The organism is Wolbachia endosymbiont (group A) of Hylaeus communis, assembly GCF_947251915.1.
GTDB classification, from domain to species: Bacteria; Pseudomonadota; Alphaproteobacteria; order Rickettsiales; family Anaplasmataceae; genus Wolbachia; species Wolbachia pipientis.
The window spans coordinates 980,415-1,038,085 of record NZ_OX366396.1 but is presented as its reverse complement, the minus strand read 5'-3'; the positions used below and the strand labels follow the sequence as shown (position 1 = coordinate 1,038,085).

The 57,671-nt window shown below is 35.0% G+C and carries 47 protein-coding genes and 8 pseudogenes (1 of these 55 only partly in view); 30 read left to right on the top strand and 25 right to left on the bottom strand.

The features are described 5' to 3' along the window. Positions 1-80 precede the first annotated feature (80 nt). Positions 81-746: a JAB domain-containing protein gene (locus OPR52_RS05175; protein WP_265037934.1), complete on the bottom strand. Its 666-nt coding sequence runs from the start codon at positions 744-746 to the stop codon at positions 81-83. A gap of 170 nt (positions 747-916) precedes the next feature. Beyond that, complete coding sequence (wmk, locus tag OPR52_RS05170) at positions 917-1,828, bottom strand: WO male-killing family protein Wmk (RefSeq protein ID WP_265037932.1); 912 nt, start codon at positions 1,826-1,828, stop codon at positions 917-919. 155 nt (positions 1,829-1,983) lie between these two features. On the opposite strand from wmk (OPR52_RS05170), the gene OPR52_RS05165 reads away from it, so the two are divergent. From OPR52_RS05165 to OPR52_RS05150, 4 genes are all read left to right on the top strand, one after another. Continuing rightward, positions 1,984-2,843 (top strand): IS630 family transposase gene (locus OPR52_RS05165; protein WP_265037751.1). Its coding sequence is split into 2 segments (ribosomal slippage): positions 1,984-2,308 and positions 2,308-2,843, totalling 861 coding nucleotides; the frame shifts between segments, so codons are not numbered across the junction. A 90-nt stretch (positions 2,844-2,933) separates the two neighbouring features. Next, positions 2,934-3,766 (top strand): IS5-like element ISWpi1 family transposase gene (locus OPR52_RS05160; protein ID WP_265037890.1). Its coding sequence is split into 2 segments (ribosomal slippage): positions 2,934-3,303 and positions 3,303-3,766, totalling 834 coding nucleotides; the frame shifts between segments, so codons are not numbered across the junction. Positions 3,767-4,092: 326 nt separating this feature from the next. Continuing rightward, positions 4,093-5,016, top strand: coding sequence for an Rpn family recombination-promoting nuclease/putative transposase (locus OPR52_RS05155; protein ID WP_265037930.1), 924 nt, complete (start codon positions 4,093-4,095; stop codon positions 5,014-5,016). Positions 5,017-5,293: 277 nt separating this feature from the next. Next, positions 5,294-6,126 (top strand): IS5-like element ISWpi1 family transposase gene (locus OPR52_RS05150; protein WP_265037890.1). Its coding sequence is split into 2 segments (ribosomal slippage): positions 5,294-5,663 and positions 5,663-6,126, totalling 834 coding nucleotides; the frame shifts between segments, so codons are not numbered across the junction. Between the two features lie 55 nt (positions 6,127-6,181). Here OPR52_RS05150 and OPR52_RS05145 read toward each other — a convergent pair. From OPR52_RS05145 to OPR52_RS05115, 7 genes are all read right to left on the bottom strand, one after another. Further along, positions 6,182-7,041 (bottom strand): IS630 family transposase gene (locus tag OPR52_RS05145; protein ID WP_265037751.1). Its coding sequence is split into 2 segments (ribosomal slippage): positions 6,182-6,717 and positions 6,717-7,041, totalling 861 coding nucleotides; the frame shifts between segments, so codons are not numbered across the junction. A gap of 204 nt (positions 7,042-7,245) precedes the next feature. Continuing rightward, positions 7,246-7,755 (bottom strand): hypothetical protein, encoded by a 510-nt coding sequence (locus OPR52_RS05140; RefSeq protein ID WP_265037837.1) that lies wholly within the window; start codon positions 7,753-7,755, stop codon positions 7,246-7,248. A 24-nt stretch (positions 7,756-7,779) separates the two neighbouring features. Continuing rightward, the gene (locus OPR52_RS05135; protein WP_265037839.1) at positions 7,780-7,962 is read right to left on the bottom strand and encodes a hypothetical protein; all 183 of its coding nucleotides are present in this window, start codon (positions 7,960-7,962) and stop codon (positions 7,780-7,782) included. A gap of 179 nt (positions 7,963-8,141) precedes the next feature. After that, positions 8,142-9,479: a hypothetical protein gene (locus OPR52_RS05130; protein ID WP_265037841.1), complete on the bottom strand. Its 1,338-nt coding sequence runs from the start codon at positions 9,477-9,479 to the stop codon at positions 8,142-8,144. A 1,187-nt stretch (positions 9,480-10,666) separates the two neighbouring features. After that, positions 10,667-14,080, bottom strand: coding sequence for a C48 family peptidase (locus OPR52_RS05125; RefSeq protein WP_320109378.1), 3,414 nt, complete (start codon positions 14,078-14,080; stop codon positions 10,667-10,669). A 19-nt stretch (positions 14,081-14,099) separates the two neighbouring features. Next, positions 14,100-15,578, bottom strand: coding sequence for a cytoplasmic incompatibility factor CifA (locus OPR52_RS05120; protein WP_320109376.1), 1,479 nt, complete (start codon positions 15,576-15,578; stop codon positions 14,100-14,102). Positions 15,579-15,723: 145 nt separating this feature from the next. Next, the gene (locus OPR52_RS05115) at positions 15,724-16,644 is read right to left on the bottom strand and encodes an Rpn family recombination-promoting nuclease/putative transposase (RefSeq protein ID WP_264337290.1); all 921 of its coding nucleotides are present in this window, start codon (positions 16,642-16,644) and stop codon (positions 15,724-15,726) included. 120 nt (positions 16,645-16,764) lie between these two features. On the opposite strand from OPR52_RS05115, the gene wmk (OPR52_RS05110) reads away from it, so the two are divergent. From wmk (OPR52_RS05110) to wmk (OPR52_RS05090), 5 genes are all read left to right on the top strand, one after another. Further along, positions 16,765-17,676, top strand: coding sequence for a WO male-killing family protein Wmk (gene wmk, locus OPR52_RS05110; protein WP_265037741.1), 912 nt, complete (start codon positions 16,765-16,767; stop codon positions 17,674-17,676). A 170-nt stretch (positions 17,677-17,846) separates the two neighbouring features. Beyond that, positions 17,847-18,503 (top strand): JAB domain-containing protein, encoded by a 657-nt coding sequence (locus OPR52_RS05105; protein ID WP_265037738.1) that lies wholly within the window; start codon positions 17,847-17,849, stop codon positions 18,501-18,503. A 102-nt stretch (positions 18,504-18,605) separates the two neighbouring features. Next, positions 18,606-19,730 carry a hypothetical protein gene (locus OPR52_RS05100; protein ID WP_265037736.1) on the top strand — a complete coding sequence of 375 codons (1,125 nt, stop codon included), beginning with the start codon at positions 18,606-18,608 and terminating at the stop codon, positions 19,728-19,730. Positions 19,731-19,795: 65 nt separating this feature from the next. Then, on the top strand, positions 19,796-20,719 hold the full coding sequence (gene wmk, locus OPR52_RS05095) for a WO male-killing family protein Wmk (RefSeq protein WP_265037927.1): 924 nt from the start codon (positions 19,796-19,798) through the stop codon (positions 20,717-20,719). A gap of 25 nt (positions 20,720-20,744) precedes the next feature. Further along, the gene (gene wmk, locus OPR52_RS05090; RefSeq protein ID WP_265037926.1) at positions 20,745-21,656 is read left to right on the top strand and encodes a WO male-killing family protein Wmk; all 912 of its coding nucleotides are present in this window, start codon (positions 20,745-20,747) and stop codon (positions 21,654-21,656) included. 80 nt (positions 21,657-21,736) lie between these two features. Here wmk (OPR52_RS05090) and OPR52_RS05085 read toward each other — a convergent pair. Then, a pseudogene (locus OPR52_RS05085) lies at positions 21,737-21,955 on the bottom strand (patatin-like phospholipase family protein); the annotation flags it as partial. Between the two features lie 23 nt (positions 21,956-21,978). Further along, a pseudogene (locus OPR52_RS05080) lies at positions 21,979-22,811 on the bottom strand (IS5 family transposase). 185 nt (positions 22,812-22,996) lie between these two features. Here OPR52_RS05080 and OPR52_RS05075 point away from each other — a divergent pair. Continuing rightward, the gene (locus OPR52_RS05075) at positions 22,997-23,131 is read left to right on the top strand and encodes a hypothetical protein (protein WP_265037924.1); all 135 of its coding nucleotides are present in this window, start codon (positions 22,997-22,999) and stop codon (positions 23,129-23,131) included. Here OPR52_RS05075 and OPR52_RS05070 read toward each other — a convergent pair. Beyond that, positions 23,102-26,029, bottom strand: a complete 2,928-nt coding sequence (locus OPR52_RS05070) for a tetratricopeptide repeat protein (protein WP_265037922.1) — start codon at positions 26,027-26,029, stop codon at positions 23,102-23,104. The genes OPR52_RS05075 and OPR52_RS05070 overlap by 30 nt on opposite strands. 249 nt (positions 26,030-26,278) lie before the next feature. Between OPR52_RS05070 and secA the strand changes: the two genes are divergently transcribed. After that, positions 26,279-28,939, top strand: coding sequence for a preprotein translocase subunit SecA (gene secA, locus OPR52_RS05065; RefSeq protein ID WP_265037920.1), 2,661 nt, complete (start codon positions 26,279-26,281; stop codon positions 28,937-28,939). A gap of 3 nt (positions 28,940-28,942) precedes the next feature. Here secA and OPR52_RS05060 read toward each other — a convergent pair whose 3' ends face one another. The 3 genes from OPR52_RS05060 to OPR52_RS05050 form a co-directional block, all read right to left on the bottom strand. Continuing rightward, positions 28,943-29,872 carry an ankyrin repeat domain-containing protein gene (locus tag OPR52_RS05060; RefSeq protein WP_265037918.1) on the bottom strand — a complete coding sequence of 310 codons (930 nt, stop codon included), beginning with the start codon at positions 29,870-29,872 and terminating at the stop codon, positions 28,943-28,945. Between the two features lie 336 nt (positions 29,873-30,208). Next, positions 30,209-30,850, bottom strand: a complete 642-nt coding sequence (gene fsa, locus OPR52_RS05055; RefSeq protein WP_007552982.1) for a fructose-6-phosphate aldolase — start codon at positions 30,848-30,850, stop codon at positions 30,209-30,211. Positions 30,851-30,889: 39 nt separating this feature from the next. Continuing rightward, the gene (locus tag OPR52_RS05050; protein ID WP_041573517.1) at positions 30,890-31,231 is read right to left on the bottom strand and encodes a hypothetical protein; all 342 of its coding nucleotides are present in this window, start codon (positions 31,229-31,231) and stop codon (positions 30,890-30,892) included. A 270-nt stretch (positions 31,232-31,501) separates the two neighbouring features. Between OPR52_RS05050 and OPR52_RS07890 the strand changes: the two are divergent. After that, positions 31,502-32,588: pseudogene (locus OPR52_RS07890) on the top strand (IS3 family transposase). A 154-nt stretch (positions 32,589-32,742) separates the two neighbouring features. Further along, a protein-coding gene (locus OPR52_RS05030; protein WP_265037751.1) for an IS630 family transposase occupies positions 32,743-33,602 on the top strand; the annotation gives its coding sequence in 2 pieces (ribosomal slippage) (positions 32,743-33,067 and positions 33,067-33,602; 861 coding nt in all). 55 nt (positions 33,603-33,657) lie between these two features. Here OPR52_RS05030 and OPR52_RS05025 read toward each other — a convergent pair. After that, positions 33,658-34,490 (bottom strand): annotated as a pseudogene (locus OPR52_RS05025) (IS5 family transposase). Positions 34,491-35,018: 528 nt separating this feature from the next. Between OPR52_RS05025 and ubiH the strand changes: the two are divergent. Then, complete coding sequence (gene ubiH, locus OPR52_RS05020) at positions 35,019-36,167, top strand: 2-octaprenyl-6-methoxyphenyl hydroxylase (RefSeq protein ID WP_213863120.1); 1,149 nt, start codon at positions 35,019-35,021, stop codon at positions 36,165-36,167. 445 nt (positions 36,168-36,612) lie between these two features. Then, positions 36,613-37,575 (top strand): IS481-like element ISWpi4 family transposase, encoded by a 963-nt coding sequence (locus OPR52_RS05015; protein ID WP_265037916.1) that lies wholly within the window; start codon positions 36,613-36,615, stop codon positions 37,573-37,575. A gap of 2 nt (positions 37,576-37,577) precedes the next feature. Here OPR52_RS05015 and pth read toward each other — a convergent pair whose 3' ends face one another. After that, on the bottom strand, positions 37,578-38,126 hold the full coding sequence (gene pth, locus OPR52_RS05010) for an aminoacyl-tRNA hydrolase (protein ID WP_065094970.1): 549 nt from the start codon (positions 38,124-38,126) through the stop codon (positions 37,578-37,580). Then, complete coding sequence (locus tag OPR52_RS05005) at positions 38,126-38,737, bottom strand: 50S ribosomal protein L25/general stress protein Ctc (protein ID WP_265037914.1); 612 nt, start codon at positions 38,735-38,737, stop codon at positions 38,126-38,128. The genes pth and OPR52_RS05005 overlap by 1 nt, the downstream gene beginning before the upstream one ends. A gap of 145 nt (positions 38,738-38,882) precedes the next feature. Between OPR52_RS05005 and OPR52_RS05000 the strand changes: the two genes are divergently transcribed. Further along, positions 38,883-39,182: an NADH dehydrogenase ubiquinone Fe-S protein 4 gene (locus tag OPR52_RS05000; RefSeq protein WP_015588813.1), complete on the top strand. Its 300-nt coding sequence runs from the start codon at positions 38,883-38,885 to the stop codon at positions 39,180-39,182. A gap of 301 nt (positions 39,183-39,483) precedes the next feature. Here OPR52_RS05000 and ftsL read toward each other — a convergent pair whose 3' ends face one another. Together ftsL and rsmH are read right to left on the bottom strand one after the other, a co-directional pair. Beyond that, positions 39,484-39,795: a cell division protein FtsL gene (gene ftsL, locus OPR52_RS04995; RefSeq protein ID WP_007548286.1), complete on the bottom strand. Its 312-nt coding sequence runs from the start codon at positions 39,793-39,795 to the stop codon at positions 39,484-39,486. Next, entirely contained in the window at positions 39,792-40,673 is an 882-nt protein-coding gene (gene rsmH / locus OPR52_RS04990; RefSeq protein WP_265037912.1) for a 16S rRNA (cytosine(1402)-N(4))-methyltransferase RsmH, read from the bottom strand. The genes ftsL and rsmH overlap by 4 nt, the downstream gene beginning before the upstream one ends. A 218-nt stretch (positions 40,674-40,891) precedes the next feature. Here rsmH and OPR52_RS04985 point away from each other — a divergent pair. The 4 genes and pseudogenes from OPR52_RS04985 to OPR52_RS07525 all read left to right on the top strand — a co-directional run. Beyond that, positions 40,892-41,835: pseudogene (locus OPR52_RS04985) on the top strand (MFS transporter); the annotation flags it as partial. A 61-nt stretch (positions 41,836-41,896) separates the two neighbouring features. After that, a protein-coding gene (locus tag OPR52_RS04975; protein WP_265037890.1) for an IS5-like element ISWpi1 family transposase occupies positions 41,897-42,729 on the top strand; the annotation gives its coding sequence in 2 pieces (ribosomal slippage) (positions 41,897-42,266 and positions 42,266-42,729; 834 coding nt in all). Between the two features lie 89 nt (positions 42,730-42,818). Beyond that, a protein-coding gene (locus OPR52_RS07700) for an IS630 family transposase (RefSeq protein WP_265037751.1) occupies positions 42,819-43,678 on the top strand; the annotation gives its coding sequence in 2 pieces (ribosomal slippage) (positions 42,819-43,143 and positions 43,143-43,678; 861 coding nt in all). 28 nt (positions 43,679-43,706) lie between these two features. Beyond that, positions 43,707-44,009: pseudogene (locus OPR52_RS07525) on the top strand (MFS transporter); the annotation flags it as partial. A gap of 27 nt (positions 44,010-44,036) precedes the next feature. Here the strand turns inward: OPR52_RS07525 and map are convergent. Together map and ftsA are read right to left on the bottom strand one after the other, a co-directional pair. Then, positions 44,037-44,819 (bottom strand): type I methionyl aminopeptidase, encoded by a 783-nt coding sequence (map, locus tag OPR52_RS04965; RefSeq protein ID WP_006279681.1) that lies wholly within the window; start codon positions 44,817-44,819, stop codon positions 44,037-44,039. Positions 44,820-44,951: 132 nt separating this feature from the next. Beyond that, entirely contained in the window at positions 44,952-46,190 is a 1,239-nt protein-coding gene (gene ftsA / locus OPR52_RS04960) for a cell division protein FtsA (protein WP_264723220.1), read from the bottom strand. A gap of 138 nt (positions 46,191-46,328) precedes the next feature. On the opposite strand from ftsA, the gene def reads away from it, so the two are divergent. The 3 genes from def (at position 46,329) to OPR52_RS04945 (ending at position 48,162) form a co-directional block, all read left to right on the top strand. Further along, positions 46,329-46,868: a peptide deformylase gene (def, locus tag OPR52_RS04955; protein ID WP_006279678.1), complete on the top strand. Its 540-nt coding sequence runs from the start codon at positions 46,329-46,331 to the stop codon at positions 46,866-46,868. Further along, the gene (locus OPR52_RS04950) at positions 46,858-47,679 is read left to right on the top strand and encodes a uracil-DNA glycosylase (protein WP_264723219.1); all 822 of its coding nucleotides are present in this window, start codon (positions 46,858-46,860) and stop codon (positions 47,677-47,679) included. Before def ends, OPR52_RS04950 begins: the two co-directional genes overlap by 11 nt. A gap of 315 nt (positions 47,680-47,994) precedes the next feature. Continuing rightward, on the top strand, positions 47,995-48,162 hold the full coding sequence (locus tag OPR52_RS04945) for a hypothetical protein (RefSeq protein ID WP_265037906.1): 168 nt from the start codon (positions 47,995-47,997) through the stop codon (positions 48,160-48,162). A 186-nt stretch (positions 48,163-48,348) separates the two neighbouring features. Here OPR52_RS04945 and OPR52_RS07885 read toward each other — a convergent pair. Then, positions 48,349-49,297 (bottom strand): annotated as a pseudogene (locus tag OPR52_RS07885) (IS5 family transposase). Between the two features lie 601 nt (positions 49,298-49,898). Between OPR52_RS07885 and OPR52_RS04930 the strand changes: the two are divergent. Further along, a complete protein-coding gene (locus tag OPR52_RS04930) occupies positions 49,899-50,132 on the top strand; it encodes a hypothetical protein (protein ID WP_010962507.1) in 234 nt (77 codons plus the stop codon). A 60-nt stretch (positions 50,133-50,192) separates the two neighbouring features. Next, positions 50,193-51,932, top strand: a complete 1,740-nt coding sequence (recJ, locus tag OPR52_RS04925; protein WP_265037899.1) for a single-stranded-DNA-specific exonuclease RecJ — start codon at positions 50,193-50,195, stop codon at positions 51,930-51,932. 54 nt (positions 51,933-51,986) lie between these two features. Here the strand turns inward: recJ and OPR52_RS04920 are convergent. Further along, positions 51,987-52,244: pseudogene (locus tag OPR52_RS04920) on the bottom strand (IS256 family transposase); the annotation flags it as partial. A 79-nt stretch (positions 52,245-52,323) separates the two neighbouring features. Beyond that, the gene (locus tag OPR52_RS04915) at positions 52,324-53,649 is read right to left on the bottom strand and encodes an IS4 family transposase (RefSeq protein ID WP_265037763.1); all 1,326 of its coding nucleotides are present in this window, start codon (positions 53,647-53,649) and stop codon (positions 52,324-52,326) included. Between the two features lie 336 nt (positions 53,650-53,985). Between OPR52_RS04915 and OPR52_RS04910 the strand changes: the two genes are divergently transcribed. The 5 genes from OPR52_RS04910 to OPR52_RS04890 all read left to right on the top strand — a co-directional run. Continuing rightward, positions 53,986-54,723 carry an ankyrin repeat domain-containing protein gene (locus tag OPR52_RS04910; RefSeq protein WP_265038471.1) on the top strand — a complete coding sequence of 246 codons (738 nt, stop codon included), beginning with the start codon at positions 53,986-53,988 and terminating at the stop codon, positions 54,721-54,723. Between the two features lie 17 nt (positions 54,724-54,740). Further along, on the top strand, positions 54,741-55,325 hold the full coding sequence (locus tag OPR52_RS04905; protein WP_265037864.1) for an ankyrin repeat domain-containing protein: 585 nt from the start codon (positions 54,741-54,743) through the stop codon (positions 55,323-55,325). A 237-nt stretch (positions 55,326-55,562) separates the two neighbouring features. Further along, positions 55,563-56,129, top strand: a complete 567-nt coding sequence (locus OPR52_RS04900; protein WP_265037897.1) for an ankyrin repeat domain-containing protein — start codon at positions 55,563-55,565, stop codon at positions 56,127-56,129. Positions 56,130-56,152: 23 nt separating this feature from the next. Next, a complete protein-coding gene (locus OPR52_RS04895; protein ID WP_265037894.1) occupies positions 56,153-56,584 on the top strand; it encodes a DUF2924 domain-containing protein in 432 nt (143 codons plus the stop codon). 2 nt (positions 56,585-56,586) lie between these two features. Further along, a protein-coding gene (locus tag OPR52_RS04890) for a recombinase family protein (RefSeq protein WP_265037892.1) crosses the window boundary here: on the top strand, positions 56,587-57,671 show its 5' portion. It continues 418 nt past the right edge of the window; 1,085 of the gene's 1,503 nt are visible here — the first part of the coding sequence; the start codon lies at positions 56,587-56,589; the stop codon falls past the right edge of the window.

Below are 57,671 nucleotides of genomic sequence, written 5' to 3'. Positions count from 1 at the left end.
TATAAATGATAGTGAGCAGATTTGCAAATACTTTCTGCTCAATCAGTTTAGAAGCTAAAACTGCTCATTCTTTCTTTCTGCTATAGCAATCCGCTTTCTCTAAAACTAAAATAGCCTGCACTTGTGATGATAATGTGATCAAATAATCTCACGCTTACAGTACTACACGCTGCTGCTAAGCTCTTCGTTACTGCTTGATCTTCTTCTGATGGCTCTAAACTTCCTCCAGGATGGTTATGTGACATTATTATTGATGTTGCATTTTTTATTAATGCTTTTCTTGTAATCTCCTTTATGTATACTGGTGCCTTTGCCATTTCACCAATATAGAGTTCTTCTCCGATTAGTTGACGCCTTCTATTTAAATACAGTATTTTTACACATTTCCTCTCTGAGTGTCCTATACTTACGTTTAAATATTCTACTAGCCCTTGTAAGTTATCCATTATTGGCTCACCCTTGAGCTTTTCTCTCAATACCCTTTCTAGCGTTTCCTTAACGCACATAATTATTGCTACTGCAGAATCAGTCACTCCTTCTATAACTTTCAGGTCATCCATTTCTCGACCTAAAATCCTTCCTACTCCTGTATAAGTATTCACCAGATTTTTAGCAATTTCTTGAGCTTGTGGCCTTTCATGTACTGCACTTAGAAACGTTTCCATTATTTCACGATCAAGTAGAGCTTTGCCTTTGCTTTCTAATATTCTGAATTCGATTTCTTCTTTATTCTTATTATTATTCATATAATTTACCTTTCACTAACAACAAACTTTTTTTTAATATTTACTACTGTTTTTTTAGCAGTATTGGCATAAAGCCATAGCTTTTGGGTGAAGTCAAATCAATTTTTCAATCTTTTTTATTTATTTTTTTATGAAGTGGTAAAGATATTAATAGATACGATTTCTTTATTTTAAACTTGTTGAATTTCGCCTAAAGAGATGTCTACCGTTTGTAAAATAATATCGATAGAAATTCCTTCTTTTACTAAATCTTTTGCAATTTTTACTTTTTCTGCTCTTTTCACTTTCTCCTCGCAAATCCGTATGCCTTCAAACAGAGATTTTATTAATGCATTACGTAGTTCTTGGCTTTCAATCTTTTTGTATTCTTTTATTAAATCAGGTAGCTCATCTTCTACTATCTCATCTTCCTCTATGAGCAGATCTGTAATGCTAATTGATAATGTTTCTGCTATTGCATATAATTTTTCCAGTGGAATAGCTACACGCCCTTGCTCATAGTTGCTTATTTCATCACGTGTTGTAGTCATTTTCTCTGCTAAATCCTTTTGAGTACACTCTCTCACTAGCCTCCATTCTTTTATCTTTTTGCCTATTTGGTAGTAGATAGAACCTATTTTTTCTTCAACACATTCATCAGCAGATATGCCAATTATTTTCGAAACAACGTCAACAGAAATTCCCGCTTTAACCAGACCATTTGCAATTTTTATTCTCTCTGTTTTTTTACTATTTTCTTCACCCACTCGGGCAAATTTGGTTAATAAACAAAACATCTTACGTAACTCTTGATCGTTCATTTTTTTATATTTTCTTATTAGATTTAGTATCTCTTCTTCTTCGCTTTCAAAGCAAATTTTTTTATTTGATACAGGAATGAGATCTATGATACCAATCGACAACGCCTCTGCTATAGCGTACAACTTCTCAATCGAAATTTTTCGTGTTCCTTTTTCATATTGTAGTACTACTTGATATGTTACACTGATTTCTTTTGCTAAATCTTTTTGAGTATATCCCTTTGCTAACCTACGATTTCTTACTTTCTCTCCTACTTTGTGGTCTAGTATGCTAGCGGTCATTCTTTTTCGTAACCTGCCATAAAATCTCCTTTAGAAGTTTTAGATAGAAATTTTACTAGCATATTGTTACCTTTGTTGAAAACTAGTATATTATAGCTCTTTCCATAAAAGTCCGGATGTGATAGGATAAGGGTAGATGATGATAAGGAGGTTGAATGCCAGCAGCATATAGTTATGATTTAAGAAAAAAAGCAATGGAAGCGCTAGACGAAGGAGAAAGCAGAGAAACAGTGGCAGCAAGATTTAAGATTGGACGAACTACTTTATGGGAGTGGCAGCAAAGAAGAAAAGAAACAGGAGACTTTCAATCAAAAAAACTTGGAAATGGGGGTTACAATCACAAAATTACCGACTGGGATACCTTTGCCAAATTTGCCAGAGAACACGGAGGAAAGACTCTATCGGAAATGGCTAAACTTTGGAACAACGTTAGTATCCAAACGATCTATCGAGCCCTTAAAAAAATTGAATTTACGCGCAAAAAAAGACATATGGATACAAGGAAAGAAACGAAGAAAAACGTGCTGAATTTTTGAAAATTATAGCGACAAAAGAACCTAAAAACTTAGTGTATATAGATGAGTCTGGCATTGATAACACCGAAGACTACCCCTACGGATATTGCCAGAAAGGACAGCGGTTTTATGCCTTAAAATCTGGAAAGAAAACTCAACGAATCAGTATGGTTGCAGCCTTAAGTGGAAGAAAGATAGTTGTTCCGTTAACCTTTGAAGGCCACTGTAATATGGATGTTTTTAATGGATGGTTTGAGCAATTTTTGACACCGATCTTGGAACCTGGACAGACTGTCATTCTTGACAATGCTACTTTTCATAAGTCTGATAAGATTATCGAGCTTGCTAAAGGGGTTGGTGCAGAAATTTTGTATCTGCCGCCTTATTCTCCAGATTTCAACAAAATTGAGCATCATTGGTTTGCTATAAAAAACAGAGCCAGGAAAAACATTCCTCTATTCGAATCCTTTCGTCGTGCTGTTGATTCTGCCTTCCTATGACCTGTTCGGACTATTATGAGAAATGCTATATGAGGTTGTCCGGAAACAAGTAAAAGGCTATAATATCTGAAATTTTAGTACGGGGTAAAGATGAGAAAAAAGTATCCAACAGATCTAAGCGAAAGGGAATGGGCAAGAATAGAAAAACACTTCAGAGTATCATACAAGAAAGGAGGAAGGCCGCCAAAGTATAGCAAAAGAGAAATATTAGAAGCAATTTTCTATGTATTGCGTACAGGGTGTCAATGGCGGTATTTACCAAATGATTTTCCGCTATGGAAGACTGTGTATGAGCAGTTCAGGCAATGGAAGAAGCAGGGAATTTTTGAGAAAATGAATTATGAAATTACAAAATATAGTAGAAGAAAAATAGGAAGGAATGAGCAGCCGAGTGCCTGTATAGTAGATAGTCAATCTGTAAAGACTACAGAAAAGGGGGGATCAAAGGCTATGATGGAAGTAAAAAAGTAAAGGGTAGAAAAAGGCATATAATTACAGACACTCAGGGTTTTATACTAGGTTGTTACGTAGGCGCTGCTAACGAAAATGATAGAGATGGTATTAAAATAGCATTAAACAATATGAGAACAAAATATACTAAAGTTAAAAAAATGTGGGCTGACATGGGATACCAAGGAAGAAATTTAAAGAATCACATAAAGGAAGAATATGACATAGATATTGAAATTGTTAAAAGGCCTACATGTAGATTTTGGGTGCACAAAGATACGCCACCTGAGCTACTACCAACAAGAGAACAAGGGTTTAAAGTACAGCCAAGAAGATGGGTTGTAGAAAGGACTTTTGCTTGGGTTAATAGGAATAGAAGGCTATCGAAGGAGTATGATTTACTCACAACATCCACTGAGAATTTCATATACCTAGCTATGAGTAGGGTTATGTTAAAGAGGGAATATGCTTGAATTTACTTGTTTCCGGACAACCTCTAAATGCCTATGCTGTGACAAGCTAAAATGGTAAGTTTTAAAAATTCACATCTAAAATAGGTATGTTTGAGATCACCAAACTCGTGATATCCATTTCCTGGGCTTTAAAGGTACTTTACAGAAGGGTTGATAAAAGATGTATAAAAGGATATTTAAGGTGCGTAGTAGCATTCTAGGGCCATCTATGGGAAACATTTTTTTCATCAACACATTCAAAACTTAAAAAATAAACTAAAAATAAAAAACTTGAATATTTCTTCAGAATTGTGTATAATTATTAATGCTTTTTAGGTACTCTTACTATGGCTCTCTCTAAATTTCTCAATCCAAAATTAGACTTAACCTTCAAAAAAGTCTTTGGTACCGAAAAAAATAAGAACATTCTTATTCACTTCCTCAATGATATCTTAGGATTTACCGGGATAGATACTATACAAGAAGTTGAGTTTCTTAGCACCTATATGGATCCTGAAGTCGCCTCTGATAAACAAAGCATCGTTGATGTCCTTTGCAAGGATTCTAGTGGGTTCAGATATGTGATCGAGATGCAGCTCGCTCGTGATAGAGGCTTTGAGAAACGCGCTCAGCTATATGCTGCTAAAGCTTATTCAAGGCAGGTTGGAAAAGGTGGCGAGTACATCGATTTAAAAACAGTATTCTTTATTGCTATTTCCGATAATACGCTATTTCCTGAGGAGGTTGAGTATATTTCCACTCACAATATACGTGATATAAAGACTAACGGACATTACTTAAAAGATTTTCAATTTGTCTTTATTGAGTTGCCTAAATTCGCAAAAAACAAAGTAGAGCAGCTAGAAAGTACAATAGAGCGCTGGTGCTTTTTTTTCAAGTACGCAGAAGATACTACAGATGAAGACCTAAAAGATATTGCAGAAAAATCGCCAATAATAAAGCTAGCATACGATGAGTTAGACAAGTTTCGCTGGAATGAGAAAGATCTGATAGCGTACGAAGAAAGGATAATGGATTTGCGGAAAGAAGAAGGCATCCTCGCTCAAAAACTTGATGATGCTACTGAAAAAGGCATCCTAATTGGACATGAAAAAGGCAGAGCGGAAGGTATTCAAATTGGCGAAGAAAAGGGCGAAAAACAGGCTAAAATAGCAGTGGCTAAAAATTCACTTAAGGCCGGTGTCTCTATAGATGTTATCGCTCAAATTACCGGCCTTCCCCTCAACGAAATTCAAAAATTAAGGAATTAAATTTTACCTTAATCTTGAATCTCTAGCTTGGGTTAAATAACTTTGAACAGAAGTATTATTTAAATAACTTTTAGGCTCTAAGCTTATTTGTTGTTCTTTTACGTCACTCGCTTCTAACCTACTGTTCCTGCTTAATATCTGTTTCATTGATTGATTTAGCACCAAATCTAGCCTGTTGTTAAGTGCATTCATAAACTTGTCAAACTTTTTCGAACTTAGAGGTTGTCCGGAAACAAGTAAAAGGCTATAATATCTGAAATTTTAGTACGGGGTAAAGATGAGAAAAAAGTATCCAACAGATCTAAGCGAAAGGGAATGGGCAAGAATAGAAAAACACTTCAGAGTATCATACAAGAAAGGAGGAAGGCCGCCAAAGTATAGCAAAAGAGAAATATTAGAAGCAATTTTCTATGTATTGCGTACAGGGTGTCAATGGCGGTATTTACCAAATGATTTTCCGCTATGGAAGACTGTGTATGAGCAGTTCAGGCAATGGAAGAAGCAGGGAATTTTTGAGAAAATGAATTATGAAATTACAAAATATAGTAGAAGAAAAATAGGAAGGAATGAGCAGCCGAGTGCCTGTATAGTAGATAGTCAATCTGTAAAGACTACAGAAAAGGGGGGATCAAAGGCTATGATGGAAGTAAAAAAGTAAAGGGTAGAAAAAGGCATATAATTACAGACACTCAGGGTTTTATACTAGGTTGTTACGTAGGCGCTGCTAACGAAAATGATAGAGATGGTATTAAAATAGCATTAAACAATATGAGAACAAAATATACTAAAGTTAAAAAAATGTGGGCTGACATGGGATACCAAGGAAGAAATTTAAAGAATCACATAAAGGAAGAATATGACATAGATATTGAAATTGTTAAAAGGCCTACATGTAGATTTTGGGTGCACAAAGATACGCCACCTGAGCTACTACCAACAAGAGAACAAGGGTTTAAAGTACAGCCAAGAAGATGGGTTGTAGAAAGGACTTTTGCTTGGGTTAATAGGAATAGAAGGCTATCGAAGGAGTATGATTTACTCACAACATCCACTGAGAATTTCATATACCTAGCTATGAGTAGGGTTATGTTAAAGAGGGAATATGCTTGAATTTACTTGTTTCCGGACAACCTCATATAGCATTTCTCATAATAGTCCGAACAGGTCATAGGAAGGCAGAATCAACAGCACGACGAAAGGATTCGAATAGAGGAATGTTTTTCCTGGCTCTGTTTTTTATAGCAAACCAATGATGCTCAATTTTGTTGAAATCTGGAGAATAAGGCGGCAGATACAAAATTTCTGCACCAACCCCTTTAGCAAGCTCGATAATCTTATCAGACTTATGAAAAGTAGCATTGTCAAGAATGACAGTCTGTCCAGGTTCCAAGATCGGTGTCAAAAATTGCTCAAACCATCCATTAAAAACATCCATATTACAGTGGCCTTCAAAGGTTAACGGAACAACTATCTTTCTTCCACTTAAGGCTGCAACCATACTGATTCGTTGAGTTTTCTTTCCAGATTTTAAGGCATAAAACCGCTGTCCTTTCTGGCAATATCCGTAGGGGTAGTCTTCGGTGTTATCAATGCCAGACTCATCTATATACACTAAGTTTTTAGGTTCTTTTGTCGCTATAATTTTCAAAAATTCAGCACGTTTTTCTTCGTTTCTTTCCTTGTATCCATATGTCTTTTTTTGCGCGTAAATTCAATTTTTTTAAGGGCTCGATAGATCGTTTGGATACTAACGTTGTTCCAAAGTTTAGCCATTTCCGATAGAGTCTTTCCTCCGTGTTCTCTGGCAAATTTGGCAAAGGTATCCCAGTCGGTAATTTTGTGATTGTAACCCCCATTTCCAAGTTTTTTTGATTGAAAGTCTCCTGTTTCTTTTCTTCTTTGCTGCCACTCCCATAAAGTAGTTCGTCCAATCTTAAATCTTGCTGCCACTGTTTCTCTGCTTTCTCCTTCGTCTAGCGCTTCCATTGCTTTTTTTCTTAAATCATAACTATATGCTGCTGGCATTCAACCTCCTTATCATCATCTACCCTTATCCTATCACATCCGGACTTTTATGGAAAGAGCTATACCTTCTCGACTAAGAAAATTTTCTACATCAATTTTAACATTTTCGTGATGAACCATGTCAAAATTTAATCCTACACAAATAGCTTCATTAGCTATAGTAATCATTCTTATAGAGTTAGAAAAAGAGCCCTTAACATAATCTTATGCTTGCTTCAATGCTTTTATCACTGTACTTATCTCACCAGTACCTGCTTTAAGCTCAATAATAATAGGAATAGAGCTTAGCGACTTATCAGAACCGCGCACAAGTAAAATAATGTCTGCGTAACCTTTTCCAGCAAATAATTCGAGATAAAGTTTTAGGTGAAAACGATACTTAAAATTTATCAAAAACCCAGCTAAAAACCCATGATGACTTGATTCTTTACCGCTAAATAGAGTTTCTTTTTCATATTTCTTATAGACATTTGTAATATAATTAAACATTCTTCTAGCGTTCTTTTTTACTTCTTCGAAATCTTGATTACTCAATTTTGAAATTAAGCTCTCTAGGTCTTGTTGGTCACGATCTTTTTCTATTTCTGTAAAACCTTTTTGTGAATAATCAGTCTTTTTACTAAAAGCTGGATCAACATTTCCGTACTTTACTTCTTTTCCTGTAATTGTTATTTCATGCTCTTCTTTTTCTAGTTTATCAAACTCTGCTCCCATTTTCCATTTCTGTGCTATTTTTTCTCACTCTCCTTGAGAGAACTTTAGATGCATGTTACCATCAACTTGATCAGACACCGTTATACACTTAAGTCCCTCATTAGTTAATATAGCTATTTTTAAAGTTCTATTATCATCAAAACGAAAATGAAGTTTTTTGATACCAATTTTAGTAGCAAGTTCTGTGTCTAATACAGTAGCAAACATACCAAAAAGAAACTAGGGAAAAAGCCTGGCTTTCCAACTGAATGCAAAAAAGAAGGAGATTGATTGATAAACGATTGGAACCTTTTGTGAAAATCTAGGAACTCGTCTTTTGATTTATTTCTCATTAACAGAAGCTGTACCAACTCAAGCGGCTTGACATTGCTTGGCATATTACTCTCCTATTTGCTATGGCCTAAAGATTTTATATTATATGGGTTATCAGTCGTACTGAGACTTGACTGTGGCAAAGTATCACCAGCTTCACACAAAATTGATTCTTTAGAAGCTTCTTGAGCTAATTTAGAAAATACTTGTTCTCCTAATTGCAATTTTTTACCCCCATGAAATAACTGAATTTTACTTAATACAGAATCTTTAACCTTTATCATCCCTTCACCACTCATTTCTTTTACGTGCTTTAATATCTTCCCTAATATTTCTTCTTTACTTACCCCTTGTGTACTTGGATCCACAATTAAATTTGCTATTGTATATGTAACTGAATAGTCTACAAAAATAGAGGAAATAGATTGCTCCCCGCGGTCTTGAGTTTTTAATTTTATTATACGTTCCCAAACATTCATCATACATTTTTTTGTTTCTTCAGACAGATCTGGATTCTTCAGTACTTGATCTGATAATGAAGATAAAAAAGTTGTGTAACGTTCACATTCAATCTGACTACACAATCGGCTTAATTCCATAAAAGAATCAAAGTAATACTGACCTACTAGCACATTCAACACTGCATAATAAGTATTTTCCTTATAATCTCTATCTAGTAATTTTTTCTTTTGCTCATCATCCATTTTAGACAGGCAAAACTCTATGGTGTCTACTTCTTTGTAACCCTTTACTGCAGATAAAGCTGCTTCAATTAACAAATTATTTTTATCTTGACTAGAAATACTGGAATCATTGTGCAATTTATTATAGAAGAACTCTATACCTTCTTCCCAGTTTTTATTAGAATTTATCTGTATGGATTTTTGCAAACCTTCAACTGATTTATATTCGTTTAGTTTTCCAATCTGCTTATCAATAAGAAAAGACCAGAAAGCTTCTATAGGTCTAGTTTCTTCGATATTTTCCAACAATTCTCTTCTCAGATCATCATCAGATCCATCTTCTTCAAAGGCACTTCTCTTAAATCTCATAAATACTTGTTCAAATAATCCAGGAATCTTATCTTCTAGACAATATTTACATGCTAAGTAATATCTTTTAGAAATGTTTAATGGATTCTCTTTTCCATTTTTATTTTTTTCTTCAGTTAACCTTTCACCAACAATTTCATTTTTTAATCTTACTCCATCCCAACAAGAATTATCAGAGAATATATCAGAAAAAAAAATTAGTTTTTCCTCATCAAAATCTTCAATTAATTGAATATAAACCCTCAACCATCTTTCTACTCTAAGATGTTTTCTTGCTTTAACTTGATTATCGTCGCCTTTAATAGCACCTTTTAATATATCAAGTATTTTATTGTAATTGTGATCCAAACCAGATTCCATACCCGCAACCCCATTTTGTATTTTAATATAAACTTTAGTCTAGTAAATTATCGTTGCCAAGCCAATCTTTTTCTCCAAACCTTACCACTGCACAACAGGAAATTTCTTGAGAGCCAAGTATGATATTTTCATTCTAATAATTAATTGTAAAACACTTTTACTTACGAAAAAATAGACCTTGCTGTAACTAAAGAAATTCCTATTTTAGTGCCACAAAAATTTGAATTATTGACTCTTCCTAAGATTGCAAAAAGGGTCGTATATTTGTGAGAACAAGCCGCGTAAAAATAAGATTATAAAAATAGAAGATTTAAATTATTTTCATAAGCTTAGGCAAAATAGTTCGTATGTAGATGTGGGTGAAATGGGCTAATGTGGTTAGTTTTAGCGTATAATGAAACTACCATATAAAAAAGTTCGTATGTATCGTTTGGTAGTCCAATCCATACCAAAAAAACTTGTTCTCACCGCACTTGGTTTTGAGCGCTGAAAATGGTTGATTTACTTGAGATATTAATAATATAGTTTACTGAATTAATAGTAATTCATTTGAGAATAAAAAGAAAAATTTATGATAATTTTACATTTCAAATCGATATTGTTCTTTTTATAAAAAATATTCCTATACTGCGCAAGGTCAAGTTTTAACCACATCAATTTTTCTTTCAAATTAAATCTTATCTTTTACAATGGGTCTTACGTTTAAATTATTTGATACCCAAAATTAAGGAAGCCATTTTAAACGGCACACAACCTCAGCATCTAAAACTAGCTGATTTGAAGGAAATATCACTCTCATGAGAGGAGCAAATGAAGGTGCTTTACGGACAAGAGTCTTAATAATAGTCTTCTATATTATTGTTAATAAACACCACCATAAAATATCTTACTATTACCCACAAATAAAAACATAGTATTGTATTTACTCAAATAATTTAATTTTATTAACCTGAAAGCTTATTGGATTAAAATTATTAAACTAAGAGTTATAATTTTAGCAACTAAAAGCTGTAAATTGCACCATATAAACAGTTATTTCAAGCAAAAGTTATGCCATTAAGAGCTACGCAACAAACATTTATATTTGTGGGTAATAGTAAGATAAAATATGCAGAAACAACCTAGAAGACCGATTACAACCAATGCGTAAATATAGAGTAAAGAAAACTTCATCCACCTATTAACTTCTACCTACTACCTCTACTATTGCTATGGTTATAAACTCTACTCACTCCATCAATTTTATCTAATGCAGACTGCGGGTTACCCAAATCAATTGATATCACTCTTTCTCCGCCTAATTGTAATGCTCCTCCACCTCCACGCTGTGGGTATTGGAGTCCTAAAAATTGTAATAGTAATGGATCAATTTCATGTTGAATTCCTGGATGATCTTGAATCAGTCTACCCCTAGGAGAAGATAGAGGATCATTTTGGAATAATTGTGAAATATTTCTTCTCCGATTTTTAAAGTGTTGTTCATTTCTTTGAGATTGTCTAGTGTCATTTCCAATGCCTACACTAAGAAGACCACGTATATAACCTATAATACCCTCACCTTTCTCTCCAAAGTTATTATTTCCCTGTAAAGCTTGATCAATAGCTTGGTTAATATCCCTAGCATTTTCGTATACCCATATGCCACAATTATGGCCATCTGTTTGCTGATGAACGGAAACATTATGGACATTACCATCGTTAATATCACATTCTCTTAAAGCTCCTCGAATATTATTGTCAATACGACTATCTGGACCAAGTGAATCAGCATAATACCCATAATAATTTCCATTTTGGTGTACAATAACTAATGTAACCCAATGATGATTACCTACATTAATAATAGCAATTAATCTATCTTTTTCACCCGAATCTACTTTTTGTTTAAAGTTAGCTATGTGACTACTTAATAAGCCCCTACCTGTTGGATCATTTTGATTTCCATCGACTCCTACTGAAGTTATTGTAAAATCATGACGATTATTAGTTGGATTAGATCGATCATCATAGAAAGTATATTGTTGTGCAGCGAAAAACATGTCATGAGTTTGTAGCCAATAACGATCATTTTGATTATCTGTTGCAAAGTCTAGTGCAAGTAGATCATGCACATCTTCTATCTCACGAGCGTTGTTTCTACGAAGGATAGCATTTATTTGTTGTAATATTACTTGTGCTGTAGGAGTACCACCTATCCTTATTGACTTGAATGTTTCTATTACCTGTGCTTTAATACCTTCCAAGTAACTAAACGGAACATGTAGATTGCTGCCTATATTAAGCAAAAAAATCGCATTTTGTCCTGGTGCTTTTTCTTCGTAAAAACGCCTAAAGTTTACACGAGCCTGATCTGATAATAGACCTTCTGGGAAAAGTATAAGATTACCTGCTTCGCGTGCATCTCTATTAAACACAATAGGAAATAAAATCACCTCATTTCTAGAAGTAATAGGTATAAATCCTCTTTGCTTGTTCATAAGTTCTTTTATTCGATCTTTTGCATTATTCTCCTTTTGTGCTACTTCTTCTGCATTATTAGCAAATCCTAATACATATACAATCGGATGAGTATCTGGAGCATTCTCCGTAGATTGTCTTAATAATAAAAGGTCTAATCTCTGTTCTGTAATTCTTGTGAGTATTGCCCTTTCTCCTTCTTCTTCCTGCCCCCTTTTAAAACTATATGTTTGACCAACTTTATACATAGCAAGCACTTTATAAGGATTATCACTAGCATAAAATGTACCATGTAGTATAGAACGGAACTTATTCTCACTATTAACATTTATTGTATCCACAAGCGGCATCAATGCTCCAGAGATCTCTTGAAATAATCCTCTATGCTGAGCTATATTTTTCCAGCCATCATTCACAACTTGATTTAAAGTATTATGTACATTTTCAGTATTGGGCACTTGTACAAGATCACCAGCAAGAAAATTATTTGCATTATTATTTTGGTAATCGTGATATAAACCAAGGTCATTTGGTAGATCAATATCTAGTTCAAGTTGATTATTAAGTGTGCATGAAACTTCCCACACATGAACATTATTTCTATTAACATTAAGAGTCTGTAAATTGATGGCTCCTTGTTGTTGCGCATTGTAAGCTCTAATATGAAGTGTAACTATATCAGAACCTTCAGCATGAAAGACCATAGTTAAACATCTTAAACCCTCATCACCATGTCTAAATATGTACTTTGTTATAGGTGCTTCGTCTTCCTCTTCTAGTTCTAAAGGGTGCCTATCAAAAGCACTACTTCCAAAAGCAAAGCCAGTTATGCAATCAAATATTCTATTATAATTCTCTGCATTTCTTGGTATTTCAGCAGGAAAATGGTGAAGCAAGAAATCTCTAACATTTTCTCTAATGCCTTCATTCTCCAAACACTCAAATAATCTTTGTACTAAAGGAAATCTATCCTGTTGAAGTTCTACTGTATCAACACTAAAAGGATCTAGATTTAAATTAAAATTTAATCCAACACAGACAGTATTTCTTGATTCAGTATGGATAGGTATAAATGAAGAATTGTGTAACCTTCCAGCGTAGCCTATGGCACAGTTTAATGCAACATCTGACGGTGTGTCAAATATAGCAAGATTAATAACAATAGGAATATTTTCTCTTTCTGCTTGGTGACGTACAAGAAATGCAACATGTGAGTTTCTAGGAGATAAATCAAGATCGATGCCTATTGTGTAGCGATGACTAAAATTTGCTAAGAAACCTAATAAAAACCCGTGACTCTCAAATTTTTGACTGCGATTTTCAATATTATATTCCAGTTCCTGCCTGTAATTATGATAGATGCGAGCTATGTATGGGACAATTTCTTCGTACATTCTATCTCTTACATCTTGTCTTCTATCACTCGCTAGCATTTCCATAAAATTATCAATTCCTTGTTGACCCTGTGCTACTTGCGCAAAATTGACCAAGTTACCAAGTTGTCTACGCTGATTTTGACTGAGTTGTCTTCCTGCTATTTCCTTAATTGTTAGTCTGTGATCTTCTAAGAGCAGTCTAATAAGATTGATTTCAGATGCTGAATATTTGGCAAATTTATCCCTACCTTGACGATCTTTTGCACGAATTACCTCGAATACCGTTGCAATTGCCTCTCCCTGACTCTTGCCCTTTCCGTGCGTGCATACTTTGTATTGCTCAAAATCTAGGTCTTCTTCCCTTAAATTTGGATTTTGCCGTCTAATCTCTTGTACTAGAGCATTTCTCTCCCTTGTACTGAACCTCAACCCATCACTATTAGGACGATCAGAAATACTGTAGCATCTGACAACTTGCTGTCCGTCACGATAAACAGCAACTTTTAGGTTTGCCGTATTTCGATTTTCACCATTACGTGGATTAACACCATGGTTATCAAAACAAAAATAGACTCTCTCATTTGCATTTAAGATATTAGCATCATGTGCAGTAGCAAACATACTAAAAAAGAATACAGGAAGGAAACGACCTGTACTTACATGATACAAGAAAGATGGACATTGATCTAAAAAAGATTCAAATCCTTGTCTGAATCCTTCAAGATCTCCATCCACCAAACTCCTAATAAGTCCATCACCATTACTCATACAAAATACCCCTTATTTACTACGACCAGAAACACCAAGAGTTCATAAGTGGATTACTTGTTACCACTAAGCGTAAAGACGCTTTTTTCTTATAAGAAGAAACACCACTTACACTAGGAGTTCCAAGCTCAGACTGCGGACCATCATCAACTGGCAAAGTTGTTTCCTTACTACCATGAGCTTTAGATCGTGACCGTAAATTATTCCAAGGACCATCACCTACAGGACCAAGAGGTAGAGTTGTTTTCTCTAACTCAGAGAATAACTCTTCTGCAAACAGACCGTAATCTACATTTACTCTTTTACCTTCTCTACCACATAATCTAAGGTTTTCTATCATGACTTCTTTAAAAAGTTCAAACTTTTCAGGAAAGCAATCTTTGGCAAATGACATCATATCTAATATTTCTTTTTTCTCTATTTCTTTTTCTTCATCAGTCTTATAAATGTCTTCTCGTCTCCAATTGACTATTAATCCTGCAAGCATACCACTTACATGAACTGTATAATTAGAAGTATTAACGGCAGCCTTCTTGTGTTTATAAAAGTGATCACATTCCCAAATCTTCATAATAAGAGATCTAGCTTGAACACTTGACTCAGAATTTTTCAACATTACATCTGAGAGTGATGAAAGAAGAAGTTCATACTCTCGCTGTGAGAATATTTTGTCTGAATGGTCTCCTCCTGCTGAAACGTCTTTATAGCACCAGCACTTTACCAAATCATGAACTGTATCAAAAAAACATGACTCTATTAATTCAGCAAGAAGAGCATATACTCCCTTATCTTTCTGCAATAATTTCTGTAAAAGAGTATCTTTATCGACTATCTTATTTACACAAAAATCTAAAATAGGAGCATCTTTCTCAACAGATTGAACGCGAGATAGAGCAAGAATAGCTTCTGTGAGCTTCTTTTCTTTATCTTCTTCTTTCAACAGATTATAAAAATACTCTACTCCTTCACTCCACTTAAGTTTTACAGCACTGTCAAAACCTTCTACTGCATCATACTTCTTTAATTCCCCAGATTCTCTATCGATCCAGAAATCAAATACAGGACCTTTCCTCTTTATGCTATCTAGTAACGAGTTTCGTACGTATTTGCCAAATTCAGTTTCAGTTTTACCATCAAATGCACCAGGAGGAAACTTGTTCCTATAAGATTCAAATCTTTTTTGAAAGAGAGGATGAATTTTATCCACTACACAGTAACTACAAGCCATCTCATATTTGCGAAGTGGATTATCTATTCCACCTATTTTTTCTTCAGTAAACCTTTGACCTAAAGCAGCATTATCCAACCTTACACCTGACCAGCAACCTTCATCTTGAAATACATTGTGCAAAAACTTCAACTTATCACCCTTAAAGTATTTTATGTGCTCCATAAAGTTATCTTGAAGGACTCCCACCCATCTCTTGATAGCTGACTTCCTCCCGGCAACAACTGCTGGATCTGGATGTTTAATAGCTTCCTGTAATTTTTTGGACATCGTAGCCCGAAGCTCTTTCTGTGTTGACATTATCCCCCCTATTAAGTATTAACAGTGTCATGTAAAAAAGGCATTATACAGACATTAGAATGGATTGCAATATTAAAATTACCAGAATAGAGGGTTTAATAAAAAAACGTTATGGCTAAAACTTCTTTTCTTGAATTTTCTCAATATAATCAACAGAAAGACCAGTAGTTTGAGTTATAATGTCAATAGAAACTCCTGCTTTAAGTAGATTCTTTGCAACCTCAATTTTCTCTGCTTTTCTGCCTTTTTCATGGCCGATTTGGATGCCTTCTTGTCTACCTTCTTGTCTACCTTTTTGAGTGGCATCATCGAGTTTTTGAGCGAGGACAGCCTGTTCATCACGAATACGCTTTATCTCTTGTTCATAGGCTATAAATTCTTTTTCTGACCAGTTGAACCTATTTAATTCTTCATACGCTCTTTTAATTATTAGATCACTTCCTATTATTCTCTCTAGCTCTTCTTCACTAGTTTCATCTGCATATCTAAAGAAGTAGACCCATTTTTCAACTATACTTGAAAGCTGATCTTCTTTTGTTTTTGGAAATTTAGGCAACTCAATAAATATAAAGTAAAAATCTTTTAGATCACGTTCATTAGTATCTTCATCGCGAATAGTATGCTTTGATTTGTACTCAGACTTATCAGGAAATAAAATACAATCTGCTATAGCAATAAAGATAATTTCCTTAAGGTCCTGGTATTGATCACCTTTATCGGCTTGTCTTGAATAGGCTTTAGCAGCATAGTATTGGGCACGTTTCTCGAAGCCTTTGGTTTTAGCGACCTGCATTTCAATAATCCATTGCACCCCCGTGGAATCTCTACATAATACATCAACAATGCTTTGCTTTTTAGAGGCAATATCAGGGTCTTGAATAGTACTTAAAAACTCTATATCCTTTATTTCATTTTTGCCAGTAAAACCCAGAATATCATTGAGAAAGTGAATGAGGATGTCTTTATTCTTTTCAGTGCCAAAGATACGGCGAAATGCGACATCATTCTTGGGATCCAGAAACTTCGAGAGAGCCATAGGGAATCGACTTAAAAAGCATTAATAATTATACACAATTGTGAAGAAATATTCAACTAAAATGCAAACATAGAAGTTTTTGTATATCTTTGTTTGGTAGTATTAACATGTATAATATTTATGGCAAACATCTCAATAAGGTATCAGATAGCACAAAAAGTAAGGAACTGGAGGTTAAAGCGAGGATATACTCAAAAAGATTTAGCGAAGAAAGTCAGTGTAACGTATCAAGTAGTACTACAATATGAAAAAGGAACACGTAAAATTTCGATTGAAAAGTTGTATGCTATAGCAGAGATATTGTCGATTGGTATTGTAGACCTAATTCCTGTATCAAATGAAAAAATCTGTCTTGAAGATGAGGGAGAAGAAATACTAAATCTAGTAAGAGAATATAAAAAGATTAATGATCAGGAATTACGTAAGATGTTTTGTTTGCTAACCAAATTTGTCCAAGTCAGTGAAAGAAGTAGTAGGAAAGCAGAGAAAGTAAAAATTGCAAAAGGTCTGGTTAAAGCAGGAGTTTCTGTTGATACTGTTTCAAAAACAATTGGTCTATCTGCTGATGAATGTGTTGAAGAAAAAGGAGGTTCTATTTACTGCCAAATAGGAAAGAAGATAAAAGAATGGAGGCTAGTGAGAGAGTATACTCAAAAGGATTTGGCTGAGAAAATGGATACAACACGTGATGAAATAAGCAACTATGAACAAGGACGTGTAGCTATTCCACTGGAAAAATTATATGCAATAGCAGAAACATTATCGATTAATATTACAGATCTGCTAATAGAGGAAGGTAGTAAAGTAGAAAATGAACTACCGAATTTAATTGAAGAATACAAAAAGATTGAAAGTCAAGAACTACGTAATGCATTAATAAGATCTCTATTTGAAGGCATACGGATTTGCGAAGAAAAAGTGAAAAGAGCAGAAAAGATCAAAATTGCAAAAGACTTAGTAAAAAAAGGAATTTCTATCAATATTATTTTAAAAATAATAGGCATCTCTTTAGATGAAATTCGACAAGTTTAAAATAAAAAAATCACCATATATTAATATCTTTACTTATTCATGAAAAAATAAGTAAAAAAGATTGAAAAATTGATTTGACTTCACTCGGAAGCTATGGCTCTATGCCAATGCTGATAAAAAACAGCAGTAAATATCTAAAAAAAGTTTGTTGTTAGTGAAGGGTAAATTATATGAATAAAAGTAAAGAAGAAATCGAATTCAGAATATTAGAAAGCAAAGGCAAGGCATTACTTGATCGTGAAATAATGGAAACATTTTTAAGTGCAGTACATGAAAGGCCACAAGCTCAAGAAATTGCTAAAAATCTGGTGAATACTTATGCAGGAGTAGGAAGGATTTTAGGTAGAGAAATGGATGACCTGAAAGTTATAGAAGGAGTAACTGATTCTGCAGTAGCAATGATTATGTGTGTTAAGGAAACACTAGAAAGAGTACTGAGAGAAAAGCTAAAAAGTGAGCCAATAATGGACTTACAAGGGCTAGTAGAGTACTTAAACGTAAGTATAGGCCACTCAGAAAGGGAATGTGTAAAAATACTGTACTTGAATAAAAGGCGCCAATTAATCGGAGAAGAATCCTATATTGGTGAAATGGAAAAAGCACCAGTATACATAAAGGAAATTACAAGAAAAGCATTAATAAAAGATGCAACATTAGTAATAATGTCACATAACCATCCTGGAGGGAGTTTAGAACCATCAGAAGAAGATCAAGAAGTAACGAAGAGTTTAGCAGCAGCATGTAGTACTGTAAGCGTTAGATTATTTGATCACATTATTATCACAAGTGGAGGCTATTTTAGTTTTAGAGAAAACGGATTGTTATAGCAGAAAGTATTTGCAAATCTACTCATTATAATTTATACTGAGTAATAGAATGTATAAACTAAGATTTATATACTTAAAAAGTATTTTTAATATGGGGGTTATATGACTAGTAAAGACAAGTTATTGAAGAAAATATTTGGTGCTCTTGAAGGCGTTGATATAAAGCAGTCTAAGTTTGTGAGCAAAATTAATAATCAGAAGGAGATAAAACCGGAAGATGCAATGCCTTTCCCTGGTAGAGAAGTTCGCGAAAACAAAATCAACTATGGGAAAGGATTTGACTATATTTATGGCACAAAACCTTTGAGTAATCAAGCAGATTATCCAGAAGGATTAAATCCATTTGCTTCAGCTTTGCAAAAAATAAAGCCAAATACAGAAAAGTTGAGCTGGTTTAAGAGTGCTGTGGTAAGAGCAAAAAATCCAAATGAACTGCACAAGGTTGTAGACGAAGCACTAGCTGCTGGAGCAAGGCTAAATGCATGTAATGATGGCGAATGGAGTTTTGCAGAATATGTAGTATTAGGTACACATTTTCACAAATTAGAAAAAAGTGATCGTAAAAAGCTAATACGAAAATTAATGCTAAGCGGTGCAGAGTTTCATGATACTCTACTACAGAATAAACTGATAGGTGAAATCTATAATGAGCTACAACCAGAAATTCAGCCACAGAGAGATAAGCAACTAGAAGAACTAGAAAAAGCTGGCGAAAGTGCTGTTCAAGAAGGATCCTTAATAGATTTCGAGATAGACAATACAACATCATATATAGAATTTTCTGATGATAGCAAGGTAGAGGTAGCCAAAATACTGAGAGAGTTAGGAAGTAATATTTTAAAAATTGGCAATGATGCAGTTGAGGTTAAAAGTGAGAAGGGAGGTATAAGAAACTATATCGATATGTCAGATGAAAGCTCTATTATATTAGAGTTTCCTACGAGCATTGGTAAGCTAAATGTTATATTGTACCACGATGTAAAAAAATATGATCAAGTACAAGTCAGAGTAGAAAACAAGGAAATGTGGGCTGAGTTACAAAAAAGAGGCGAAGAAATTGGAAAAAATTGCCTTTTTGCTGGAGTAAAACTTAAAGAAGCAGTAGAGAAAGGTAATTTCACTAGGTGCGGCATATGGAGTGAAAAGCAGAAGGAAGTAAGTGAAAAATTGTTTTCATGGGCAGACAAAGTACGTGAAAATAGTAAAGAAACTTGTAGAGCACTTTAATTTAAAGGTTCCAGAGTCTGGCTATTATATCTGGAGCCTTTGAGCTATAGTAGAAAATATTATATATGGTTCTTTGCGTGGAAAGAAGTCTAGACTATGAAGTAGGGCAAAAAGTAAAAAGTTGGAGGTTAGAGCGAGGGTATACTCAGAAGGATTTAGCTGAGAAAATTGGTGTAAAGTATTGGGTAATACTGCAATATGAGAAAGGGAATCGTAGAGTTCCAATTGAAAGGTTATATGCTATAGCTGAGGCACTATCAATCAGTATTACGGATCTCATTCCTGTATCAAATGAAAAAATCTGTTTTGAAGATAAGGGAGAGGAAATATTAGATCTAGTAAGAGAATATAAAAAGATTAATGATCAAGAGTTACGTAAGATATTTTGTTTACTAACCAAGTTTGTTCAAATTAGTGAGAAAAGTGGTAAAAAAGCAGAGAAAATAAAAATTGCAAAGGATCTGGTTAAAGCAGGAGTTTCTGTTGATATTGTTTCACAAGCAATTGGTCTCTCTGCTGATGAATGTGTTGAAGAAAAAATAGGTTCTATCTACTACAAAATAGGGAAAAAGATAAAGGAATGGAGACTGGTAAGAGAGTGCACTCAAAAGGATTTAGCAGAGAAAATGACTACAACACGTGATGAAATAAGTAACTATGAGCAAGGAAGGGTTGCTGTTCCACTTGATAAATTATATGAAATGGCAGAGGCGTTATCGATTAATATCGTGGATCTACTTGAACCAGCAGAAGATGCAGATGAAAGAGTAGGAAATGAATTACCGAATTTAATTGAAGAATACAAAAAGATTGAAAATCAAGAACTACGTAATGCACTAATAAAATCTCTGTTTGAGGGAATACGTATTTGTGAGGAGAAAGTGAGAGAGATAGAAAGGATTAAAGTTGGAAGGGATTTAGTAAAAGGGGGAATTTCTATTGATATTATTTTGCAAATAGTTGGTTTATCTGCTGATCAAATTGGATGAAAATTTATTTCTAAATAAGGTATATATGTTTGTTTCTGTAAGAGATGTTAGTTCTATACACTACAAAATAGGGCAAAAAATAGAAGATTGTAGATTAATGCAAAGGTGTACTCAAGCAGAGTTAGCAAGTAAAATCGGATTAGCATATAAAGAAGTAACCAATTATGAAAATGGGTATATTCCTATTCCGATTGAAGTACTATATGTAATAGCAAGAGTATTGTCAGTTAATGTTGTAGATCTATTACCTAAACCAATAACAGTAAGAGAGTATAAAGATGAAGACGAAGAAATACTCTATCTAACAAAAATATACGAGAATCAAAAGTTAGGCAAAATAGTACCTTCATTAGTCAGGTTTGTTCATATTAGCGAGAAAATCAATCAAGAGGAGGCAAGATTAGAAGTAGCAAAAAATCTAGTTAAAGAAGGAGTTTCAGTTGACATAATTTCCCAAGCAACCGGCTTATCTATTTACGAGTATAATGATACAGAACAAGAAATTTACACTGATTCTATATATTACAGAATAGGGCAAAGAATAAGAGAATGGAGATTGATAAGAAGATATACTCAAAAAGATTTGGCGGATAAAATTGATTTAATGCTCAAGGAAATACACGAATATGAAAAAGGATATACTGCCATCTCATTTGATAAATTATATGAAATAGCAAGAGCATTATCAGTGAATATTAAAGTTCTACTGCCTAAAACAAGAGAAAGCAAAAAGCTATTGAGTTTAATGGATGAGTACAGAGAACAAGAATCATTAGATGCATTAGTCAAATCTCTATCTGAAGATATGAAAAGCGGCAAGGAAAAAGTTAAAAAAGCAGAGAAAATCAAGATTGCAAAAGATCTAGTTAAGGCAGGTGTTGCTAGTGATATTATTGTGCGAGCAAGTGGCCTAACTGCTGATGAGTGTAAAAATTGAATTGTGTTTAAGATATAAGTAAAAATGGTTAATATATTATCTATTCTAAATCCTTATTTAGCTCTGCAGAATTTGACGTATCAAGATATAATATTACAGAATTTTTCTATCACTTTCTGATTGTCCTCTATCATTGCATTTGCCTCTTGCTGAAGAGATTTGATATTTTTTGATGTAATGTTATCCATGTCAGCCGATGCTAGCTTCAATTGCGATTGTATTCTTACGTATCTATTGCCTATTACTTGATTCATCTGATAATTTACGCAGTCCAATCCAGAGGCAAACATCACATTTAGAGGTTGTCCGGAAACAAGTAAATTCAAGCATATTCCCTCTTTAACATAACCCTACTCATAGCTAGGTATATGAAATTCTCAGTGGATGTTGTGAGTAAATCATACTCCTTCGATAGCCTTCTATTCCTATTAACCCAAGCAAAAGTCCTTTCTACAACCCATCTTCTTGGCTGTACTTTAAACCCTTGTTCTCTTGTTGGTAGTAGCTCAGGTGGCGTATCTTTGTGCACCCAAAATCTACATGTAGGCCTTTTAACAATTTCAATATCTATGTCATATTCTTCCTTTATGTGATTCTTTAAATTTCTTCCTTGGTATCCCATGTCAGCCCACATTTTTTTAACTTTAGTATATTTTGTTCTCATATTGTTTAATGCTATTTTAATACCATCTCTATCATTTTCGTTAGCAGCGCCTACGTAACAACCTAGTATAAAACCCTGAGTGTCTGTAATTATATGCCTTTTTCTACCCTTTACTTTTTTACTTCCATCATAGCCTTTGATCCCCCCTTTTCTGTAGTCTTTACAGATTGACTATCTACTATACAGGCACTCGGCTGCTCATTCCTTCCTATTTTTCTTCTACTATATTTTGTAATTTCATAATTCATTTTCTCAAAAATTCCCTGCTTCTTCCATTGCCTGAACTGCTCATACACAGTCTTCCATAGCGGAAAATCATTTGGTAAATACCGCCATTGACACCCTGTACGCAATACATAGAAAATTGCTTCTAATATTTCTCTTTTGCTATACTTTGGCGGCCTTCCTCCTTTCTTGTATGATACTCTGAAGTGTTTTTCTATTCTTGCCCATTCCCTTTCGCTTAGATCTGTTGGATACTTTTTTCTCATCTTTACCCCGTACTAAAATTTCAGATATTATAGCCTTTTACTTGTTTCCGGACAACCTCTAAATGGATAAATCGGCGTAGTCAGAAAAAGAGTATGACCTGGGAACAGTTTGTACACTACGTAGAAGTAAATCCATTACCAAAGCCAAAAATACATTTTTCTTTATATGCATAAGAGGGACGACTGTGAAAACTAATATTGATGAGCCGTGTGCGGGAAATCTGCAAGCACGGTTCTTTAGGGGGAGTTGTAGTAATAAAACTCAAACGAGAGGAGTAAAGCTACAGCTTCTACCGAACACGTTTCTCAAAAATAAGTAAAGCCCGTTCAAGCAACTCTTTTGCTTTTTGAGGGTTGCCTAAAGCATAATAAGCGATACCGAGGTTCGTCAGTGTTTTAGCAGTTTCAAAATGATCAAAGCCATAATGTTTCTCTTGAATTGCTAAGGCTCGTTCAAGTAACTCTTTTGCTTTCTGAGGGCCACCCAAAGCACAATAAGTGATACCGAGGTTTGTCAGTGCTCTAGCAACTTCGAAATGGTCAAAGCCATAATGTTTCTCTTGAATTGCTAAGGCTTGTTCAAGCAGTTCTTTTGCCTTCTTATAATTGCCTAAAGTACTACAAGCAATACCGAGGTTTCCTAATATTATAGCAAATGTAAAGTGATCAGAGCCATAATATTCCTTAAAGGTAGGTAAAGCCTGTTCAAGCAACTCTTTTGCTTTTTGAGGGTTACCTAAAGCCCTATAAGCGGTACCGAGACTTACTAGTGCTCTAGCAACTTCAAAATGATCAGAGCCATAATATTTCTTAAGGATGGGCAGAGCATGTTCGAGCAATTCCTTTTGTTTCTGAGGATTACCCAAAGCACCACAAGAATTGCCGAGGTCTTCTAGTATTATGGCAACTGTAAAATGATCAGAGCCATAATGTTTCTTAAGGATAGGTAAAGCCCGTTCAAGCAATTCCTTTTGTCCTCTAGGATTACCTAAATCAGAGTGTCCATTATCCATCCACATTAACAAATCTACAAGATAATCCTTCTCTATTGTTTGTTTTTTTAAAGGATTTTCTTTTAGCCAGTTATCTATATGTGATAAAAATGCTTCTAAATGTGGTAATAATTGTCGTTTCTTAGCACAGTCTTCTAATTTATCACTGCCATAAGGAAAGCTTTCTCTCAGTAATTCAAAAGTCTTTTCCACAACTTTTTCTTTATCTTGTTTTTCCAACTCTATTCTCGTTACTTGCTGTACTAACCTGTGAATATTGACTGAGCTTTGCTCTTCTCCTGAGCTGATCATTGAATATTGCTTAAGTAGTTGGATAGCATCACCTAACTTTTCTTCATTGCGTTCTACCCCTAAAAACATTTTTGCAGGAATGTTGTCAGAGGCAATATAGGCAATGATATCCAAAATTTCTTTGGCTTGCTGACCATACTCCGTGTTGTCTTTGATTTTATCAATAGTAATTCTCCAGGTTATAAAAGTTGTCTTGGTGTAGCTATTGTCGCTGTCTTTAGGAAACTTAAAATCAAGTAATTTTTCTGCTTCCTCTTTATACCTCTTTAAATAATCACTAATTTCAAACTTCAAGCCTACATTCTTTAATGCTACATCCCTTTCCTTTATGTATGCAACTGCCTGCTGCAGGGCTAAAGGAAAATGCTGTAATGTTTCTGCTAAATTCTTTATTTCATTTTCTTGTGATCCATCCTTTATATCCAGTGCTTTTCTAATGAAGTCTACTGACTCTGGTTCGGTAAATGTACCCAATTTTAATGGTTCTATATCTCCCCATTTTTGATTACGAGAGGTAATCAAAACACTAGGTTTATTATCATCAGATGATAAAAAGTGAGACGGTAAAAATTGACTAATACCAGCATCTTGACCTTCACTTCTATATTCTTCTGCGTTATCAAAAACAAAGAGACTTTTTCTCTTTGCAAAAAAAGCGTATATATCTCTTACAATAGATTCAATATCCCTATCTTCTGTAGGAACGCCTAAAAGACCTTTAGCTAATCTGAGAAAGGACTGCACCATAGTTTCATAGGTTTCGGCATTTATCCATATAATATTGTTATCATAATCTTTATTGTGCTTTTCAATATATTTTCTGACTAACTCAGTCTTACCGATTCCTCCCAAACCACTGATAGAAGCTAGATGCGATATTACTGTGGCTACACCTTGACTTTTTTGTATTAATTTGTGTAGTTCTCGTAATTCTTCTGTCCTTCCAGTGAACGATCCTACTGGATTTCTCACCTCAAATCGAAAGCCTCCTAAGATTTCTTCTTTCATCTTGCGAAAGAATTCTCTTCCGTCTTCATGTGTAAGAAAACGTCTCCCTTTTTCTTTCAACCAATCTAGCATTTTTTCTTGGAAGCGAGCGTAAACATTCTGTCTATCAATATCATTAAATTGCTCGCCTAGCTCACTTTTGATAATATCCGCTAGTTTTATTTCATTGGGCTGATTTACTGCAAATACTAACTTATCAAAAAATTCTTTTATATTGTCTTCCAACCTACCTTCATTCATCATTCGTCCAAATTCACGTTGCCACGTCTGATTTCTTTCCAATTTCCTTTTTGAGTTCTGATCTGGCTTGTTTTGGAGTTTTTTTATCTCCTCTTCTAATTCTTCCATCGCTTCTTCTACAGCACTTTCAAATGCTGGTTGCACTACTGAAATCATGTTATTGTGAATATAAGAGAACTTATATCTAGTGCCACCATCTTTAAAAAAGACATCACTAGTGTCGATTACTTCAACTAAAATTTCTATTTCCTCGTTTGGTCCTAAAGTTTTTACCCTCAACTTCTTCACTGTGTTTCGTGCTGTGCTTTGATCCAGATCAAAATCGATATTAGTACAGATAATAAAATCTTTCAGGTTACCATCTGCAAAATCTTGATTATTTTTGATCTTTAGGTAAGAAACAAAATACTTTGCTAATCCAAACTCACCACTTTTATCTTTTGTAAGTAAGTTCCCTACTCCAATTTTCTTGTTATCTTCATCTTGTGTGTGTTTAGCCTGCAAAAAACGGTATACTTTCTTACTACCTTGGGTACATTCAAATACTAAATCATCGAATTTTCTGGCCTCTTCTATTTCTGTACCTAAGCGAAAAGAGTGCTGATAGAGCACTCCTCGATGCAAAAATAGCATCAATACCTTTAGCTGGTAGATATTACCGTGCATAACTAGTTACCTCATACAGGCTGCTATAAATTTGTTTGATCTAGAATTAAAGATTACCAAACACCTAAAATAATGCAATAGAGTCTTTATGTGTTGATAGAAAGGCCTTCGAGGGTAGGAATTGCCTGGCAAACTCTTAATTCTTGATTTAAAAAAGACTTTCCAAAGACTCCCCAAATCTAATATGTAATTGCTGTAGGCTGCATTTAGTAATATAATCTCATATTAAATAAGACTTTACTTAAGTTTATGCTAGATTCTCCGCTAATTTTGACAGCCATTCTTATATTTTTCATTTTTACGTTGTCATTCTTTTTTATAAGAAAGATATTTGGGTCAACAAATAAGAAGATAATAAAATCCTTTAGGAAAATTGTTCAGCAAATAAATGCATTAGAAACAGAAATGCAGAGCTTATCTGATGAGGAGCTTGCTGGTAAAACTGAAGAATTCAATCGAGAATTGAAAAATGGGAAAACGTTAAATGATCTTCTCGTACCTGCATTTGCAGTTGTGCGTGAAGCCTCTCGAAGATTTCTTAACATGAGGCACTTTGATGTTCAACTGATTGGTGGAATGGTGCTCCACAATGGCATGATATCAGAAATGAAAACAGGAGAGGGAAAGACACTCGTTGCAACTTTAGCAGCATATCTAAATTCCTTAGAAGGGAAAGGCGTACATGTCGTAACTGTTAACGACTATCTTGCAAAACGAGACACAGAGTGGATGAGCAAATTATATAATTCTCTTGGGGTTTCTGTTGCGTTTATTACGAATAACTTGACAGACGAAGAGAGGAAAGAGGCTTACAGTGCAGATATCGTGTATTCCACAAATAACGAGCTTGCCTTTGATTACCTGCGAGACAATATGAAATTTTCTCAAGAAGACATGGTTCAGAGAGGCTTTCACTACGGAATAGTTGATGAAGTGGACTCAATACTCATTGATGAAGCTCGCACTCCGCTTATTATTTCTGGCCCGGGTGAGGAAAACAATCAGATATATAAGCATATCAATAAAATAGTAACCAAATTAGTTGACTCCGATTATGAAGTAGATGAAAAAGGTAGAACGGTATTCTTGACTGAAGATGGTATTTCACGAGTGGAGGAACTACTAAGGTCATACAATCTCATTCCTGAAAATTCCTCGCTCTATGATACTGACAGCATGATAATGACTCATTATATAGACCAAGCATTACGTGCATATAAGCTGTTTACTGCTGATAAAGATTATATAGTAAAGGATGGCAAGGTAGTGATTATTGATGAATTTACTGGGCGTATGATGGAGGGCAGGAGATATTCCGATGGTCTTCATCAGGCACTTGAAGCGAAGGAGAATCTTGAAATTCAGCATGAAAACCAAACTTTAGCATCGGTCACATTTCAGAATTACTTTCGTATGTACAATAAACTTTCCGGAATGACGGGAACAGCAGCAACAGAGGCAGAAGAGTTTCGTGATATATACAGATTAAATGTAGTAAAAATTCCAACCAATGTACCTGTAAAAAGAGTTGATATTGATGATGAAATTTACGGTACAGAAAAGGAAAAATTTAATGCTGTGTTGAAGTTTATAGAAGAATGCTACAAACGCCTTCAACCGGTCCTTGTTGGCACGGTGAGCATCGAAAACTCTGAGAAGCTTTCTGCGCTTTTGCAAAGCCATTCTCTTAAGCATTCAGTATTAAATGCTCGTTATCATGAACAAGAGGCGTACATAATAGCGCAAGCTGGAGTGCCAGGTAGTATCACTATAGCAACTAACATGGCAGGACGTGGAACTGATATTCAGCTTGGTGGAAATGCTGAAATGATTGCAAAGGTGGAGCTAAAGAAGATAAAAAATGCTGATGAAAGAGAAAAAAAATACCAAGAAATAGTTGAAAGAGTAAAAAAAGATAAGGAAATTGCTATAAAAGCTGGTGGTTTATGTGTGGTTGGAACCGAAAGACATGAAAGCAGGAGAATAGATGATCAATTACGCGGCCGTTCTGGTCGTCAGGGGGATCCTGGACTTTCTAAGTTCTTTTTATCGCTCGAAGATGACCTAATGAGAATATTTGGCTCTGATAGAATGAGAAGTTTTTTACAAAAAGTAGGGCTAAAGAATAACGAAGCTATTCATCATCCATGGATCAATAAGGCACTCGAGAAAGCACAAAAGAAAGTTGAAGCTAGAAACTATGACGTGCGGAAATCTCTACTTAAGTTTGATGACGTAATCAACAACCAACGTAAAGTTATTTTTAAGCAGAGAAACAATATCTTAGGCAACGAAATTAATGATTTACTTGAAGTATATAGCGAAGTAAATGAGAGCGTAATAGAAGGTATAGTCCAAAGTGGCTATTATGAGGATTATATTGAAGATATAGTCAAAGAATTCCATACAAGGTATGGAATAACGCTTGATAAAGAAGATTTAGCAAAGTTTTTAAACAAACAAGAAGCTTTGGATTATATAAATGATAAGATACAAGAATTTTTTACTGAGAAAGAAAAATATTTCAACAGTCAGCACACTACAGATTTGTGGAATACGATCGTGAAGCAAATGATGATAATGACACTTGATCATTTATGGAGGGAACACCTTTCAGTTCTAGAGAGCCTAAGACAAAGCATAAGCCTACGTGCCATGGGGCAGAAAGATCCACTGAATGAATTTAAACGCGAAGCTTTCTTGATGTTTGAGTCAATGCTTGAAAAATGGAAGGAACTCACCATTCACCGCCTAGCGCACTTTAAGTTGGCAGATAACCAAGAGATAGGCAATAGGTTACATTCTGCTAGAAATAGCAGACTTCCCAAAGTCTCAAGAAACGACAAGTGCCCTTGTAATTCTGGAAAGAAGTACAAACACTGCCACGGCGCGGTTACTGTGGTGAATTAATAATTATGGTTGTACAGTTTGTTTATTTCCATCAACATTACTGCAGCTAACCTCACTTAGCTTACTGTTTAATGAATGCTCTGATGACTTATATGCAACCCCATAGGAAATTCCACCAACGATCAGTGCAGATGCCACAGTAATTCCAACTATTGCTAGTGCAGGTAATGCAGTAGCATAAATGAGTGCTAATGGAGCAACAATGGCAGCTAATATACCTACAGTAATTCCTGCTGTTATAGCTTTAGGTCTATGAATAAATGATGGATCTGCACCATAATTTAGCAGAAGTTTCGCTACTTTTGGATGTTGATAATTTAGTCTTGGATGTTCACCATGGGTGTAATAAACAGCATAATATAAAGGAGTTCTTCCGTCTTTATCTTGTGCATTAACGTCTGCTCCCTCTTCTAGCAAAACTTCTACTACTTGTGTGTATCCATTCTCAGCAGCATAATGTAAAGGACTTCTTCCATATCTGTCCACTACATTAACATCTGCCTCTTTTTTTATAAGATGTTTTACTACTTCTATATGACCACTATAAGCAGCATAATGCAAAGGAGTCCCTTTATCTTCATTTTGTGCATTAACGTCTGCTCCTTCTTCTAGCAAAACTTCTACTACTTGTGCATGCCCATGCTGAGCAGAATAATGTAAGGAGGTTTTTTCCCATTCATCTTGTACATTAACATTAGCTCCGTTTTTTGTTAAGTATCTTACTACTTTTTCATAGCCATTTTCAGCTGCTATAAGTAATAAATTGCACTTGAGCACTGTAAACGTGTAATTTATATCAAATTCGTTTTTTTTCCACTCATCATATATAAGTTGATTTTCCTGCTGCAGCTTATCTTTAATTCTATCAATTAAATTTTCCTTACTCAGATCTGGACTACTGTTGACTTCTTGTAGTATTAACCTTAATGTCATTTCCTTCTCCAAGATATAAAATTTTATTATGGCATATGGAGTGGATTATGTCAATGAAAAACTAAGAAACTGGTTCTTCTTTTTTTCTATAGCTTTAGGTTTACCTACAATTTGAAAAACAACAAATTCGTCATTCCGCTACTCGTTAGCGCCGCGGCGGTATGATGTAGGGAAACCTTTCTTGGGTTAGCTATAAAGTTAAAATTCGACCAGGGCAGCCGCAATAAGGTAGCAAACGCCATCATGTCTTTAGGAGAGTTTGCTAATGAAGGCTCTTAAGTTGACGCCATTGCCTGAACGGATACGCCAATTTTTATGTTCATTTGTAACCGTCTATTATTTTACACCCCAGTCTTTTTCAAATATTGCTAGCCCTTGGTCAGTAAGTGGGTGATTAATTAATTGTCTAAGTACTTTTGCTGGCACAGTAATTGAATCAGCACCAAGCCTTGCAGCTTCTATTACATGCGCTGGGCTTCTCACTGATGCAACAAGAACTTTAGTATCAAAACCGTAATTAGAATATATAGTACATATATCTTCTATTAGCGATAAGCCATCATAGCTTATATCATCAAGGCGACCAACAAAGGGGGAAATAAAACAAGCACCGACCTTAGCGGCAAGCAGTGCTTGTCCAGGAGAAAAACATAATGTGATGTTAACAGGTATTTTATGCTCTGTCCATAACTTTTTACAAGAAATTAATCCTTCATGTGTAAGAGGTAATTTGATCACAACATTATCAGCAATTTTTGCTAAATTCAGACCTTCTGTGATCATCTCTTCATGGCTATCTGCAACAACTTCAACACTAACAGGCCCTTTTATAATAGAGCATATTTCACGCACTAAATCCTCGTATTTATCTTTACGCCCGGACTTTGCTATTAAAGAAGGATTAGTTGTTATGCCGTCAATGAACTCCTTTAGTCCTTTAATTTCATTTAAATCAACGCTATCAAGAAAAATTTCCATATTAATCTCCTATAAAAAAAATACCCTTGCAAAATCTTGTCATCCTACCGCTTGACTTACAACCGTATGAACTTCCTGCGTTGTAAACATCAAACAGCCGATAACACAACTGTACAAATATTGAGACATAAGAGTAATTTGTACCAAGAAAAAAGATGTCATCCCAGTGCCCAGACCCCTTAGACAATGTACCATCTTTTGATTTTGTCCATTCTGGGCGGGGTTTTCAAGTTCTTTGATCTTAAATACTACATCTACTTTATCAAGATCAATGTTGACTTCTTTTACTAATGTTCTAATAAGACTACGTTTGGCTTGCCAATCTAGGTCCGATTTAACACTAGAATAAAAGCCCTTTATGCTATTTGTAATAAGATTCATTTTCTGCCGTATTCCCTTTTACCTTTTTCTTCTCTCCTTCAATCTCTTTTAAACGTTACTTCATTTTTTTTATTGCCTGCTTAAAGTCTTCCTTACTTATAGTTAGTGCATACTTTGTTGCCGTAAAAACTTCTTGTACCCAAACAATTGTAATAAGTATACACAATCTTTGTCAACTATTTTCGGCACTGGTATATTGACCTTACCCAGAAAAAGTGGAGAGAAAGAAAGGAGTTTTTTCGGGTAAAATAAAATTTTGGAGGATTAGAAATGGCAAGGGAATATACGGCAGAATTCAAATTGGAAGCTGTTAAGCTGGCAAATGAACAAAGAAAGGTAGGTCAACCAGTTGCAAAAGTAGCAAGAGATCTAGGAATAAGGGATAGTGTATTAGGAAAATGGATGAAGAAATATAACGAAAAAAAGTCAGCGGCAAATGCATTTCCAGGTAGAGGTAACATGGCTCCTTACGACAAAGAGAGGTTTGATTTACAAAGCAAGAGTAACAAGGGAAAGAGACATTTAAAAAAAAGCCCTGGCCAGTCAAAAAGAGTAAAATATTTTTTTATATAGTAACTGCTATAAAGTACAGGAATTATGTAGGATTTTCTGCTAGTGGCTACTATAAGTGGACCACAAGAAAAATAAGCAGTAGAGAATCAGCAAATAAAGAGCTACTCGAAGCTATTCAAAAAATATATCAAGTTTCTAAATGTAGATATGGAGCTCCTAAAATTCATGCTGAATTGAAGGCTTTGGGTAAAAGTTGCAACTTAAAAACAGTGCAAAGTATTATGCAGAAAAATGGTATTCAGGCTATATTGAGAAGAAAATTTAAAATTAAAAAACAACAAACAGATAATAGAGCTGTAGCTCCCAATATACTAGATCAAAACTTTATTGTTGATCAACCAAATAAAGTATGGGATTACTTACATCAAAACCAAGGAGGGATGGCTATATTTGGCAGCAATAATTCTCACGTATGGTAGTTAATGAGTAGTGCAATAAATAAACAATTGGTTATGAACTCTTTATTAATGGCCATTAATAGGCGTAAACCTGTTAAAAATCTACTATTACATAGTGATCAAGGTTCACAATATACTTTGCAAGGTTATCAATATCTCTTATCCATAAAAAACATAGATGAATCATAAAGGTTGTTGTTACGACAATTCTGTTGTGGAAAGCTTCTTCAGTTCTCTAAAAAGGGAGTTACCAATAGACACCTCTCGGCACTCTAAACAGCATATCAAAACTGCTATATTTGAATATATAGAAATTTTTTATAACAAACAACGTCACTATTAACTATTGCATTCCAGAACAATTTGATGCATCATTCTTTTTGTAAAAAACATTCCAAACTTTCTCTCCACTTTTTCTGGGTAAGGTCAGATACTATAAACTATAAAAAAATTTCTCCGATAGTTCATATAGCAAGTATAGCTCTTTCCATAAAAGTCCGGATGTGATAGGATAAGGGTAGATGATGATAAGGAGGTTGAATGCCAGCAGCATATAGTTATGATTTAAGAAAAAAAGCAATGGAAGCGCTAGACGAAGGAGAAAGCAGAGAAACAGTGGCAGCAAGATTTAAGATTGGACGAACTACTTTATGGGAGTGGCAGCAAAGAAGAAAAGAAACAGGAGACTTTCAATCAAAAAAACTTGGAAATGGGGGTTACAATCACAAAATTACCGACTGGGATACCTTTGCCAAATTTGCCAGAGAACACGGAGGAAAGACTCTATCGGAAATGGCTAAACTTTGGAACAACGTTAGTATCCAAACGATCTATCGAGCCCTTAAAAAAATTGAATTTACGCGCAAAAAAAGACATATGGATACAAGGAAAGAAACGAAGAAAAACGTGCTGAATTTTTGAAAATTATAGCGACAAAAGAACCTAAAAACTTAGTGTATATAGATGAGTCTGGCATTGATAACACCGAAGACTACCCCTACGGATATTGCCAGAAAGGACAGCGGTTTTATGCCTTAAAATCTGGAAAGAAAACTCAACGAATCAGTATGGTTGCAGCCTTAAGTGGAAGAAAGATAGTTGTTCCGTTAACCTTTGAAGGCCACTGTAATATGGATGTTTTTAATGGATGGTTTGAGCAATTTTTGACACCGATCTTGGAACCTGGACAGACTGTCATTCTTGACAATGCTACTTTTCATAAGTCTGATAAGATTATCGAGCTTGCTAAAGGGGTTGGTGCAGAAATTTTGTATCTGCCGCCTTATTCTCCAGATTTCAACAAAATTGAGCATCATTGGTTTGCTATAAAAAACAGAGCCAGGAAAAACATTCCTCTATTCGAATCCTTTCGTCGTGCTGTTGATTCTGCCTTCCTATGACCTGTTCGGACTATTATGAGAAATGCTATATGAGGTTGTCCGGAAACAAGTAAATTCAAGCATATTCCCTCTTTAACATAACCCTACTCATAGCTAGGTATATGAAATTCTCAGTGGATGTTGTGAGTAAATCATACTCCTTCGATAGCCTTCTATTCCTATTAACCCAAGCAAAAGTCCTTTCTACAACCCATCTTCTTGGCTGTACTTTAAACCCTTGTTCTCTTGTTGGTAGTAGCTCAGGTGGCGTATCTTTGTGCACCCAAAATCTACATGTAGGCCTTTTAACAATTTCAATATCTATGTCATATTCTTCCTTTATGTGATTCTTTAAATTTCTTCCTTGGTATCCCATGTCAGCCCACATTTTTTTAACTTTAGTATATTTTGTTCTCATATTGTTTAATGCTATTTTAATACCATCTCTATCATTTTCGTTAGCAGCGCCTACGTAACAACCTAGTATAAAACCCTGAGTGTCTGTAATTATATGCCTTTTTCTACCCTTTACTTTTTTACTTCCATCATAGCCTTTGATCCCCCCTTTTCTGTAGTCTTTACAGATTGACTATCTACTATACAGGCACTCGGCTGCTCATTCCTTCCTATTTTTCTTCTACTATATTTTGTAATTTCATAATTCATTTTCTCAAAAATTCCCTGCTTCTTCCATTGCCTGAACTGCTCATACACAGTCTTCCATAGCGGAAAATCATTTGGTAAATACCGCCATTGACACCCTGTACGCAATACATAGAAAATTGCTTCTAATATTTCTCTTTTGCTATACTTTGGCGGCCTTCCTCCTTTCTTGTATGATACTCTGAAGTGTTTTTCTATTCTTGCCCATTCCCTTTCGCTTAGATCTGTTGGATACTTTTTTCTCATCTTTACCCCGTACTAAAATTTCAGATATTATAGCCTTTTACTTGTTTCCGGACAACCTCTAAATTTGAGTAAAAGAAATTTCACTACCACTCACTAATCTGGCTAAAATTCAAGAATTTCAATGCTTTAGCTATTTTCAATAGAATTAAATTTATTAATATAAATAACAAATTACTATTCTTAAATTTGATCAGATTGATTGCAAAAAAACAAGATTTTCAATAAGTTGCTTATAATCCTAATTATAGTTAGCCTTTCATAAGTAGCGATGCAACAAAGCCATCCCAGTGTCAAGCACTGGGATGACACCTTTATGTTTGAGGCAAAACCGGCCATAGCATTTAACACACTGCCTTCGCAAAATGTTCGTACAGTTGTTCGTTACGTGCTGGAATGACAAGGTGGAGTGTCTTTAGATGTCATCCAAGTAGCTGACACTGGGATCTAAAAAATTTAATTTATATATAAAGTTTGTTTAAACTATTTTCAAAACAGATAAAATATAATTTTACAATTAGCGTAAATAAAATGAATTATGATGTAATCATTTCAGGTGGTGGGTTACTTGGTCTTATTACTGCCATTGGCCTCAGTTGTGACTCTGTGTCTGTAGCTGTGATTGAAAAAAATAGTCTACCACGTGTAGTAGATGATAATCGAGCATTTGCTATTTCTCAAGGCTCGAAAAAAATATTGGAAAAGTTAGGGATTTGGCAGTTTGTGGAAAGTGAAGCTGAGCCAATACTTGATATATGCATATTAGATGCGGTTACTGTGCATTACAATCATAAAATGGTTAGCGAAGAGCCAATGGGTTATGTTATCAACAATGCTACTATATGGAATGCAATCAACAATAATTTTCTAAATAAACTGAATATATACTCTCCACATTCCTATAAAACAATTGCTTGTGATTCAGGATATGTGGAAGTGATTCTTGATAATAACCAGGAATTAATATCATCGCTACTTATCTGTGCTGAAGGCAAAAACTCTAAATTACCAGAGTTATTTTCTATACCGACAGTGAAATTTGACTATAAACAAAGTAGCATAGTATTTAATGTAAAGCATGAACTGCATCACCAAAACTTAGCTGTGGAGCGTTTTTTCCCTGGCGGTCCATTTGCAATTCTACCGATGAAGGGTGGCTATACTTCTTCGATAGTTTGGACAGAAAAATCTGAAATTTCAAAAATGCTAATGGATCTGTCTGAAGAAGAATTTATTATAGAGCTTAAAAAAAGATTTGGTTCTTATTTAGGAGAGATAAAATTAGAGGGTGAAAGAAAACTTTATCCTTTAAGTTTTGCTTTCGCAAAAAAGTTATATAAGGGTAGAGTTTTGCTTATCGGCGATGCAGCACATTCAATTCATCCAGTTGCAGGTCAAGGGCTTAATCTTGGAATTAGAGATGTAGAAAGTGTTATAAAGCACGTAGTTGCTGCAAAAGCGGCTGGTACTGATGTTGGCAGTAGTTATTTATTAAAGAAAATTTCACGTAACAGATACTTTGATAATTTTACAATGGCGCTTGCAACTGATGGATTAAATAGGATGTTTTCCAACAGAATATTCTGCGCTAAAGCACTAAGAAATCTTGGCTTGATTGCAGTTGAAAATTCAAATTTCCTCAAAAAACGCTTCATTCGGCATGCTATGGGATTTATATAAATCACTATTTTATAGTTAATGCAAGTCAGGTTTCCCACGTCATACCGCCGCGGTATCTTGGCCGCTAACACGTAGCGGGATGACGAATGTATCTGTTTAGCAGTTGTGTTAAAAGTCAATAGAAAAATTGATGTAGCTGTGGATAAGTACTTTTATCTGTATAAACGTGCTTATCCACAGCTATACTGGCTCTTAGATAGAAACAGACAGAGAGTTGTATTCCTCAGTAAAAACCCTGTCATCTCTGACTAAAGAGTTAGCAAGAATAAGCAATTTCCTCATGGCAGCAGTGGAAGCAATTTTATATGGCTTTTTATATTGACTATATAATCTAGTAAAGAAAGGTTTGATATAGGAATTAGGGGGGGGGGAGGGGGGGATGTATGGTCCCAGAGTGTGATGGTATGATAAAATATGAGAAAACAATACCATCAAAGGAGGAATTATGGGACAAATATTACATGGGTGCGCCAAAACAACAGAGACAATTCGTAGAGCAATACAAAATAGTAAAGAGAGCATAGCAAAACTCTCCAGGTACTATAACCTTAATCCAAAAACTATCATTAAATGGAGAAAACGGTCTTTTGCCAAAGACGCTGATATGGGTCCGAAGCATGCAAGATCAACTGTTTTAACTTTAGAAGAGGAGGCTGTAATTGTTGCATTTCGTAAGCATACTCTATTGCCATTAGATGATTGTCTCTACGCTTTGCAAACCTCAATCCCACACTTGACTCGCTCTAGTCTACATCGTTGCTTACAGAGGCACAGCATTAGCAGACTACCAGATGTTGATGGCGAAGTTAAACCAAAAAAGAAATTCAAACAATATCCTATAGGCTATTTCCATATTGATATTGCAGAAGTCAGAACAGAAGAAGGAAAGTTATATTTGTTTGTTGCAATAGATAGAACATCCAAATTTACGTATGTTGAGTTGCATAAAAGTGCTACAAAGCCTATAGCTGCTGAGTTTCTACGTAATTTGATTAAAATTTTACCATATAAAATCCACACTATTTTGACAGATAACAGTGTACAATTTACCAACCAAAAACTCCATAAATACGCTTTTCAACATATATTTGATAGAGCTTGTGAAGAAAATGACATTGAACACCGTCTAACAAAAGTTAGCCATCCTTGGACAAATGGGCAAGTTGAGCGTATGAACAAAACTTTAAAGAATGCCACTGTTAAGAAGTATTACTATCAGTCTCACCAGCAACTCAAAGAGCATCTTTATGACTTTGTTATGGCCTACAATTATGCTAAAAGACTCAAAACTCTTAAGGGTCTTACACCTTTTGAGTTTATATCTTTACAGTGGACAAAATCTCCTGAATTGTTCATACTAAATCCACACCATCACACTCTGGGACCATACACTCCCTGTGTTTCGTAATATTATACAATCAAATTGATAAAAGCTGTATTATCTCCTTGCAGCATTAAGTGTATATTTTTTGCTATTTTTTCCACTAAGGGAGTAACATTATCAAAATTTGAAAATTTTGATAACACATAATCTGCTAAGCTTCTTTGATCTTCAGGTCTACCCACTCCAAATCTCAAGCGCCAATAATCGTTGCCAATAAAACTATCTATGGATTTAAGTCCATTATGTCCAGCAGAGCTACCACCTTTCTTTATTTTTATTCTTCCAAGTTCCAAATCAGCGTCATCGTGTATGACAACAATATTATCTAGCGATAATTTGTAAAAATTTCGTATTTTTGCAACAGGGATGCCTGAATTATTCATAAATGAATAAGGCTTTATTAACATGATTTTATTATCATTAATTATGCCAGAGGTTATTAGATAATCGGCTTTTTTAGAGAACGACTGGAAATTCCAATATTTGCAAATTGTATCAACTACGATGAAGCCGATATTATGATAAGTTAACTCATATTGACCACCAGGGTTACCAAGCCCAACTATCAGGTGCACTATTCCTCTGTTTCTGCTTGAGGTTCTTCAACGTCACTATCGGCAGCAGAAATTGTAACAATGGTAAAATTTTCTTCTTCATGAGCTACAAACTTAACACCTTCTGGTAATTTTACATCATTAATATGTATAGACTGGCCAATCATTTTACCGGATAAATCAACTTCAATAACCTGAGGTATTTTATCAGGAGAGCATTTAACAGCAATAGAACGACACAAAACATTAAGCACTCCACCTAATTTGATTCCTGGAGCTTTACTTTCATTCACAAATGATAGAGGTATGTCTATTTTAATTTCACTGCCTTTATCAACAAACTGAAAATCAACATGTTGCACAGTATCCTTTACTACATGCAATTTGATATCGCGAACAAGAGCATATTCCTTTTTGCCCGAAATATTCAGCTCTATCAAATGTGCAGAAAGAGAGCCTGACTTATATTGCTTTGTGAATTCCTTTGCAGACAATGTCAAATTTACATTATCATGGCCCTTTCCATATATGATTCCAGGGATGTTTCCTTTCTTCCTTAGAGAATGCATCGCTTTTGTTTTTGTTATATCACGTAACTCTGCATTAATTGTTACTATTTCCTGTTGCGTCATCGGTTACTCCTATTCAGCTAATCCTTTTAATATAATTTAATAATAATATAACATAAAAATATTTATTTCAAACTTCATTCTTTCATACTAATTGTTTGTGAAAGGATTTATTTAGATATATATTTAAGCTTATTTAACAAGAACTATGGGCATTGATGATAAAGTAGTTTTTAGGATTTATAAACCAACAAAAACTGCAACACAATCTGGTTTAGGTAATACAAATTTCTGGCACCTGAAAATTGAATCTGGCTCTTACTACATTGAACCTTTAATGGGGTGGGTTGGCTCAAAAGATCCAAAAAAACAGATTGTATTAAAGTTTGATTCTCTTGAAAAAGCAGTATTCTACGCAAAAAAACGCAACGTTAAATACATAATTGAAATGCCAAAAAATGTTAAGAGGCTGCCAAAATCTTACGCAAGCAATTTCATACTAAAGTAAGTTGCACAACAAATGGTGTTATGCAAGTAGCTGACACTGCTCTCCTTTGTCATCCCAGTGCCCAGACACTGGGATCCAGGAATTTTATTAAGTTGGTAAGCATAAAAATAGCTGTTTTACGTTAAAATACAATGTTTTTGATGATTATGGAAAGGCTGGATCCCAGTGTCAAGCACTGGGATGACACCATTTGTTGTAAACTCACTTTTACTCTATGGTTATACTACCTTGCCGCTATCCTGAACGGATACAAAGTAAGTTTTATTGTGATGTGCTCATCTGTAAAAAATAAGACTTAATCTCACTGTTGATCATGGATTTTAAGTTGTGCTAGCACACTGCGGCCATTTAGAGAGTCAAGATTTTTAACCTGGCTAGCCAGTATTAAAGAGTTATTTTTCAGGTATTTCTTTACAAGGCTTGCAAGTCTTTTTGGATTATTCAAATAGCTCCATTCTGCTTGTAAAACTTTTATATCACTTTGTACTAAATTAATTTCACTTTTTATTTTTATTAGCTCTCTATTTAACGACTGAACATGTAATTTTACCTTAAATAGTCCTACAATGCTAAGAAAAAACATAACTATTGAGATGATGCAGAAAGTTCTCACGACAACCTCTGTATAGCTCTTAGTTTTGCTGAGCGTGAACGCGGATTTGCACTTACTTCTTCTATACTTGCTTCGATCACTTTTTTATTTAGAAGAGAGAATGTCTTGCAATCAGTAGCACATAAATCTTTAAAAAAAGTTTTGACTATACGATCTTCTAAGGAATGAAAGGTGACGACAATTAATTTGCCATTCTCACTTAAAATCTCAGATGCAGCTTTAATACCCTTTTCAAGTTCTCCCAGCTCATCGTTTACCCATATTCTGATTGCCTGAAATGTTCTGGTTGCAGGATCAATTTTGCTTTTTCCACGAAATACCACGGAACGTACAATATCCGCAAGCTCAAATGTAGTTTTGATAGTTTTCTTCTTCCGTGCATTTATTATTGCTCTTGCAATTTTGCGAGAATGACGTTCGCCTCCGTAGTTATATATAGTATTTGCGATTTCTTCTTCGCGTAAAGCGTTAACAAACGTTGAAGCGTTTATATAAGAAGAGTTATCCATGCTCATATCGAGTGGACCATCATGTAAAAATGAGAACCCTCTATCTCCGTTATCAAGCTGCATAGATGAAACTCCGATGTCAAAAACTATTCCATCGATACCTTCAATATTGTTGCTATCTAATAAATTTTTAATATTACTAAACTTCTCAATGAATAGTTTTATTCTATCTGGATATCTAACGCTTAAATCATCATAAAACTTAGTTACCGTTTCATCTCTATCAATTGCATATACTTTGCAATCAGCTGACTCCAATATTGCTTTGCTATACCCTCCAGCTCCAAATGTGGCGTCCACGTATATGCCACCATCCTGCGGTGATAGTAGTGATAGCATCTCTTTTAACAAAACTGGAGTGTGTGTCATATCAAAAAATTTAAGTACAGTTGGTGTAGATATCCTACTCTACTCTACTCTTCACATCAATTTTATTTATGTACATAGATTTTCTTGCCAAAATATGGTATCTTATCGGAATATATGAGCAATAATATTAAAATCAAGGTTTAATATTGTTAATATAATATTCACATAACGTTCACATTTTTTTTTATATATAAGATCAAACAGGCTATAGGGAAATTATGCAGCAAATAACAAAAGTAATATTTTCAAGTTTGATTTGTAACACTTTATTGTGGTATGACCACATGCTTTTTGGCCACTTAATAAACATAATAGGTGGTGTGTTTTTTCCATCGGATGATCAACTAACCAGCGTATTGAAGGCTTTTGGAGTGTTTGCAGTGGGTTTCTTAATGAGACCAGTCGGTGCTGCTATATTTGGTCACATTGGTGATAAACATGGCAGAAGAGTTGCCTTATTGCTCTCGATTATATTAATGACTTTATCAACCGTATTAATTGCTTTTGTTCCAGGTTATCAAAGCATTGGAATACTAGCGTCAATGCTGGTAGTGTGTTTAAGATTATTGCAGGGTATATCTCTTGGAGGAGAAGCAGGAAATGCACCATTTTTAATAGAACATGCTCCTAAAAACAAAAAAGGATTTTTTGGCAGCATTGAAGTATTAAGCGCAATTTTTGGTTCAGTATTAAGCTTGATAGCGGTACTCATATGCAAAAAAGTATCTGATTTTGAATCTTGGGGGTGGAGATTACCTTTCATTTTCAGTTTAGCAATGGGATTAATCAGCATATATATGAGATATATACTTGATGAAAGCCCAGAGTATAAAAGACAAAAAATCCGTCTAAATTGCCATTAAAAGAGTTATTAAACAATTACAAAAAGCCTGTTCTAATATCAATAGGTATTGACTTGGTTGAAAATGCGTCTCTCTATATATATTTGGTCTTTTTCAATGTGCTTACGAATAAAATATTAACAGTAAATACTCATTTTAATCATATAGTGGAAATACTGAGTCAAATTGCACTTGGAGGATTGACAATATTGTTTGCAATACTTTCTGATAAGGTAGGAAGAGAAAAAGTTATGAAGTTTGCATTTATAGCTTTTGTAATAGTGAGTTATCCAGTTTTTTCAATGTTATGTAGTGGCAATTAGAGGTTGTCCGGAAACAAGTAAAAGGCTATAATATCTGAAATTTTAGTACGGGGTAAAGATGAGAAAAAAGTATCCAACAGATCTAAGCGAAAGGGAATGGGCAAGAATAGAAAAACACTTCAGAGTATCATACAAGAAAGGAGGAAGGCCGCCAAAGTATAGCAAAAGAGAAATATTAGAAGCAATTTTCTATGTATTGCGTACAGGGTGTCAATGGCGGTATTTACCAAATGATTTTCCGCTATGGAAGACTGTGTATGAGCAGTTCAGGCAATGGAAGAAGCAGGGAATTTTTGAGAAAATGAATTATGAAATTACAAAATATAGTAGAAGAAAAATAGGAAGGAATGAGCAGCCGAGTGCCTGTATAGTAGATAGTCAATCTGTAAAGACTACAGAAAAGGGGGGATCAAAGGCTATGATGGAAGTAAAAAAGTAAAGGGTAGAAAAAGGCATATAATTACAGACACTCAGGGTTTTATACTAGGTTGTTACGTAGGCGCTGCTAACGAAAATGATAGAGATGGTATTAAAATAGCATTAAACAATATGAGAACAAAATATACTAAAGTTAAAAAAATGTGGGCTGACATGGGATACCAAGGAAGAAATTTAAAGAATCACATAAAGGAAGAATATGACATAGATATTGAAATTGTTAAAAGGCCTACATGTAGATTTTGGGTGCACAAAGATACGCCACCTGAGCTACTACCAACAAGAGAACAAGGGTTTAAAGTACAGCCAAGAAGATGGGTTGTAGAAAGGACTTTTGCTTGGGTTAATAGGAATAGAAGGCTATCGAAGGAGTATGATTTACTCACAACATCCACTGAGAATTTCATATACCTAGCTATGAGTAGGGTTATGTTAAAGAGGGAATATGCTTGAATTTACTAGTTTCCGGACAACCTCTTATAGCTCTTTCCATAAAAGTCCGGATGTGATAGGATAAGGGTAGATGATGATAAGGAGGTTGAATGCCAGCAGCATATAGTTATGATTTAAGAAAAAAAGCAATGGAAGCGCTAGACGAAGGAGAAAGCAGAGAAACAGTGGCAGCAAGATTTAAGATTGGACGAACTACTTTATGGGAGTGGCAGCAAAGAAGAAAAGAAACAGGAGACTTTCAATCAAAAAAACTTGGAAATGGGGGTTACAATCACAAAATTACCGACTGGGATACCTTTGCCAAATTTGCCAGAGAACACGGAGGAAAGACTCTATCGGAAATGGCTAAACTTTGGAACAACGTTAGTATCCAAACGATCTATCGAGCCCTTAAAAAAATTGAATTTACGCGCAAAAAAAGACATATGGATACAAGGAAAGAAACGAAGAAAAACGTGCTGAATTTTTGAAAATTATAGCGACAAAAGAACCTAAAAACTTAGTGTATATAGATGAGTCTGGCATTGATAACACCGAAGACTACCCCTACGGATATTGCCAGAAAGGACAGCGGTTTTATGCCTTAAAATCTGGAAAGAAAACTCAACGAATCAGTATGGTTGCAGCCTTAAGTGGAAGAAAGATAGTTGTTCCGTTAACCTTTGAAGGCCACTGTAATATGGATGTTTTTAATGGATGGTTTGAGCAATTTTTGACACCGATCTTGGAACCTGGACAGACTGTCATTCTTGACAATGCTACTTTTCATAAGTCTGATAAGATTATCGAGCTTGCTAAAGGGGTTGGTGCAGAAATTTTGTATCTGCCGCCTTATTCTCCAGATTTCAACAAAATTGAGCATCATTGGTTTGCTATAAAAAACAGAGCCAGGAAAAACATTCCTCTATTCGAATCCTTTCGTCGTGCTGTTGATTCTGCCTTCCTATGACCTGTTCGGACTATTATGAGAAATGCTATACTTGCTGGCACACATTCTTTTTATAATTCCAATAGCTGCATCGCTTGGTCCTGTCAGTGCACTTATGTGCGAATTATTTCCAACAAAGGTTCGGTACAGTGGATTTGGTTTATCAAGAAATATAGCTGCTGGATTTTTTGGCGGCCTTGCACCATTTATATGCACAACAATTATCAAGGTTACAGGACAAGAGACTTCAGCTAGTTTTTACATGATTTTCTGTGCATTAATTGGGCTAGTTGCTATATCGCAAATTAAGGGTGAGCTTTCTTCAAAATCACCCAAAGTAAACCAAGTATAGTTGCAGTATAGCAGAATTTAAAAAAATCTAATTATAAGGCGGGAAGTGCCAATTTTTAGGTGATAATGTGAATATTTCAGCACCATCTTTTGTTACTCCGAGCGTATGTTCAAATTGAGCAGAAAGTGAAAGATCGCGTGTTGTCACTGTCCAATCATCGAGTTTACTGAGCAGAGTCTCATGTTTTCCAGCATTAATCATTGGCTCTATTGTAAAGAACATACCTTCCTTCAAGACGAGATTTTCATCTTGATCATAGAAATGCACTACATTTGGTGGAGCATGAAAGACTTTTCCTATACCATGTCCGCAGTAGCTGCGTACGATAGAATATCCAAAATCTCTAATATATTTCTCTATAGCAAGCCCTATTTCATTTAACTTATTGCCGGGCTTAACTTGTTTGATTGCTTCCATCAATGCATGATAAGTAGCGTCACACAAGCGTTTTGCTTTTATTGATGGCTTGCCAACCCAAAACATGCGACTTGTATCACCATGCCAGCCATTTAAAATCACCGTGACATCAATATTTAAAATATCTCCATCTTTAAGTGGTTTATTATCGGGAACACCATGGCACACAACTGCATTTTTTGAAGTGCAAATCGATTTTGGATACCCCCTATAGTTTAGTGGTGCTGGAATTGCACCTGCATTAATTATAAAATCATGACATAGATCATTTAACTCATTAGTTGTCACCCCTACCTTTACGTACGGTGCAATGAAATCAAGAGTTTCAGCAGCAAGCCTGCCAGCCTTGCGCATAAATTCAAAATCTTCTTGTGAGTGTATAGTTATGTTCATATTTTCCATGTCTTATTGTAATTGGTACGCTTACTCGCAAGTACATAAACATAATAATTTTACATATTATAAAAATAAGCCCTATGGATCCTAGTGTCAAGTCATTTGTATGAAAGGTGGTAAAACAGAAATCTAGACTGTAACTTTTGATTTAACCCAATTATACAATTTACTCATTTTACCATCCTGACCTAAAATACCAGAATTATTTTTATAAAAAGTGTCAACTATTAGCTTTATAGAGCCTATAGCAGCAGAAAATACAGGATTTTTATCATATTCGCCATCAAGACCGCTACAAGACTCAGGGCACCCAATTCGAACTTGCTTATTGAATATATAGCCTGCAATTTCCTTCATGCTTGTGAGTTGACTAGTTCCACCTGTGATCACTACTTTATTAATTGGATCTTTCTGCTCTTGAAATTGCTCTCTTACCATTTCAAGTATTTCTTCAACTCTTGGTCTTATGATGTTAATAAGCTCAGATTTGAATACTTGAGTAGGTTCATCATTTTCGTTGTTTTGCATTGTAATGTACTCATTCTCATCTATTGAAGTTACGATAGTGCTGCCATACAGTATTTTTATATACTCTGCGCGTTCTATGCTTGTGCATAGCCCGTAAGCAATATCTCGAGTGATATGAACACCACCAATTGGAACGCTGCTTGCATACACAAGTTTCCCTCTTTTGAAAATTCCAATTGCAGTGCACCCACCGCCTATATCAACAATAGCAGTCCCGAGCTCTTTTTCATCTTCACTTAGACAGGCAAGACCTGCAGAATATGCAGAAGCAATACAACCTGCCATATTTAATCCACCATTATTGGTAATACAGTTTTCAATATTGGTAAGCGCTGGACGCGAAGCAGTGACAACATTAACATCAGCAGATAGTCTTTTTCCATACAATCCACCAACTTCTTTTATGTCAGTCATGTCATCTAAGTGATATTTCAGTGGTATATTGTGAATGATAACATTTTCTTCAATATATTTCTCAAACGTCTGAAAAACTACACGTTTTATATCCCGGTCAGAAATTTCATGATTAGCTGCAATAATTTCATTATGTACATTAAAAGATGAGATGCCACATCCAGCAATATTCACATATATCTGATCTATAGTTTCCTCTGACACTTGCTCAGCTAAACCTATAGTTGATGAGATGGAGTAATTTGCGTGTTTTACATTAGTTATCGACCCACCGTTTACACCTTCTGCAATCTTATAGCCCGTTCCTGTTACTTTATAGCTGAAGTTGCTATTTATCTTAACGATTAGACAAATAATCTTTGTTGTACCTATGTCTAAAACAGCAAAAACGTTTCTCTTTGGTTTTGCTATTACTGCAGAGTACATTAGTTAACCTTATTACGCAATTTCATTTAAATTGTAGCTTTCTTTAATAATTTATATTTCTATTATAGATATAGCAACATTTTAATATACACTAAATTCTGGACAAAAGGAAAAGCAAAACATAGAATTATAATTTTTATGTCCATATTACCAATTGTAATTGCCCCTGATGAAAGACTAATCACACGTGCCAGTGAAGTAACAGATATAAACGATAAAATTAAAGAATTAGTAAACGACATGTTCGAAACTATGTATGATGCAGAAGGTCTTGGCCTTGCTGCAGTGCAAGTTGGAGTGTTAAAGAGAATTTTTGTTGTGGATGTTCAGCTAGAAACAATTGAAAATGAGCCAGCAGGATATGAATCAATTGGCAAATTTTGCATGATTAATCCAGAAATTACGGAATTATCTGATGAACAAGTGACTCTCAAGGAAGGGTGCCTTTCAATTCCAGAGCAAAGCTATGAAATTAAGCGTCCAAAGTATTTAACTGTGAAATACAGAGACTTAAATAACGAAGAACAGACGCTAAAAGCTAGTGGTTGGCTTGCAAGGTGTATTCAGCATGAATTAGATCACTTAAACGGCATATTATATATTAGACATTTATCTAAATTAAAGTATGATATGGCCATGAAAAAAGCACAAAAGGTTAAAAAGCATTATGAGCAATAAAGACCTAGAATTATTAAAATTTTACCATGAAGTGGGCGTTGATTGCACACTAATGGAGGGTGAAGAGGAAAAAAAGCTGGAGAGCAAAGAGAGTGTACAACCCTCTGTTATCCAAACTGGGACCAAGAAGAAAGATGCAGATATGCGCTGGGATGACACTAAAGATGGAAAAGACATGTTTCCAAGTGACTGGATAATCGAAGCAAGGAAACTTGCAAGCAAATGTAATAGTGTGGATGAACTAAGAAGTGTAGTGAAGTCATTTGAAGGTTGTGAAATAAAAAAAACTGCAACTAATACTGTCTTTTCCGATGGTAATCCAAACGCAAAAGTTATGCTCGTTGGTGAAGCTCCAGGAGCAAATGAAGACCTTAAAGGCATACCATTTTGTGGTGCAAGTGGAATGTTGCTCGATAAAATGTTAAATGCAATCAATCTTGATCGCACCAAAGTTTATATAAGCAATACCGTATTTTGGCGCCCACCTGGCAATAGAAAGCCAACCGACCTAGAGCTTGATATGTGCAGACCATTTGTTGAGAAGCATATTGCACTAGTTTCACCGCAAATTCTAATTTTGGTCGGGGGAATTGCGTGTTATAGCCTTCTTGACAGCACAAAAACTATATCGAATTTGCGTGGTAGATTTCATACGTACACTAACCAATATTTGTCCAATTCAATCACCACAGCCGCTATATTTCATCCAGCTTACCTACTTCGCCAACCGGCACAAAAACGTTTAGCCTGGGAGGATTTGAAGAAGATTAGGGAGTATCTTGATAACACCAATAACTGTACGAATACTTAACACCACTGGTGTCGGAAAGTAGCCCGCAGAAACAAAAAACTTACTTGACAAACTCCGCCAGCCCTCTTATCATGATAGTGAAGCTATTGTATTTGCTTTCGCCAATCTGCAGATTAAAAGGTAAGGATTACTTAATGTATCGGCGTCTTATGTTCAATTTTTTGCAGTATATAGATACTGTATGTCTTTACAAAACTTCATCTACATCTAGATTTTTATCTAAATAAGCTGAACGCGCTTATAAAGCGTTACAAGACATCAAAAAATGCCAATACTCGACAGAGATAGTAAAAGACTAGCTAACTCGGGGATTCTTTGTCTTTTTTTCTGCTTAGTAAATTTCTTAAACATTTGCAGCGTAAGTTAGTTGCAATTAAAAGCGGCTTAATCTCGCTTGTCAAGCGTTTAAAACATAAAAAACGCCAATATTTTAAAGCGGATAATAACCACGGGGCTTCTTTTGCCTTTTTTTTCATTTGGTAAATTTTTTAATATTTATACGGAAGGTAGCGCGTGACGCTGGAACCCCAAAAAAAGGATGATGTCATCCCAGTGCTCCTTTTTTTGTCATCCGAGTAGCTGACACTGTCCTCCTTTGTCATCCAAGTAGCTGACACTGGGATGGCTTTGTTGCATCGCTCTTCGGATAGTAGGTAACGCACAATAAATTTATGAAGCTATCTCAAATTTAGCCATACCAATATCAGTGAACTTATTGAGCAAATAGCATTTAACAAGTAGTTCCTTCTCTCTATTTGTCTCAGATTTATTCCTAAAACTAAACCCGAATGTTTGTTTCAGTCGCGAGAAAAAACTTTCTGTATAAGATCTTTTTCCATAACTCATCTCTTTTTTCCACTTCTTTATACCATCTTCATCATATGACTTTATGAGCTTGACTGCAGAATTTCTTTCAGCCATATAGTCTAACTTTGGATGCTCTGCTGCGTTGTTTTTCGGAGGAATTTTCGTTTTTATACCATATTGATTACACAGCTTATAGAGCTTTTCTCTGTCATATGCCCTATCTGCATATAGTACTTTTATGACATACTGAAAATCGACTTCTTTTAGCAAATCACAAGCTCCATAGTGATCAGCCGTTACTGTATTTTACAGCTATGGCTTTTTTGCTGTTTGTATTCAACATTACATGCAATTTTCTTGTCTGTTCATAGCTGCGATACTTTCTATCTTCGCTATTTTCTTTGCTATGACCAGGAGTGTTGTTGTATATACTAATTCCTGTACTGTCTATAGCAATTTCGATATCTTCCATATTATTTTTATCAATTCTGCAATCATTGATCTTAATATTGAGTTTCTTAAACCTTCTTGATGATTGTGAATAGCTGATAACTTGCAAATTTTTCCCAATTTGCTCAAGGTATCCTGCTATAAACCCAACTGTTTGCCTCAGGCCTATTCTAAATAAACAAGTTACTATGTGCACCAAAATTACAACTTTATCGCTATAAATATTGTTGCCACCTGGTATTTTTGGACCATTCTCGTACCACTTTTCTATGGCTTCGTTGATATAATGAAAAATATTTCCTCTTTTTTCTAGAAATTTGTTATATTCGCTATGGTTACTGACCCTCATTTTTTGTGGCATATTTTTTCTTTCAAGGTTAAATGGCTATTTTATAATGAATTTTGTCAGTAGCCACCAGATTTTTTCAGTTGCTATGCAACAAAGCCCACTGGGATCCAGCATTTCACGCAATCCCATCAAGAACGTTGTATTTTACATAACACTTTTATGCTTACCAACTTAATAAAATTCCTGGATCCCAGTGGGCTTTGTTGCATCGCTACTTATGAAAGGCTAACTATAGTTAGGATTATAAGCAACCTATTGAAAATCTTGTTTTTTTGCAATCAATCTGATCAAATTTAAGAATAGTAATTTGTTATTTATATTAATAAATTTAATTCTATTGAAAATAGCTAAAGCATTGAAATTCTTGAATTTTAGCCGGATTGGTAAATGGTAGTGAAATTTCTTTTACTCAAATTTAGGTATTCATTGACCGTTCTTGTTATAAATACCAGAATAATAAGCTACTGATATTCCCTATCTTTTTTATCTTTAATCCATCATAGCTAGCGATGCAACAAAGCCATCCCAGTGTCAGCTACTCGGATGACAAAAAAAGGAGCACTGGGATGACAGGAGAGGGAGGCTACTTGGATGACATCATAGGGGCACTGGGATGACACCATTCTTTTTCCTGGATCCAAATAGTCAAGGCACTGGAATGACAAAAAAAGGAGGCACTGGAACGACAAAGTGGAGTGTCTGCTTCTGTCATCCTATGATAGCTAAAAAGACCTGGTCACGCGCTGGAATGACACCGAAGGGGCTACTGCCCTCTTGGATGGAGACCAGTGTCAGCTACTTAGATGATACCTTTTTTCTACTTAGTTTAGGTTATGCAGAAGTCTAATACAATTATAGAACAAGCTTAAAAATTCTGGTAAAGTAGTTTTATTTACAAAGAAAGAATATGCTACTTGAAATTGAAAAGCGCAGCATAACAAATGCATTGTGGAAGTTGCAAGAAGCAGATCAAAGGCAAATCTTAACTCTTACACAGAGATTTGAGTTACCAGAAATATTAGTAAGAATATTGGTTACTCGTGGTGTTAACATAGAAAATGCAAGCGACTTCTTATATCCACTAATCAGATCGCTATTACCAGATCCCTTTCACCTTCTTGATATGGATAAAGCTGTTTCTCGTATAATACGAGCAATAAAAAATGATGAAAACCTTGCAATATTTGGTGACTATGATGTTGATGGTGCAACGTCGTCAGCATTGATTAACAGGTACCTGAGAGCAATCGATATACACTCTATAATCTACATTCCAGATCGTGTTGATGAGGGTTATGGATTAAACACAGATGCTTTATTACAACTTAAAAAGAATGGAATTGATTTATGTATTTCCGTTGATTGTGGTACGCTTGCATATCAACCAATAGAAGATGCAAAGGCTTTTGGTCTTGATATTATAGTTGTTGACCATCACCTTGGTACGGAAAAATTACCAAGCGCCGTAGCAGTTGTGAATCCAAACCGCCTTGATGAGAGCTCTCCTTATAATAACCTAGCAGCAGTTGGAGTGTCATTTCTGCTAATTGTTGCTCTTAATAAAAGCCTACGTGAGCAAGGATTTTTTACCAACAAAAAAGAACCAGATTTATTTGATCTGTTGGATTTGGTTGCCCTGGGAACTGTCTGTGATGTTATGCAGATCACAGGCCTCAATAGAGCACTTGTCTCACAAGGATTAAAAGTTATGTCAACAAGAAAAAACGTTGGCTTGCGTGTTTTATTTGATGCTTTGGGAATCCTTGAAAAACCAAGTGTTTCGCGGTTGGGGTTTAGCATTGGACCGTGCATAAATGCTGGAGGAAGAATTGGAGAAGCATTGCTCGGTGCAAGGTTGCTTTCCACCGATGATGAAGAAGAGGCACATTCAATCGCGCTAAAATTAATAGATTTGAATAATGCAAGAAAAGTGTTAGAAAATGAGGCTCTCTTGGAAGCTACAGCACAAGCGGAAGAGTCTAACCAATCAGGTGCGAATTTTATAATGATAAGCGGCAACTGGCACCAGGGAATAATTGGTATAATTGCATCAAGGCTAAAGGAGCAGTTTCACTTGCCAACAGTAGTGATATCTTTGAATAATGGAATAGGAAAAGCAAGCTGTAGATCAATTTTGGGAGTTGATATCGGTGCTGCAGTCCTTTCCGCAAAGTTTATAAATTTGATTATTGAAGGTGGTGGCCATAGTATGGCGGCAGGATTTTCAATTAAAGAAGACAAAATAAATGATTTGCATGATTTTTTTACTGAAAGATTTTCAAATTCTATAAATGAGAAAACTTTAAAAGCTGATAGTATAGTAACTGCTAAAGCAATAAATTTGTCTTTATGGAATCAATTGCAACGCTTGGGACCATTTGGAGTTGGGAATCCTGAACCAAGGTTTATTATCCAAGGAGCAAAGATAAGAAAGCCTGAAGTTATAGGAGTTGACCATATAAAATGTTTCATCGCTGATGATAATGTTATGGTGAGAGCTATTGCATTTCGCTCTGCAAATACTCACCTTGGCTCTGCTATCATGCAGGGTAATGTTAAAGCCGTTTTGGGTAAAATCTCTGTGAATTACTGGAATGGCAATGAATTTGTACAATTTTTGATAGAAGATGTATTAACCATCAGTTGAGTGTATCTGTTCAGCAGAGTGACAAAATAGGTAGACAAGATAAACCAAAAAATCAAGAAGAAGTGAGTGTGCACTTGTCCGTAAAGTCTTTCCATTTCTCCCATTTCTTCGATTATTCTCTTCACTTTCAGCTAATAAGTGATTTTCTATTTCACCTTCCAAACTTGCCTCCAGCAGCTTTTTTATAAATGGTGTAAATGCTCCATCCCTTCCTGTTAATGGTCTGCCTTCCCTTATTGATGACAGTATATTTGCTTCCAGTTCTTTGTAATCTACCAAACCGGTAGTTCTGTTTACTACTTTCTGACTCATTGTCAAACCTCCATTTTTTTATATCAATTTATTACTTTTTTTTCGGTTTGACACACTTTTTTGAACCATACGCGTCAAGTTAAGAGATTGTGAGCAAATTTAGAGAGGTTAAAGTGGATACTCTAGCCCTTCTACGTTTGTCTTTTAATGAAAATCGCGACCAAGTTATAGTGAGTTTTTTAAGAAATGCTTTTAAACTATTAATTTTGGTTAATACTAAAAATAACTCTCTAACCCGCCTTTTTAGCTCAATAAATGCCTTTGTTAAGCTAAGTTCTGTATTCTTTTTCACTTCTGTGCAAACAACTATGCCGTGAAATATAAGAATTGCGCACAATTTAGCATATAGTTCACATAATACTCTGCATGGCTTTCCTTTTAGCTTATCAAGTCTGATATGGCTTTTATACAATTTAAATAATAACTCAATTTGCCACCTTACTCTGTAAATCGTTAATACTTGCTCAGCACTAATTTTATTTTCTGGAACATTAGTTATAAATATTGACCAGTTCAACAATTTTTGATTTCTTTTAGAGGATGTATATCCCTGCGATCTTGCTAATCTATTAGCTTTCCTTCTTCTGGCTATAGACTGTTCTTCAGTTAGTTTCTGACATATAATTCTTACTCTAATTTTTGCTTCTTTTCCTAACAATACCTCGTTTTCTAAAAATAACTTATCCTCTAAACATTCTAATAACTCCATTTTTTGATTTGTTTCTACATCATATACGTTGGTATCGGATTTATAACGACTTATGAAATAAGCTCCTATTTCATTGATTTGTTTAAAAGAACTTGGCACAAAATAACCGAGATCAGATATTAGCAAATCATTGCTTGATATATTACTTAAATGTTTCCTATATCCCTGGTCTGATCTTATTCCCTCCGTTAAATTAAGTTGGTCTATTATCTGATTCATGTAATCGAAAACTAATTGTAACTTTATTCCAGACTTAGTATTGCTTTCATAGCCACTGTAGCTAGTACCATAACCTTTATACATCTCTTCCATACTGTTAGGTAGAGTAATATAGCTACTGTCCAATAATTTAACACTATTAAATTGCTGTAAGATTTTGCAATCAACTTGCAAGATATTTTTAAAGAGAACCACAGATTCATTATACATCCTTTTCATAAATTCCACTGCTTCTTCAGTAAATCTAAAATCCAAACCTTGTTTTGTTATATCTATCGAGTCCTCGTTTAGTAATTGACACATTGTTTCTACGCTACAATTATCAACTCCTATATTACCCAAGACCATGGCTTTTACGAATGATGAACCTTTTAGCTTTCTCTTTCTTTTTATAAACCTTGTTGTAATTGAGATTTTCTCTGCTTTTTCATTAAAAAATTCTTTGAGCTTTTTTGATAAGCAAGTTATTTTATTCATTGGTTCTCTCACTAAAAGTATATCTGGGAGAACTTATACCTTATTATTCTATCTCTTTCATACCTTTATTTCCTTAACTTGACGCGTATGGGTGTACTAACATGGCACGAACATCGACATTTGCACAGAAGTTGGAAAAATAGTCAAGTAATATCTATAATAAGTTAAGTACTTATATTTATATCCTCATATATTATATTAATAATAGGTTAAAATATATGAAATAAAAAGAAAAAGACTTGCTTTCTTATGCTAAAACGGACATGACTTGAATAGCGGCAGGTAAATATAAGAAATTTGTCTGGCGCTAGAAAAGCTAATTTTGTGAGGTATGCAATGGGGTTCAACGAAGAAAAGAGAGAATCTTTTAGTAAGTTTTTTAAAGAAGTATCAAGTAACGGGTTTGAAAACATTAATAAAAGAAACGAAGAAGGAGAGACGATATTACACCAAGCAGTGGAAATCTCTGATTACAAAACAGTAAGGTTATTAATAAATAAGGGAGCAAATGTGAATGCAAGAGATAAAAAGGGTTATGCACCACTGCACTGCGCAGTATTTGCGAGAAGTTTAGAAAATGTAAAAGAGCTGATCAGGGGAGGAGGAGAAGTAAATGCTACTCAATATATCAACGGATGTACGCCACTGCACTCTGCATGTAGGCTAGGGGCAGGAATTGCAATAATAAAAGAGCTAGTAAAAGCAGGAGCTGCAGTTAATCAACTGGATAAATATGGTGCAACACCAATGTACTATATCTGGGAAAGTGAAAGGTATGGCCTATGGGATAATGGAGAGAATGAAAAGGCGAGGAAATTTCTGGGAAAGCAAGGCGGAATAACAAAAAGTAGAGAACTGACGTGCTATGGAATAGAGAGGCTAGTGGGAGAAATAGCAGACATGTTGAATAGGAGTTATTTGCCTGAGTTAAAAATAATAGAGATAGGAGAAATAAGGAAGAAAGATAAGTCACTAATAAAGGAAGAATGTAAAAATTTAGCAAGCAAAATAATGAGCCAAGTGAACGAAATGATAGATGAGGTGGTGGAGGCAGACTTAAGCAAGATGTGGTGAGGAGGGAGCTCAAAAAGATGAGCAAAGAGTTTGGTTGCGAAAATTTCAAAGGGAAAGTGAGGTATGTTATGTCAAGGAAAGAAGCAAGGAATGTTTTTGATAGGTTATTGAAAGCATTATCAGAAAACAGGTTTCAACAAATAAATGAAAAAGACGCAGCAGGTTGCGCAATATTGCACCGAGCAGCACAGGTGTCAGAGCCAGAAGTAATAAAGTTATTAATAGAAAAAGGTGCAGGTACAAACGATAGAAACAATAGAGGCGAGACACCGTTGCACCTAGCAGCGTTTTTAGGAAGAAGAAAAAATGTGAAAGTGCTGATAGAAGGAGGAGCTACAGTAAATGCAAAATCAAACAATAAAGCAGTACCACTACACTTAGCCTGTTTAGCAAGAAGAATAGGAACAATAGAAGAGCTGATAAATGCAGGAGGAGATCTTGATACAGTAGATAAATTTGGATGTAGCCCACTAAACTATGCAAAAATTTACCCGAAAGTGACAAGTTATCTAGAAAAGAAGGGAGTGAATATGAGAGATGTAGAAGTGATGTATGGAGAAGCAAACAAGGCAATAGAGGAGGTAATGGAGAAACGAGACTGAAAAAATGAAGTCACTTAGAAAAGGAGGTATTGTTTAACAGGTTAAATAGATAGACATACATCTTAATATATTATATTAATATTCGAAAAAATGTGTAAATTTAGCAAAAAAAAACTTGCTTTTTATGCCAAGATAGCCCTAAGTGAAAAAGTAGCTAGTAAATAAACAAGATTTGCTAAGCGCTAAAGTGAGCCAAATTGGAGGCACTTTATATTGCATTAATAGCTGAGGAAAGTTATGGTAAAATTTAGTAAAAAAGAAAGAGAAGAGTTTAATAAGGCGTGGAAAGAGGTATTAGATAACTCAATAGAAAATATTAATAAAAAAGACACAAAAGGAAGGACGATATTACATTACGCAGTAGGAATGCCAGATCCAAAAAAAGTGAGGTTATTAATCAAAAAGGGAGCAGATGTAGATGCAGCAGATGCCGGGAAATATAGACCACTGCACTTAGCAGTCATGGGACAACGTGTAGAAAATACAAAAGAGCTGATAAAGGCAGGAGCCGATGTAAACGCAGTGGAACGAAGTAGCAAATTTGCTGCGTTACACCTTGCCTGCATGGTAAGTGAGATAAAAATAGTAGAAGAACTAGTAAAAGCCGGAGCGAATATAGAGCAAAAGGATAAATTTGGCAAAACAGCAATGTATTATACGAGAAAAAATAAAGAGATAATAGAAGTGTTAGAGAACGTAAAAATGGCAAATAAACAGAGGGAGTTCATAGAAAAAATAAAAACCGTATCGGAAAGTACGGCAGCAGGTGTAAAAGAAGAGCTTGTGGATGGGAAAGTGCTATAGCGTTTAAAAATTCAGGTGATTATATGGAAAAAAAAGTAGAAAAAGAGGTAGAATATTTAGAGAAAAAAGCGTTGGAAGAGCTGAGGAAAATATGGAAGAAGGTATTTGAGGAAGAGGCACCTAGACATTCAAAGAAGTATCTAATACCGAGGTTAGCATATAGAATACAGGAGAAAGCGTATGGAGAAATATCAAGAAAAGGGGCAAAAAGACTAGAATATCTAGCAGATCGGTTAGAGAAGGGAAAAAGAATAAGTAGTGATAAACTGCCAGTAGCAGGAACAGAGCTAATATTAGAGAGAGGGGAAGAGACGCATGCGGTAATGGTAACAGATAAGGGTTTAATCTACAGAGAAGAGTTTTATACGTCATTGTCAGCAGTAGCAGGGAAAATAATGGGAATGAGTTACAACGGACCTTTATTGTTTGGAATGCGTGATAAAAGTGGAAGTTGAGAATGTTAAAAGAGGTAAGATGTGCAATATATACGCGAAAATCAAATGAAGACGGTCTAGAGCAAAAGTTCAACAGCTTGGACGCGCAACGAGTAGCATGTGAAAAGTACATAAAAAGCCGAGAAGGCTGGGTAGTATTGGCAAAAAGATACGATGATGGAGGATATTCAGGAAAAAATTTAGAAAGACCAGCGATAAAGGAGTTGTTTGAAGATGTAAAGGCAGGAGAAGTAGATTGTGTAGTAGTATATACATTAGACAGGCTATCAAGGGAAACGAAGGATTGCATAGAAGTAACGTCATTTTTTAGAAGGCACCGGATAAGTTTTGTAGCAGTGACGCAAATATTTGATAACAACACGCCAATGGGAAAATTTGTGCAAACAGTGCTATCAGGGGCAGCACAACTAGAAAGAGAAATGATAGTAGAGAGAGTAAAAAATAAAATAGCAACATCGAAGGAAGAGGGTCTATGGATGGGAGGGAATCCACCACTTGGTTATGATGCAAAAGATAAGGAATTAATAATAAATGAAAAAGAAGCAAAAGTAATAAAGCATATATTTGAGAGGTATATGGAGCTGAAATCAATGGCAGAATTGGCAAGAGAGTTAAACAGAGAAGGATATCGAACGAAAGCAAAATCAGATATCTTTAAAAAGGCCACAGTGAGGAGAATAATAACAAATCCGATATATATGGGAAAAATACGGCATTATGAGAAGCAGTATAAAGGAAAGCATGAGGCAATAATAGAAAAAGAAAAATGGCAAAAAGCGCAAGAATTGATAAAGAATCAGCCGTATCGAGGCAAAAAATATGAAGAGGCGCTACTAAAGGGGATGATAAGATGCAGATGCTGCAAAGTAAACATGACGCTGACATATTCAAAAAAAGAAAATAAAAGGTATCGATATTATGTGTGCAACAATCATTTAAGGGGAAAGGGTTGTGAATCAGGAAACCGAACAATAGTCGCCGGAGAAGTGGAAAAAGAAGTAATGAAGAGAGCGGAATGCTTATATGAGAATTGGGAAAAAGGGGCAAAAAAAGAAAAATGGGAAAATTTAAGTTTCAGAGAACAGAA

Coding starts and splice junctions, on each gene's coding strand:
- OPR52_RS05175 (WP_265037934.1), bottom strand. CDS start 746: ATGAATAATAATAAGAATAAAGAAGAAATCGAATTCAGAATATTAGAA.
- wmk (WP_265037932.1), bottom strand. CDS start 1,828: ATGACCGCTAGCATACTAGACCACAAAGTAGGAGAGAAAGTAAGAAAT.
- OPR52_RS05155 (WP_265037930.1), top strand. CDS start 4,093: ATGGCTCTCTCTAAATTTCTCAATCCAAAATTAGACTTAACCTTCAAA.
- OPR52_RS05140 (WP_265037837.1), bottom strand. CDS start 7,755: ATGGGAGCAGAGTTTGATAAACTAGAAAAAGAAGAGCATGAAATAACA.
- OPR52_RS05135 (WP_265037839.1), bottom strand. CDS start 7,962: ATGTTTGCTACTGTATTAGACACAGAACTTGCTACTAAAATTGGTATC.
- OPR52_RS05130 (WP_265037841.1), bottom strand. CDS start 9,479: ATGGAATCTGGTTTGGATCACAATTACAATAAAATACTTGATATATTA.
- OPR52_RS05125 (WP_320109378.1), bottom strand. CDS start 14,080: ATGAGTAATGGTGATGGACTTATTAGGAGTTTGGTGGATGGAGATCTT.
- OPR52_RS05120 (WP_320109376.1), bottom strand. CDS start 15,578: ATGTCCAAAAAATTACAGGAAGCTATTAAACATCCAGATCCAGCAGTT.
- OPR52_RS05115 (WP_264337290.1), bottom strand. CDS start 16,644: ATGGCTCTCTCGAAGTTTCTGGATCCCAAGAATGATGTCGCATTTCGC.
- wmk (WP_265037741.1), top strand. CDS start 16,765: ATGGCAAACATCTCAATAAGGTATCAGATAGCACAAAAAGTAAGGAAC.
- OPR52_RS05105 (WP_265037738.1), top strand. CDS start 17,847: ATGAATAAAAGTAAAGAAGAAATCGAATTCAGAATATTAGAAAGCAAA.
- OPR52_RS05100 (WP_265037736.1), top strand. CDS start 18,606: ATGACTAGTAAAGACAAGTTATTGAAGAAAATATTTGGTGCTCTTGAA.
- wmk (WP_265037927.1), top strand. CDS start 19,796: ATGGTTCTTTGCGTGGAAAGAAGTCTAGACTATGAAGTAGGGCAAAAA.
- wmk (WP_265037926.1), top strand. CDS start 20,745: ATGTTTGTTTCTGTAAGAGATGTTAGTTCTATACACTACAAAATAGGG.
- OPR52_RS05070 (WP_265037922.1), bottom strand. CDS start 26,029: ATGCACGGTAATATCTACCAGCTAAAGGTATTGATGCTATTTTTGCAT.
- secA (WP_265037920.1), top strand. CDS start 26,279: ATGCTAGATTCTCCGCTAATTTTGACAGCCATTCTTATATTTTTCATT.
- OPR52_RS05060 (WP_265037918.1), bottom strand. CDS start 29,872: ATGACATTAAGGTTAATACTACAAGAAGTCAACAGTAGTCCAGATCTG.
- fsa (WP_007552982.1), bottom strand. CDS start 30,850: ATGGAAATTTTTCTTGATAGCGTTGATTTAAATGAAATTAAAGGACTA.
- OPR52_RS05050 (WP_041573517.1), bottom strand. CDS start 31,231: ATGAATCTTATTACAAATAGCATAAAGGGCTTTTATTCTAGTGTTAAA.
- ubiH (WP_213863120.1), top strand. CDS start 35,019: ATGAATTATGATGTAATCATTTCAGGTGGTGGGTTACTTGGTCTTATT.
- OPR52_RS05015 (WP_265037916.1), top strand. CDS start 36,613: ATGGGACAAATATTACATGGGTGCGCCAAAACAACAGAGACAATTCGT.
- OPR52_RS05005 (WP_265037914.1), bottom strand. CDS start 38,737: ATGACGCAACAGGAAATAGTAACAATTAATGCAGAGTTACGTGATATA.
- OPR52_RS05000 (WP_015588813.1), top strand. CDS start 38,883: ATGGGCATTGATGATAAAGTAGTTTTTAGGATTTATAAACCAACAAAA.
- rsmH (WP_265037912.1), bottom strand. CDS start 40,673: ATGACACACACTCCAGTTTTGTTAAAAGAGATGCTATCACTACTATCA.
- map (WP_006279681.1), bottom strand. CDS start 44,819: ATGAACATAACTATACACTCACAAGAAGATTTTGAATTTATGCGCAAG.
- ftsA (WP_264723220.1), bottom strand. CDS start 46,190: ATGTACTCTGCAGTAATAGCAAAACCAAAGAGAAACGTTTTTGCTGTT.
- def (WP_006279678.1), top strand. CDS start 46,329: ATGTCCATATTACCAATTGTAATTGCCCCTGATGAAAGACTAATCACA.
- OPR52_RS04950 (WP_264723219.1), top strand. CDS start 46,858: ATGAGCAATAAAGACCTAGAATTATTAAAATTTTACCATGAAGTGGGC.
- OPR52_RS04930 (WP_010962507.1), top strand. CDS start 49,899: ATGACACCATTCTTTTTCCTGGATCCAAATAGTCAAGGCACTGGAATG.
- recJ (WP_265037899.1), top strand. CDS start 50,193: ATGCTACTTGAAATTGAAAAGCGCAGCATAACAAATGCATTGTGGAAG.
- OPR52_RS04915 (WP_265037763.1), bottom strand. CDS start 53,649: ATGAATAAAATAACTTGCTTATCAAAAAAGCTCAAAGAATTTTTTAAT.
- OPR52_RS04910 (WP_265038471.1), top strand. CDS start 53,986: ATGGGGTTCAACGAAGAAAAGAGAGAATCTTTTAGTAAGTTTTTTAAA.
- OPR52_RS04905 (WP_265037864.1), top strand. CDS start 54,741: ATGAGCAAAGAGTTTGGTTGCGAAAATTTCAAAGGGAAAGTGAGGTAT.
- OPR52_RS04900 (WP_265037897.1), top strand. CDS start 55,563: ATGGTAAAATTTAGTAAAAAAGAAAGAGAAGAGTTTAATAAGGCGTGG.
- OPR52_RS04895 (WP_265037894.1), top strand. CDS start 56,153: ATGGAAAAAAAAGTAGAAAAAGAGGTAGAATATTTAGAGAAAAAAGCG.